At 63.0% G+C, this 57,671-nt stretch carries 45 protein-coding genes and 1 pseudogene (1 of these 46 running past the window's edge); 27 read left to right on the top strand and 19 right to left on the bottom strand.

Features of this window, described 5'->3' with window-relative positions:
* Together tssA and tssJ are read left to right on the top strand one after the other, a co-directional pair.
* Positions 1–883 carry the 3' portion of a type VI secretion system protein TssA gene (gene tssA / locus JNB89_RS17575; RefSeq protein WP_220363127.1) on the top strand. The gene continues 719 nt to the left of window position 1, outside the view, so 883 of the gene's 1,602 nt are visible here — the last part of the coding sequence; its start codon lies beyond the left edge, outside the window; the stop codon is at positions 881–883.
* A gap of 149 nt (positions 884–1,032) precedes the next feature.
* Positions 1,033–1,644 (top strand): type VI secretion system lipoprotein TssJ, encoded by a 612-nt coding sequence (tssJ, locus tag JNB89_RS17570; protein WP_135894265.1) that lies wholly within the window; start codon positions 1,033–1,035, stop codon positions 1,642–1,644.
* A gap of 68 nt (positions 1,645–1,712) precedes the next feature.
* On the opposite strand, the gene JNB89_RS17565 is transcribed toward tssJ, so the two are convergent.
* The gene (locus JNB89_RS17565; protein WP_013338153.1) at positions 1,713–2,924 is read right to left on the bottom strand and encodes an MFS transporter; all 1,212 of its coding nucleotides are present in this window, start codon (positions 2,922–2,924) and stop codon (positions 1,713–1,715) included.
* A gap of 394 nt (positions 2,925–3,318) precedes the next feature.
* Between JNB89_RS17565 and xdhA the strand changes: the two genes are divergently transcribed.
* From xdhA to xdhC, 3 genes are read left to right on the top strand one after another with little or no spacing between them, the layout of a single operon-like run.
* Positions 3,319–4,872: a xanthine dehydrogenase small subunit gene (gene xdhA, locus JNB89_RS17560; protein ID WP_220363126.1), complete on the top strand. Its 1,554-nt coding sequence runs from the start codon at positions 3,319–3,321 to the stop codon at positions 4,870–4,872.
* A gap of 36 nt (positions 4,873–4,908) precedes the next feature.
* Positions 4,909–7,275, top strand: coding sequence for a xanthine dehydrogenase molybdopterin binding subunit (xdhB, locus tag JNB89_RS17555; RefSeq protein WP_220363125.1), 2,367 nt, complete (start codon positions 4,909–4,911; stop codon positions 7,273–7,275).
* A 14-nt stretch (positions 7,276–7,289) separates the two neighbouring features.
* Positions 7,290–7,874 carry a xanthine dehydrogenase accessory protein XdhC gene (gene xdhC, locus JNB89_RS17550; RefSeq protein WP_220363124.1) on the top strand — a complete coding sequence of 195 codons (585 nt, stop codon included), beginning with the start codon at positions 7,290–7,292 and terminating at the stop codon, positions 7,872–7,874.
* Between the two features lie 98 nt (positions 7,875–7,972).
* Here the strand turns inward: xdhC and JNB89_RS17545 are convergent, their stop codons facing one another.
* The 3 genes from JNB89_RS17545 to JNB89_RS17535 form a co-directional block, all read right to left on the bottom strand.
* The gene (locus tag JNB89_RS17545) at positions 7,973–8,926 is read right to left on the bottom strand and encodes a LysR substrate-binding domain-containing protein (protein ID WP_220363123.1); all 954 of its coding nucleotides are present in this window, start codon (positions 8,924–8,926) and stop codon (positions 7,973–7,975) included.
* 217 nt (positions 8,927–9,143) lie between these two features.
* A complete protein-coding gene (locus JNB89_RS17540) occupies positions 9,144–9,788 on the bottom strand; it encodes a 2-hydroxychromene-2-carboxylate isomerase (RefSeq protein WP_013338158.1) in 645 nt (214 codons plus the stop codon).
* Between the two features lie 100 nt (positions 9,789–9,888).
* Positions 9,889–11,502, bottom strand: coding sequence for a TAXI family TRAP transporter solute-binding subunit (locus JNB89_RS17535; RefSeq protein WP_220363122.1), 1,614 nt, complete (start codon positions 11,500–11,502; stop codon positions 9,889–9,891).
* Positions 11,503–12,019: 517 nt separating this feature from the next.
* Between JNB89_RS17535 and JNB89_RS17530 the strand changes: the two genes are divergently transcribed.
* Entirely contained in the window at positions 12,020–12,373 is a 354-nt protein-coding gene (locus JNB89_RS17530; protein WP_013338160.1) for a BON domain-containing protein, read from the top strand.
* 198 nt (positions 12,374–12,571) lie between these two features.
* On the opposite strand, the gene arsH is transcribed toward JNB89_RS17530, so the two are convergent.
* The 4 genes from arsH to JNB89_RS17510 are packed head-to-tail and all read right to left on the bottom strand — an operon-like array spanning position 12,572 to position 15,621.
* Positions 12,572–13,333 carry an arsenical resistance protein ArsH gene (arsH, locus tag JNB89_RS17525; RefSeq protein WP_220363121.1) on the bottom strand — a complete coding sequence of 254 codons (762 nt, stop codon included), beginning with the start codon at positions 13,331–13,333 and terminating at the stop codon, positions 12,572–12,574.
* 12 nt (positions 13,334–13,345) lie between these two features.
* Positions 13,346–14,173: an arsenic resistance N-acetyltransferase ArsN2 gene (arsN2, locus tag JNB89_RS17520; protein WP_220363120.1), complete on the bottom strand. Its 828-nt coding sequence runs from the start codon at positions 14,171–14,173 to the stop codon at positions 13,346–13,348.
* Positions 14,174–14,182: 9 nt separating this feature from the next.
* Positions 14,183–15,292: an ACR3 family arsenite efflux transporter gene (gene arsB, locus JNB89_RS17515; RefSeq protein ID WP_220363119.1), complete on the bottom strand. Its 1,110-nt coding sequence runs from the start codon at positions 15,290–15,292 to the stop codon at positions 14,183–14,185.
* Positions 15,289–15,621, bottom strand: coding sequence for an ArsR/SmtB family transcription factor (locus tag JNB89_RS17510; protein WP_220363118.1), 333 nt, complete (start codon positions 15,619–15,621; stop codon positions 15,289–15,291). Before JNB89_RS17510 ends, arsB begins: the two co-directional genes overlap by 4 nt.
* Positions 15,622–16,009: 388 nt before the next feature.
* Here JNB89_RS17510 and JNB89_RS17505 point away from each other — a divergent pair, with 388 nt between their 5' ends.
* Positions 16,010–16,258 (top strand): hypothetical protein, encoded by a 249-nt coding sequence (locus JNB89_RS17505; protein ID WP_013338165.1) that lies wholly within the window; start codon positions 16,010–16,012, stop codon positions 16,256–16,258.
* 24 nt (positions 16,259–16,282) lie between these two features.
* Here the strand turns inward: JNB89_RS17505 and JNB89_RS17500 are convergent, their stop codons facing one another.
* Positions 16,283–17,071, bottom strand: a complete 789-nt coding sequence (locus JNB89_RS17500; protein WP_013338166.1) for a sulfite exporter TauE/SafE family protein — start codon at positions 17,069–17,071, stop codon at positions 16,283–16,285.
* Between the two features lie 199 nt (positions 17,072–17,270).
* Positions 17,271–17,930, bottom strand: coding sequence for a LysE family translocator (locus JNB89_RS17495; protein WP_220363117.1), 660 nt, complete (start codon positions 17,928–17,930; stop codon positions 17,271–17,273).
* Positions 17,931–18,198: 268 nt separating this feature from the next.
* Here JNB89_RS17495 and JNB89_RS17490 point away from each other — a divergent pair, with 268 nt between their 5' ends.
* From JNB89_RS17490 to JNB89_RS17470, 5 genes are all read left to right on the top strand, one after another.
* A complete protein-coding gene (locus JNB89_RS17490) occupies positions 18,199–19,092 on the top strand; it encodes a LysR substrate-binding domain-containing protein (protein WP_013338168.1) in 894 nt (297 codons plus the stop codon).
* Between the two features lie 227 nt (positions 19,093–19,319).
* On the top strand, positions 19,320–20,315 hold the full coding sequence (locus JNB89_RS17485) for a hydroxymethylglutaryl-CoA lyase (protein WP_220363116.1): 996 nt from the start codon (positions 19,320–19,322) through the stop codon (positions 20,313–20,315).
* Positions 20,312–21,571 carry a CaiB/BaiF CoA transferase family protein gene (locus JNB89_RS17480; RefSeq protein ID WP_220363115.1) on the top strand — a complete coding sequence of 420 codons (1,260 nt, stop codon included), beginning with the start codon at positions 20,312–20,314 and terminating at the stop codon, positions 21,569–21,571. The genes JNB89_RS17485 and JNB89_RS17480 overlap by 4 nt, the downstream gene beginning before the upstream one ends.
* Positions 21,572–21,653: 82 nt before the next feature.
* The gene (locus tag JNB89_RS17475) at positions 21,654–23,135 is read left to right on the top strand and encodes an MFS transporter (RefSeq protein WP_220363114.1); all 1,482 of its coding nucleotides are present in this window, start codon (positions 21,654–21,656) and stop codon (positions 23,133–23,135) included.
* 488 nt (positions 23,136–23,623) lie between these two features.
* Positions 23,624–24,709 carry a glycosyltransferase family 4 protein gene (locus JNB89_RS17470; protein ID WP_220363113.1) on the top strand — a complete coding sequence of 362 codons (1,086 nt, stop codon included), beginning with the start codon at positions 23,624–23,626 and terminating at the stop codon, positions 24,707–24,709.
* Between the two features lie 52 nt (positions 24,710–24,761).
* Here the strand turns inward: JNB89_RS17470 and JNB89_RS17465 are convergent, their stop codons facing one another.
* The 3 genes from JNB89_RS17465 to JNB89_RS17455 form a co-directional block, all read right to left on the bottom strand.
* Entirely contained in the window at positions 24,762–27,143 is a 2,382-nt protein-coding gene (locus JNB89_RS17465) for an RICIN domain-containing protein (protein WP_220363112.1), read from the bottom strand.
* Positions 27,144–27,271: 128 nt separating this feature from the next.
* Positions 27,272–27,724, bottom strand: coding sequence for a GDP-mannose mannosyl hydrolase (locus tag JNB89_RS17460; protein ID WP_220363111.1), 453 nt, complete (start codon positions 27,722–27,724; stop codon positions 27,272–27,274).
* Positions 27,725–27,872: 148 nt separating this feature from the next.
* On the bottom strand, positions 27,873–29,942 hold the full coding sequence (locus JNB89_RS17455) for a hypothetical protein (protein WP_220363110.1): 2,070 nt from the start codon (positions 29,940–29,942) through the stop codon (positions 27,873–27,875).
* A gap of 794 nt (positions 29,943–30,736) precedes the next feature.
* Here JNB89_RS17455 and JNB89_RS17450 point away from each other — a divergent pair.
* The 9 genes from JNB89_RS17450 (at position 30,737) to JNB89_RS17410 (ending at position 42,982) form a co-directional block, all read left to right on the top strand.
* Positions 30,737–31,720, top strand: a complete 984-nt coding sequence (locus tag JNB89_RS17450; protein WP_220363109.1) for a helix-turn-helix domain-containing protein — start codon at positions 30,737–30,739, stop codon at positions 31,718–31,720.
* 93 nt (positions 31,721–31,813) lie between these two features.
* Positions 31,814–33,349, top strand: a complete 1,536-nt coding sequence (locus JNB89_RS17445; RefSeq protein ID WP_013338178.1) for a mannose-1-phosphate guanylyltransferase/mannose-6-phosphate isomerase — start codon at positions 31,814–31,816, stop codon at positions 33,347–33,349.
* A 52-nt stretch (positions 33,350–33,401) separates the two neighbouring features.
* A complete protein-coding gene (locus tag JNB89_RS17440; RefSeq protein WP_220363108.1) occupies positions 33,402–34,787 on the top strand; it encodes an undecaprenyl-phosphate glucose phosphotransferase in 1,386 nt (461 codons plus the stop codon).
* A 69-nt stretch (positions 34,788–34,856) separates the two neighbouring features.
* Positions 34,857–35,996, top strand: a complete 1,140-nt coding sequence (locus JNB89_RS17435) for a polysaccharide biosynthesis/export family protein (RefSeq protein ID WP_013338180.1) — start codon at positions 34,857–34,859, stop codon at positions 35,994–35,996.
* Between the two features lie 52 nt (positions 35,997–36,048).
* Entirely contained in the window at positions 36,049–38,283 is a 2,235-nt protein-coding gene (locus tag JNB89_RS17430) for a polysaccharide biosynthesis tyrosine autokinase (RefSeq protein ID WP_013338181.1), read from the top strand.
* A 56-nt stretch (positions 38,284–38,339) separates the two neighbouring features.
* Complete coding sequence (gene gmd / locus JNB89_RS17425) at positions 38,340–39,458, top strand: GDP-mannose 4,6-dehydratase (RefSeq protein ID WP_220363107.1); 1,119 nt, start codon at positions 38,340–38,342, stop codon at positions 39,456–39,458.
* Between the two features lie 5 nt (positions 39,459–39,463).
* Positions 39,464–40,420 (top strand): GDP-L-fucose synthase family protein, encoded by a 957-nt coding sequence (locus JNB89_RS17420; RefSeq protein WP_220363106.1) that lies wholly within the window; start codon positions 39,464–39,466, stop codon positions 40,418–40,420.
* A gap of 25 nt (positions 40,421–40,445) precedes the next feature.
* Entirely contained in the window at positions 40,446–41,588 is a 1,143-nt protein-coding gene (locus JNB89_RS17415) for a glycosyltransferase family 4 protein (RefSeq protein ID WP_220363105.1), read from the top strand.
* A 62-nt stretch (positions 41,589–41,650) separates the two neighbouring features.
* Complete coding sequence (locus JNB89_RS17410; protein WP_220363104.1) at positions 41,651–42,982, top strand: glycosyltransferase WbuB; 1,332 nt, start codon at positions 41,651–41,653, stop codon at positions 42,980–42,982.
* A gap of 29 nt (positions 42,983–43,011) precedes the next feature.
* Here the strand turns inward: JNB89_RS17410 and JNB89_RS17405 are convergent, their stop codons facing one another.
* Positions 43,012–43,497 carry a hypothetical protein gene (locus tag JNB89_RS17405; RefSeq protein WP_220363103.1) on the bottom strand — a complete coding sequence of 162 codons (486 nt, stop codon included), beginning with the start codon at positions 43,495–43,497 and terminating at the stop codon, positions 43,012–43,014.
* Between the two features lie 183 nt (positions 43,498–43,680).
* On the opposite strand from JNB89_RS17405, the gene JNB89_RS17400 reads away from it, so the two are divergent.
* Positions 43,681–44,295 (top strand): DapH/DapD/GlmU-related protein, encoded by a 615-nt coding sequence (locus JNB89_RS17400; protein WP_220363102.1) that lies wholly within the window; start codon positions 43,681–43,683, stop codon positions 44,293–44,295.
* 171 nt (positions 44,296–44,466) lie between these two features.
* On the top strand, positions 44,467–46,200 hold the full coding sequence (locus JNB89_RS17395) for an FAD-dependent oxidoreductase (RefSeq protein ID WP_220363101.1): 1,734 nt from the start codon (positions 44,467–44,469) through the stop codon (positions 46,198–46,200).
* 85 nt (positions 46,201–46,285) lie between these two features.
* Here the strand turns inward: JNB89_RS17395 and JNB89_RS17390 are convergent, their stop codons facing one another.
* Both JNB89_RS17390 and JNB89_RS17385 read right to left on the bottom strand, forming a co-directional pair.
* Positions 46,286–47,503: a glycosyltransferase gene (locus tag JNB89_RS17390; protein WP_220363100.1), complete on the bottom strand. Its 1,218-nt coding sequence runs from the start codon at positions 47,501–47,503 to the stop codon at positions 46,286–46,288.
* Positions 47,500–48,942, bottom strand: coding sequence for a hypothetical protein (locus JNB89_RS17385; RefSeq protein WP_220363099.1), 1,443 nt, complete (start codon positions 48,940–48,942; stop codon positions 47,500–47,502). The genes JNB89_RS17390 and JNB89_RS17385 overlap by 4 nt, the downstream gene beginning before the upstream one ends.
* 284 nt (positions 48,943–49,226) lie before the next feature.
* On the opposite strand from JNB89_RS17385, the gene JNB89_RS17380 reads away from it, so the two are divergent.
* Positions 49,227–50,375, top strand: coding sequence for an acyltransferase family protein (locus tag JNB89_RS17380; RefSeq protein ID WP_220363098.1), 1,149 nt, complete (start codon positions 49,227–49,229; stop codon positions 50,373–50,375).
* Positions 50,376–50,454: 79 nt separating this feature from the next.
* On the opposite strand, the gene JNB89_RS17375 is transcribed toward JNB89_RS17380, so the two are convergent.
* A complete protein-coding gene (locus tag JNB89_RS17375; protein WP_220363097.1) occupies positions 50,455–51,657 on the bottom strand; it encodes a glycosyltransferase in 1,203 nt (400 codons plus the stop codon).
* A gap of 364 nt (positions 51,658–52,021) precedes the next feature.
* Here JNB89_RS17375 and JNB89_RS17370 point away from each other — a divergent pair, with 364 nt between their 5' ends.
* Together JNB89_RS17370 and JNB89_RS17365 are read left to right on the top strand one after the other, a co-directional pair.
* The gene (locus JNB89_RS17370; protein ID WP_135894295.1) at positions 52,022–53,275 is read left to right on the top strand and encodes an oligosaccharide flippase family protein; all 1,254 of its coding nucleotides are present in this window, start codon (positions 52,022–52,024) and stop codon (positions 53,273–53,275) included.
* Positions 53,275–54,357, top strand: a complete 1,083-nt coding sequence (locus JNB89_RS17365; protein ID WP_220363096.1) for a glycosyltransferase family 4 protein — start codon at positions 53,275–53,277, stop codon at positions 54,355–54,357. Before JNB89_RS17370 ends, JNB89_RS17365 begins: the two co-directional genes overlap by 1 nt.
* 18 nt (positions 54,358–54,375) lie before the next feature.
* On the opposite strand, the gene JNB89_RS31100 is transcribed toward JNB89_RS17365, so the two are convergent.
* Together JNB89_RS31100 and JNB89_RS31095 are read right to left on the bottom strand one after the other, a co-directional pair.
* Positions 54,376–54,870: a hypothetical protein gene (locus tag JNB89_RS31100; RefSeq protein ID WP_223216797.1), complete on the bottom strand. Its 495-nt coding sequence runs from the start codon at positions 54,868–54,870 to the stop codon at positions 54,376–54,378.
* A gap of 682 nt (positions 54,871–55,552) precedes the next feature.
* Positions 55,553–56,197, bottom strand: coding sequence for a hypothetical protein (locus JNB89_RS31095; protein ID WP_223216796.1), 645 nt, complete (start codon positions 56,195–56,197; stop codon positions 55,553–55,555).
* A 984-nt stretch (positions 56,198–57,181) separates the two neighbouring features.
* Here JNB89_RS31095 and JNB89_RS31090 point away from each other — a divergent pair.
* Positions 57,182–57,671 (top strand): annotated as a pseudogene (locus JNB89_RS31090) (hypothetical protein); the annotation flags it as partial.

Here is a 57,671-nt window from a genome sequence, read left to right as displayed (position 1 = left end):
GTTTCTGCGCGACCAGCCGCACGGGTATCTGGCGGCTTACCGGCTGATGCGCTGCGTGCGCTGGGACACGCTCACGGAAGTGCCGCCGCACGAGGCGAGCGGCAAGACTCGGCTCGTTGCGCCGCGCGCCGAATTGCGCTCGCATCTCAAACGGCTGCTTTTGCAAAAACAATGGCCCGAACTACTGGATCGAGTGGAAGCGGCGTTTGCCGAAGGCGCCAACCACTTCTGGCTGGATCTTCAGTATTACGCGTTCAGCGCGCAGGAGCAGGCGGGCGGCGAATATGCGCAGGTTCGCGACCTGGTCGCCACCGACTGCGCGCTGATGCTCGAGCGCCTGCCTGGACTCGATCAACTGTTGTTTTCCGATGGTTCGCCGTTTGCCGACGACGCGACGCTCGAATGGATCGCGCGCTACGCGACGGTGCGTGATGTCGAGCGTGGCGAGGCAGTCGCGCCTGTGAGCTCTTCGTCGGCACACACGGATTGGACGGAAACCGAGGCGCACGCGTCAGATCTTGCCGCCCAGCAGGGACTCGAGGCGGCGTTTGCCTGGCTGCAAGGCTTGCCCGCCCAGAGCGGAGACCACGGCGAACGCGAACGCTTCCTGCGCCAACTGGTAATGGCTCGGGTGGCCGAGCGCGCCGACCGTGCGGACACGGCGCTGCATCTGCTGTCGACGCTCGAGCGCAGCGCACAGCGTTTCGAGCTTGGCGCGTGGGAGCCGTCTCTCGCGTTTGAAGCCAAGCATCATCTGCTGCGTTTGCTGAAAGTGAGAGTGAACCGCAAGGACGCAGACAAGCCGGCGTTGAGCGCGCGCATCGAACTGCTGACGGGCGAGCTGACCGCGATCGATCCGGCGCGAGCCGTCACGCTGGCTTAAGCCGATGGCGGGTGCCGCGTTATCGACATAGCCCCGCAACTCGGCCAATGGACCGGCGGCAGCCCACCACACGCCGCCCGTCAAATCACTCCCGCGCCCCCGTCCACTACCAGGCAACCTGATTCATGCAACACAAAAAGGACCAAACGATGATGCAGCAGCTTCGAACCGGAGCAATCGTCCTGACCATGCTCGCCCTCGGCGGGTGCGGAGTCGGGCAGACGGTCAAGGACAGCACGGTGGACGCAGCGAAATGGGCATTCACGACGCAGGTGAAAACGATGAACATCGACCTCACGAGCCGCTCGTCGTTGAACGCAAGTGGCGACGGACAATCGTTGTCGACGGTGATACGGATTTATCAGTTGAAGACGCCGCAGACCTTCCAGCAGCTCGACTACCAGCAGTTGCAAACGAACGACCGGGAGGCGCTCAAAGCCGACCTGCTGGCAACCAAAGACGTCGTGCTGCGCCCGGACGCCAGCGCGAGCATCAGCGAGCCGATGAACGGCGACGCGCAATATGTCGGCGTCGTTGCCTTTTTCCGCAATGCGGGCAGCGACGCGACATGGAAGCTCGTCATTCCGAAGAAGCAGTGGAAGAAGACGGACCCGGTGAAGATCGAGGCACGCGAAAACACACTCAATCTGGTGGGCGCGACCGAGGACACCATCCGGCGCAACGCACCGCAACAGAGCCTGCCGAATCCGCCCCAGCCGAAGCCGCCTGCGTCGACCGGTCACGCAAGCCCGGCTGGCTAGTTCTTGCTGGCCAGAAGAAATGCGTCAGAAAGCGCCGCCCGCCAACACCGCCGGGCCTGCGCCCGTGCTCAAAGCGCCGCAGGCATCTTCCCCACCTTCGCATCGCGAAGATAAAGAAAACAGGACAGCCCGACAGCCGCCGCAGCAGCGATAGCCGCGAACAGAAACACGGACCCATAGCCGAACTCGCCGGCAATGTAGCCTGCCAACGGTCCGGTAATGCCCAACGACAAGTCGAGAAACACCGAATACGCGGACAACGCGGCGCCCCGGCTGGCCGGCGGCACGAGGCCCACGGCCTCCACACCCAGCGCTGGAAACACCAGCGCAAAGCCGAATCCCGTCAACGCCGCGCCTGCCAATGCCACGTGCGGTTCAGGCGCCAGCCACAGCATCAGCAAGCCAACGCATTCGAAGGAAAACGAAGCAATCGCCACGCGGAACCCGCCGTAAGTCTTGATGGTGTTGGCAAACAGCAGCCGCGCGCCGATGAACAGCGTGCCGAACACCGTCAGCGAGAGCGCCGCGTTCGGCCACTGCTTCGCCGCATAGAACAGCGTGATGAAGGTCGCGATCGAACCAAAACCGGCAGAGCCGAGCGCGAGGCCTATGCCGTGCGGCAGCACACGCGTGAAGACGCTTCGGTACGACATCCGCTCTCCGTGCACGACGGGCACCGGCGCAATCGTGCGCGCAAGGTAGAAGCCGAGGGCTGCCAGCAGCATCACCAGAATGCCGAGCGCGGCAAAGCCCACGGTCCGCTCGATTGCCACGCCAAGCGGCGCGCCCACCGCCAGCGCGCCGTACGTGGCGATGCCGTTCCAGGAAATCACGCGTGCGTTATTGCTGGTGCCCACACGGCCGATTCCCCACAGAATCGCGCCCGTGCCGCACAGGCTTTCGCCGAATCCCAGCACCAGCCGGCTGCAGACCAGCAGCGCAAGGCTCGCCGCCGGCCAGCGTCCGCACAGGACCGCCAGCAGCAACAGCACGCCGCTCGCGCCGCAGCCGAGCAGGCCGATGGATACCGTGCGCTTCGGCCCGAGCGTATCCGCGGAACGGCCGGCGAGCGGCCGCGAGGCCAGCGTCGCCAGGTACTGGACGCTGATCGCCGCACCCGCGAGCACCGCGCTAAACCCCAGGTCGTCGTGGACGTAACCCGGCAGCACGGCAAGCGGAATGCCGATCGTCAGGTAGCAAAGAAACGTGAAAAAGACGACCGGAATGATCTGCATGGTCGTCGCAAATTCGCTGCGAGGTGGCGCTGAGTCGGTGGACATGGGGAAAACGAGACTTGAAAACTGCGGGAAGGCGTGATTTTCCCATGGAACCGAGTCTCTTGCAGCGCTCGCTTAATAATTCTGGGATGAAAGGCCGCGCGCGAAGGCTTCAAAAACGTAGTCGGGGCGCCAAAATCTGCCCGAACGGCCAGCCAAATCCGCTCCAAACAGTTTTAACGTTGGCCTGAACGCGCCAACTTTGGTCATAACACCTGGAATCAGCCACTTCAACATAAGCGAAAGACGCACAGAACCTGTCTCAATATCGCTTTGTGAATATGTCCCGCATGCGACTCGGGCTATGGGTTCTATTTATTGACGATGATAGTTTTTGAACCATCCGCGCGGTTCTGGCCGCCGCATCCGAGATTCGAGAACATCGAGAGCCCCACACATGACTGAGCCGATTCGCTTTTATCACCGCAACGAGATTCGCGAGATCAAGGGCGCGCCCGTCACCCGCACGGTTCTGCAGTATCTGCGCGAGGACGCGCGTTGCACCGGCACCAAGGAAGGCTGCGCAGAGGGCGATTGCGGCGCCTGCACTGTGGTAATCGGCGAGCGCAACGAAGCGGGCGGCGTGGACTTCAAGGCGGTCAACGCGTGCATCCAGTTCATGCCGACGCTCGACGGCAGGGCGCTCTTTACTGTCGAAGACCTGCGCCAGCCCGACGGCTCGCTGCACCCGGTACAGCAGGCGCTGGTCGAATGCCACGGCTCCCAATGCGGTTTCTGCACGCCCGGCTTCGTCATGTCGATGTGGTCCCTGTACGAAAAGCACGGCCACGAGCAGAACTGCGCGAACCGGACGGTGCCGTCGCGCGAAGCGATCAGCAACGCGCTCACCGGCAACCTGTGCCGCTGCACCGGCTATCGTCCGATCGTGGATGCGGCCGTGCGCATGTTCGAAGCGCCCGCGCCAAAAGCGCCGCTGAACGTGGAAGCACTCGGGGCCGCGCTTGCCACGCTGCAACGCGATCATACGTTTCACTATGAACACGGCGGTCAGCGCTTCGACGCGCCGCGCACCGTCGAAGCACTCGCGCAGATCAAGCAGGCCGAACCGGCCGCGCGCATTCTCGCGGGCAGCACGGACATCGGCTTGTGGGTGACCAAGCAGATGCGCGAGCTAGGCAACGTGGTCTACGTAGGGCAGATCGCTGAATTGCAGAAACTCGAAACGCGCGGCGACTGGATCGAAATCGGCGCGGGCGTGACTGTGGAGACGGCTTACGCGGAGATCGCGAAGCAGTACCCCGAAGTCACCGAGATGTGGCAGCGCTTCGCCTCGCTGCCGATTCGCAACGCGGGCACGCTCGGCGGCAACATCGCTAACGGCTCGCCTATCGGCGACTCCATGCCGGGCCTCATCGCACTCGGTGCGCGTGTGATCGTGCGCGGCGGCGCGAGCGAGCGCGAGATGCCGCTTGAAGACCTGTACCTCGCCTATCAGAAGAAGGACATGGCGGAACACGAGTTCGTGGTCGGCGTGAAGGTGCCGGCTCGCACCGGCGCCCGCGAGCAGTTGCGATTTCGCACCTACAAGCTCTCGAAGCGCTTCGACTCCGACATCTCCGCCGTGTGCGCGGCCTTTTCGTTCATCGCCGACGGCACGCTGATTCGCGAGCCGCGCATCGCGTTCGGCGGCATGGCCGCCACGGCGAAGCGCGCGACCCAGGCGGAAGCCGTGCTGCGCGACGCGCAATGGCACGAAGCCACCGTACAGGCCGCAATGCTCGCGCTCGCTAACGACTACACGCCGCTCTCCGACATGCGCGCGACCAGCAACTATCGTCTGGAAGCCGCGAAGAACACCTTGTATCGCTTCTGGCTCGAAACGCGCCCGCACAATCCGCTGCCGAGGAGCGCGCTGGACGTGCGCGCGGTCGCGGCAGCCTGCGCGCCAGCCGACGCACAGTGCGAGGCCAACGCCGCGGCCGGCGCCTGACGCGCGCGATCCAGCAGAAACACGGAGAACACAACAATGAATCAGCATGCCGAACCTTTCCTGAAAGACGCTCAGGCGCTCGACGACTTCACCCAGGTGCACGTGTCGCGTCCGCATGAATCGGCACATCTGCACGTGAGCGGCCGCGCCACTTATACGGACGACATTCCTACTGTGGCCGGCACCCTGCACGCGGCGCTCGGCCTGTCGTCGAAAGCGCATGCGAGAATCGTGTCGATGTCGTTCGAGCAAGTGCGCGCGACGCCCGGCGTGGTCGCGGTCTTCACCGCACGCGACATTCCGGGCGCCAATGACGTGGCGCCGATCGTCCACGGCGACGACCCGATTCTCGCGGACGGTCTCGTGCAATACGTGGGGCAGCCGGTGTTCATCGTGGTCGCGAACTCGCATGAAGCCGCGCGCCTTGCGGCACGGCGCGCCGAGATCGTCTACGAGGAACTGCCCGCGATTCTGACCGCGCAGCAGGCGCGCGCCGCCAACCAGTCGGTGCTGCCGCCGATGAAACTCGCGCGCGGCGAGGCCGGCACGAAGATCGCGCGCGCGGCGCACCGCGAGGCCGGCGAAATGTTGCTCGGCGGTCAGGAGCAGTTCTATCTGGAAGGGCAGATCTCCTACGCGGTGCCCAAGGACGACGAGGGCATGCACGTCTACTGCTCGACGCAGCATCCCACGGAAATGCAGCATCTCGTCGCGCACGCCTTGGGCATTGCTTCGCATAACGTATTAATAGAATGCCGGCGCATGGGCGGTGGCTTCGGCGGCAAGGAATCGCAGTCGGGCCTCTTCGCATGCTGCGCGGCGCTCGCCGCGTGGAAGCTGCAGTGCCCCGTCAAAGTGCGCCCCGATCGCGACGACGACATGATGATCACCGGCAAGCGCCACGATTTCCACTACACCTATGAAGTCGGCTACGACGACAAGGGCGTGATCGAAGGCGTCGCGGTCGACATGACTTCGCGCTGCGGCTTTTCGGCGGACCTGTCGGGCCCGGTGATGACGCGCGCGCTGTGTCACTTCGACAACGCGTACTGGCTTTCGGACGTCAGCATCGGCGGCTTTTGCGGCAAAACCAACACGCAGTCGAATACCGCGTTTCGTGGCTTCGGCGGTCCGCAGGGCGCGTTTGCCATCGAGTACATCATGGACAACGTGGCGCGTTCCCTCGGCGAAGACGCGCTCGACGTGCGGCGCCGCAACCTGTACGGCAAGACCGAGCGCAATCAGACGCCGTATGGTCAGACGGTCGAAGACAACGTGATTTACGAACTGATCGACGAACTGGAAGCGACGAGTCAGTATCGCGCACGGCGCGCCGCCATCAACGAGTTCAACGCGAACAACGAGGTGCTGAAAAAAGGGCTGGCGCTCACGCCGGTCAAGTTCGGCATTGCGTTTAACGTCACTCATTTCAACCAGGCCGGCGCTCTCGTTCACATCTATACCGATGGTTCGGTGCTCGTGAACCACGGCGGCACCGAAATGGGCCAGGGCTTGAATACGAAGGTCGCGCAGGTCGTCGCGCATGAACTGGGCGTCGGCTTTGAGCGCATTCGTGTGAGCGCGACCGACACGAGCAAGGTCGCGAATACCTCGGCGACGGCGGCGTCGACCGGCTCCGACCTGAACGGCAAGGCCGCGCAGGACGCCGCGCGTCAGTTGCGCGAGCGTCTCGCCGCGTTCGCCGCCGAGCGCTTCGGCGCGGGCGTGGTCGCCGCAGCGCAAGTGCGTTTTGCACATGACCGCGTGATCGTGGGCGACGCCGTGGTGCCGTTCGAAGAAGTGGTAGCGAAGGCGTACCTCGCGCGCATCCAGCTGTGGTCCGACGGTTTTTACGCGACGCCCAAGCTCTATTGGGATCAGGCGAAGCTGCAAGGCCGGCCGTTCTATTACTACTCGTATGGCGCGGCGGTGTCCGAAGTGGTAATCGACACGCTGACCGGCGAGATGCGCGTGCTGCGCGCGGACGCGTTGCACGACGTGGGCGCGTCGCTGAACCCGGCGCTCGACGTCGGCCAGGTGGAAGGCGCGTTCATTCAGGGCATGGGCTGGCTGACCACCGAAGAGCTGTGGTGGAACGCAGGCGGCAAGCTGATGACGCACGCGCCGTCTACGTACAAGATCCCAACTGTCAACGACACGCCGCCCGAATTCAACGTGCGCCTCTTCGAGAACCGCAACACGGAGGACAGCATTCACCGCTCGAAGGCGACGGGCGAGCCGCCGTTGCTGCTGCCGTTCTCGGTGTTCTTTGCCATTCGCGATGCGATTTCCGCAGTTGGCGCTCACAAGCTGAATCCGCCACTGAACGCGCCGGCCACCAGCGAGGAAATTCTCAAGGCCGTCGGCGCGGTGCGCGCCGCGGCGAGCGCTGCGCAGCAATAACGAGGACGAACGCGATGGAAGACCGCTACCCAACGAGCACCGGCCGCCGCAGCGCGGTGCACGCGCCACGCCCGGCGCCGCTGCATATCGTCCTGTTTGGCGCGGGTCATGTGGGGCACGCGCTGATAGCGTTGCTCGGCACGCTGCCGTGCGTGGTTCAATGGGTCGACGAGCGCGACGAACTTTTCCCCGACGAAACGCCCGCGAACGTGCAAGTGGAAGCCACCGACACGCCCGAGGCGATCGTCGACTCGGCGCCGCCTGGCGCCTGGTTTCTGGTGATGACGCATAACCATGCGCTCGATTTTTCGCTCGCGCTGCGCATCATGCGACGACGCGACTTCACCTACTTCGGCATGATCGGTTCGAAGACGAAGCGCGTGAAGTTCGAGCGGCGTTTGCTCGAGCGCGGCATCGAGCCTGAGCGGCTCGAGCAGATGACGTGTCCGATCGGCATCGCGGGCATCGTCGATAAGGCGCCGGCTGCGATTGCCGTGGCGGTGTGCGCGGAGTTGCTGCAGGTTCGCGAGCAGCGTGAAATCTCGTCACGGGTTGCGGCTTTGCAACAGGAGCGGCAACGGCCTGCCATCAGCGTGTAACAGAAAGGGGAGGGCGCGTGAGCAGCCTCCCGCCCGTCCGCCCGATACTTCACGCGCTTCGCGTGCTTCGCGTGCTTCGCGTGCTTCAAGCGCTTCGCTCAGCGTACCCGCTTCGCGCGCGGCGCCTTCTGCGCGATCAGGCCGTCCGACACCTGGAACATCAACGCGCGCAGCCAGCCCAGATCGCTCGGGCGATCCGGCTGCGGATGCCACATCTGATAGCACTTGATACGCGGAAACGGAATGGGTGCCTCGACGACTGCGAGCGGCAGAATGCTCGCGTAATGCATTGCGAAGCGGCGCGTCGTCGTGAAGATCAGATCCGATTGCAACAGCGTCTGCGGCACGAGCCCGAAGTAGGGCAGCGTGGCGACGATGCGTCGTTGCGCTTTGGCACGCGCAAAGCCGATGTCGATTGCGCCGCCGCGTCCACCGCTATAAGGAGTCGGCGCGAGGTGCGGCGCCGCGAGATAGGCCTCGCGCGTGAGCGGCGCATGCGCAAGCGGATGATTTGCACGCATCATGCACACCACGGTGTCCGAGAAAAGATCGCTGCGCTCGAAACGTGCATCGGGCTTCGGCCAGTTGCCGATCACGAGATCGAGCTCGCCCGCGTCAAGCGCAGCGCTATGGTCCAGCATGGGGCTCAGCGAATCGATTTCGAGCCGGGCGTGCGGCGCCGCCTCGCGAAACTGCGCGATCACGGTCGGCATGAAGAAGTCATTCAGATAATCGGGCGCCGCCACGCGAAACGTGCGGCGCGAACGGCCCGGATCGAAGTCGCCGTGGGGCGTCGCCACGAAGTCCACCTCGCGCAGCACGCGTTGCGCGGAGGCCAGCAGCGACTCGCCATATTCGGTCGGCACCATGCCCGACTTGCCGCGCACGAGGATCGGATCGTTCAGCGTCTCGCGCAGCTTGCGCAGCGCGGTGCTGATAGCGGGCTGGGTCTGATTGAGCCGCAGCGCGGTCTGCGTGACGCTGCGCTCGACCAGCAGCGTGCGCAGCACGCGCACGAGCCAGATATCGAGGGAGGCGGCGGTGTCGTCCATGGTCAGGAAGGAAGCGAAGCGCCGGGCTGCTGTCGCAAAGCGCGAACGCCTGTGCGGAGGTGCGCGCGGGCGCTGCAACAACGCGCGAACCATGCATGGCGCAAAGGTTATAACCTTAGGCCCGTTTGCACCACGGCCGCCATAGCGCGCGCGGTATGACCGGCATCAGCCATGTCCGGGCGTGTAGTGTGCCGCCGACCGCCGCCGCGCTCGCTGTTCAAATGTCCGCGACGCCCCGGGGCAGCGCACTAATCCGCCTGACCTCGCTCGATTCCAGCCAGTTCGGCGTACGCGCGCAATAAAGCACCATCGGCAACGCATCCTCGCCCCAGAACAACTGGTCGTTCAGACGGAAGGTCGGCACGCCATAGACGCCGAGCCCGATTGCGTCGGCCGTATTGCGCTGCAGTTGTGCCTTTACTTCCTCGCTTTTAATGAGCTCGGGCCCGTCTGGCATGCCCACGCGCTCGCAGAGTTCGGCGAACGCCTCGTCGCTCGACGGATCGCGGCCCTCGCGCCAGATGAAGCGGAAGATCTCGCGCACGCAGACCACGTCGGCCTGAGCGGCGGTGGCGAGCAGCAGCGGCTTCATCGAGTCGAATGGATGGGCGGGCGGCATCTTGTACGGAATGCCCAACTGCTCAGCGCGAAAGAGGGCGTGCCGGTACATGAACGTGCGCTTGGCCGGCACGCTGTAGGCCGGCCGCTGTCCCCAATGGCGATACAGGTCGTTCAGCACTACCGGCGTGAAGACGAAGTCGAAGCCCGGCCATTTGTCGTGTTGCTCGAGTAGCAGATACGTGAACGGCGAGACGAAATCGTAAAACCACAGCGGCTGCGCGGCGTCGATGCCAACGGTCATATATGTCTCCCGGATTGCCTGCCCGACGGGATTGGCGGATGAATCTGTTCGAACGTCGGAATTGTAATGATCTTACGCGGTGCGGCTCCGCCTTGCACCGTCAATCTGACGGGCGGCGCCGTTGCACCGGTGCTTCGTCGCGCGGTTCGTCGCGAGTTTCGCCAACTTCGCCAATCTCGGCGGCTTCGTTCGGCCCGGCGGGCGGTGTTCCGTTGCGCTCGCCGACGTGGTCGGCGCGCACCGCTGGCCGGGCTTCGTCTGTATCTCCAGCGGCGCTGACAGCGGCACCGGCACCGGCACCAGCTGCGGCGGCGTCTTCGTCCGCATCGTCGCCGGACATATCGCGCCAGCCATCGCGCCTCGTATCGCGGCTTTGCGTGAGCCTCGCCCGTACAAAGCCGATATGCTCGCGCAGCACATAGAACTGGTCCGCATAGGCGAGCGGCATCTTCAGACCATTGACCGAATCCTCGATGGCATCCAGCCGTTGCCGCAACGAGGCGCGCTCGGCCGCCGAGTGGTCGCTGAGCGCGCTGCGCTCGATGGCGATCAGCGCGCCATACCAGCGATAGATGCGCGACTTCACACGCCACGCGTAGAGCGACGGCACGAGGCGCAACGCGGGAATCAGCAGCACTACGAGCGGCACGACCACCACCAGCAAGCGGTCGGCAAGGCTCGCGAGCCAGAACGGCAACAGCCGGTACAGGAAGCTCTTGCCCGACTTGTAGTAGCGCGCGGCGTCGTCGCTGATCGGAAAATCGTGAGCGAGCGGTGCGGGAAATTCGCCGGCGCGCTGCATGATGTTGGCCTTGCCGTGCACCTCGCGCGCGGCTTCGATCAGCAAGTCCGACAGCGCGGGATGCAGCGAATTGCGCGCCACCAGTTCGGCGGTCGGCGCGACCATATGAATCGGCATGGACGGCAGATTGTTGCCGAGGTCGAACGCGCCCATCGGCAGTTCGAGTTGTGTCAGATACGGAAAGCGCCGCGTGTACGCGTCGGCCTGCGTGAAATCGTAGAACTGCACGTTCGGCGTGCGGTAAAGCTTGCCCATGACCGCGGGCTGCGCCGAATCGCCGGCAAGAAACGCCGCGTCCACCTTGCCGGAGACGAGCGCCTGCGCCGCGTCGTCGCCCGAGAGCGGCAGCAGACGGGTTGCACCGCCGGGCTCGATGCCGTTCGCCTTGAGCAGCGCGAGCGCGAGTTGGCGCGTGCCGCTGCCCTCGGCCCCCACCGCGAGCCGCTGGCCCTTGAATTCGGACAGCCGCGTGACCGTGGGGCCATGATAGAAGATCGCGAGCGGCACGTACGACACGCTGCCAAGCGACATCAACCCATTGCTGGCCGCGCCGGGCGCGATGCCGTCCTGCACGAACGCAACGTCCACGTTCGAATTCGGGTCCGACAGCCGCTGCAGATTCTGCAAGGAGCCTTCCGAAGGCAGCACGTTCAGCGTGATGCGGTTGCGCGCCAGAATCTCCTTGTACTTTTGCGCGGCATTCCAGAAGGTGCTGCCCTGCGGACCGGCGCTGATGGTCAGCGTGCTCGGCGGCGCGGGCTGGATCAGGCGCACGGCGACCCAGATCGCGGCCACGGCGATCAGCAAGATCGGTCCGAACGAGACCGCGAGATCGCGCCACGAGATCGCGACGAAACGGGCGACGAGGCGGGTAGGGCGCGTTGCAGGTTTGCGGCCGGCGGCTGGCTTCATCGGATGACGGACGGCTACGGTCGAAGGTGAACTTGAAGGGCGGCTCTGTGCGTGGCGCCGATGGTACCTGAGATTGCCGCGGCGACGGAATGCAGGGCCGGCAGGGGCGCCGAGAAAGCCGTAACAAAAAGTGACGACGCACGCGAGAGATCAACGCCCGTTTGGGTGCGCGATGAGTAAACCCTTTGCGCTTCTGGCCCGGCTAGATTAAATTGTGCATCGCCGCCGCGAACACAGCTTTCGCGCGGCGCGACCCGGCACGACAGACAAGAACCGGGCGCGTCGGCGGATTTCGCGGCCTGCCGGTTTCCGTACCGCATTGCATGCACGTTCTCGTCATCGCATGCGGCACATGGCAGCCGGCCTCTCTTAGCCTCTCGCACCTCGTGTCGCAGCCACAGCCGGCCATTGCCGCGCCGCGCGCCTTGTCGCGCCCGGCGTTTGGACATGGCCGCAGGTAGTCGTAACGAAGCCGCTTATTCAAGCGGTCCAATATGAAGCTAAGGAGAGAAGAAACATGAAATCGGTCGGTTTTCTGAAGACGCTGGGCTCGGTGGTGGCAATGGTGGTGGCATGCAATGTCTACGCTCAGGCAAGCGATGCAACGGCAACGGGCACGACAGCCGCCCCCGCCGCGACCGCGAAGGCGAGCAAGAAGGCCAATAGCCAGCTCGGCCGCAAGGTGCGCGCCGCCATTTCGAAGGTGCAAGGCCTCGACGTGTCGAACATCGCCGTGCGTGCACGCGGCGGCGCCGTGACGCTGACGGGCTCGGTGCCCGACCAGGGCCAGATTGACGCGGCCGGCGAAGCAGCCAAGGGCGTCGCGGGCGTGACCTCGGTGTCCAACAAGCTGACGGTGATGCAGCAGTAAGCACGGCATGCGGGCTTTCGGCAAGCCCGCTGCGACGGCGCATTGATCTGAGCATGCACGCGGTCTGGATGTCAGCGCTCGAGGCGGCTCTAACCGCAATGCGCCGTTTCAGCCGGTCGGCCACGGGCCGGCCATCGGTCAGTACGGGCGGCGAAACGTCGGCTGACCGGGGCTGACCCGTGCCAATCGCCCACCGGGCTACTCCACCTCACTCTCGTCCGTGTCGGCAAGCTGTGCGCCACGCTCATGGCTCATCGCCGCGTCGGCGAGCGATTTCACGTTTGCCGGCATGCGTTCCTTGCGCTCGCTGTACCTGTCGGTCAGGTAGTCCGAACGATCGCGGATCAGCAGCGTGAACTTGTAAAGCTCTTCCATGACGTCGACGACCCGATCGTAGTACGACGACGGCTTCATCCGCCCGTTCTCGTCGAATTCCTGAAATGCCTTGGCGACCGAACTCTGGTTGGGAATCGTCACCATGCGCATCCAGCGGCCCAGTATGCGCAGCGCGTTGACTGCGTTGAACGACTGCGAGCCGCCGGAGACTTGCATGACCGCAAGCGTGCGGCCTTGCGTGGGACGGATGCTGCCGGAATCAAGCGGCAGCCAGTCGATCTGATTCTTGAAAACCCCCGTGAGCGCGCCATGACGTTCCGGGCTGCACCACACCTGTCCCTCGGACCATAACGACAGCGCGCGCAGTTCCGCTACCTTGGGATGCTCGGGCGAAACACTGTCGGCAAGCGGCAGGCCGTGCGGGTCGAATACCCTCGTTTCTGCACCGAGTTGCCGCAGTATCCGTTCGGCTTCGAGGGTAAGCAATCTGCTGTACGAGGTCGGCCTGAGCGAGCCGTACAGAAGAATGCGTGGAGGGTGTTGCGAGTGCGCGCGTGGCTCGAGCTTCGCGAGATCCGGTGTGTCCAGATGAAGTGCGCTGACGTTGGGTAGATCCATCTGCATTCGCAAGAGCGGTTAGAGGGTGATCGCGCGCGACAGCAGCACGGCGCTCGACGGACACAAACTGGCTGCCTGGCGTGTGGCGAGTATCGACGCCGGGGCCGCGTCGCGGCTGACAGGCTTGAAACCGGACTTTTCAAAAAACGCGCGTTCGTTCAGTGTGAGCAGCCACGCGGTCCGTGCGCCCGCGTCGAACGCCTCACGCAACAGCACCGCGAGCATGTTTCGTCCGATGCCTTTGCCGCGATGCTCCGGCAACACGACAAGCGAGCGCACGAGCGCATCGCAACCGCATTGCTCGAAGCCACCATAGCCGACATGCGAGCCTGCCAGTGTCGAGAAGGTGAAGAACGAGCGGCCCGCTTCGTTCAGGTCATCGGTGGGAAGCCGCGCATCGCGCAGAGCTTGCGCCAATCCAGCGTGGTCGCCTGCAATGCGACGAGCAACGATGAAAGGCACACCTTTGTCCTTCAGTATCTCGCGCTGCGGCGGGTTCGCGAGCAGGCCGGCCACTGCGTCTGAGGGCCGGCACAGGCGTGTGCCGCGCGGCGTGACAACGATAGGCCGGTTGATCAGAACCGGGTGCGCGAGCATTGCATCGATCAGTTGCGCGTCGCTCAGCGCGCAGTTGCCGAGGCCGAGTTCCTCGTAGGGCGTTCCCTTCTTCCGGAGGACATCCCGTACGGCCATTCCGCTGTCCGCTATCAGGCGCTCGAGCGTCGCCCGATCGGGCGGATTACGCAGATACTCGATGACCTGCGGATTCTCGCCGGCCTCGCGCAGCAGCGCGAGCACGTTGCGCGACGTGCCGCAGTCGGGATTGTGATAGATCGTCACACTCATCGTTTGTGCTCAACGGGTTCGGGTTTCATACCAATGCTGGGAACGGTTCACGACGCCGACCACCAGCAGCATGACAGGCACCTCGATCAGTACGCCGACCACCGTTGCCAGCGCTGCGCCGGACTCGAAGCCAAACAGGCTGATGGCGGTTGCCACGGCGAGCTCGAAGAAGTTGCTCGCGCCGATCAGGCTGGACGGACCGGCAACGCAGTGCGCGACGCCGAGTTTGCGGTTCAGCAGATAGGCCAGACCGGAGTTCACGAAGACCTGGATCAGGATCGGCACCGCGAGCATTGCGATTACTAGCGGCTCGCCGATAATGGCCTGGCCTTGGAATGCGAATAACAGCACGAGGGTTGTTAGCAGCGCGCCGATCGAATACGGACCTAGTCGGGCGACGGTGCGTTCGAACTGAGCCGCGCCGGATCGCAGCAGCCGGCGACGCATGATCTGCGCGATGACCACCGGGATCACGATATAAACGCCCACCGAAGTGAGCAGCGTGTCCCACGGCACCGTGATCGCGGACAGGCCAAGCAGTAGCGCAACAATCGGCGCGAACGCCACGACCATGATCGCGTCGTTCAATGCCACCTGCGAGAGCGTGAAGTACGGGTCACCCTTGCAAAGCTGCGACCAGACAAAAACCATCGCGGTGCATGGCGCCGCGGCCAGCAGGATCAGTCCTGCGACGTAGCTGTCCAGTTGCGCCGCCGGCAACCATGCTGCGAAAACATGCCGGACGAAAATCCAGCCAAGCAGCGCCATCGAAAAAGGCTTGATTAGCCAGTTGACGAACAGCGTCACGCCAATGCCGCGCCAGTGCGCCTTTACCTGAGCCATTGCACCGAAGTCGATCTTGATCAGCATCGGTATGACCATGACCCAGATCAGCACTCCGACGGGAACGTTGACATGCGCCAGCTCCGTGCGACCGATGGTCTGGAACACGGCCGGCAGCCAATGCCCGAGCACGATGCCTGTCACGATGCAAAGCGCGACCCACACCGTCAGATAGCGCTCGAAGAAGCCGATACGGGTTGTTCGGGAGTCGCTTGCTGTCCGATCCGGGCTGCTCGCGGGCGGTGCCGCAATGCGGGCGTCGTCGCCGCGCGTCATGTCGCCGCTCCCCGGCATTGCGGCGCGGCGACTGCATCACACGCCCCGCCCGCGCAGCAATTCTCGGTAAGAAACCCGATTAGTCCGTTCATTGCGTCGAAGTTGGCCGAGTAGTAGATAAAGCGCCCTTGCTGCTGACCCGTGACAAGTCCGGCATGAGAAAGGTCCTTCAGATGAAACGACAGGCTCGACGGAGACAGTCCGAGTTGCTGCGCAATCTCGCCTGCGGGCAGCCCCTCTGGGCCGGCGACCACCAGTGCGCGGAAGATGGCGAGCCGCGATTCATGAGCGAGCGCGCCGAGCGCGCGTACCACCAGGTTTGAGTCCATGACCGCATCATAAAACGGTTGGCTTCGTTATTTCAAGAAATATCGAATTAAAGGCTGGTGGCGCGATGCCGGCAAGCCGATTTGCGTTGCGGGTCGCGGCGCAACGGGCCGGAGCGTCAGAATGCCAGCCCGTCACTGACCGCCCCGGACCAAACGGCACGTGGACCGGCTTCTTGCGCCGCGGCTGACCGCATCAGCTTTCAGGTCGACAACGGTTCAGGCGGCCGAAGCTTTTTTTGTTTTCCGCCAGACGATTTTTGAAGCGGCGATGATGGTGGGAGCACACGCCGCCGCTGCGCGCCGGGCGCCGTTGTCCGATTGTGCGCGACGACACATTTCCGTCGCCGCCCAAGGCGTACTGTGTGCGTGAAGACACGGAGTGACCGCCATGCAAACCACGGCCCTGCGCTATACCGACCTGCCCATCGACGACCGCGCCGCCTTCGAACTGGTCTGCGCGCGGCACGGCTTCGCGCCCGCGCATTTCGACATCAGCATTCATGCCGATCCCGTCGACGCCGCCCACGAGCGACTCGTCACCGTGCGGCGCGGCGGCTGGGCGCAGTCCTACTATGACAGCCACGGCCAGTGGGTCCGGCAGTTCGAGGCCGATCTCACCTGCCGCTTTTTCAAGTGACGGCGACGGGCGGGCTTCGCGCCGTCAGGCCACGACGAGACGCAGGCCGACCAGCGTGAGCGTGGCGGCAAGCAGATTGCGCAGCAGCGCATCCGGCGCGCGCGCGGACAGCATGCTGCCCACCGCGATGCCCGGCAGCGAGCCGAGCAGCAGCGACAGCAGCATCGACCAGTCCACGGAGCCGAGCAGCCAATGGCCCGCGCCCGCCAGCAGCGTGAGCGGCACCGCATGCGCAATGTCCGAGCCGACGATGCGCGTGGTCGGCAGCATCGGATAAAGCAGTAGCAAGACCGTCACGCCGATGGCGCCCGCGCCCACCGAAGTGAGCGACACCAGCACGCCGAGCATGGCGCCTGTCAGCATGGTGAGGAGGAGCGTGCGTCCCTGGGTCGGAGCGCGCCGCCGGTGTGCGCCGAGCGCCGCGAGCTGCGGGCGGAACACCAGCGCCACCGCCGTGACCAGCAGCGCGGCGCCCAGCACGAGCTGGATCAGCCGGCTCGCGCCCGGCGTGTCCATGCCGTAGCGGTGCAATAGCAGCAGCGTGACAGTGGCCGCCGGTACGCTGCCGGCGGCAAGCCGCAGCGTGACCTGCCAGTCGACGGAGCCTTTCAGGCCGTGCACCAGCGTGCCGGTCGCCTTGGTGGCGGCCGCGTACAGCAGGTCGGTGCCGACCGCGGTGGCCGGATGCACGTTGAACAAGAGTACCAGGATCGGGGTCATCAGCGAGCCGCCGCCTACGCCCGTCAGCCCGACCAGGAAGCCGACAAAGAGGCCGGAGACGGAATACAGCAGATCGATATGCGGAAGAGCCATTGAAGAGACCGCTGGCGGTCGGTGGATTGACGGTTAAGGCACGGGCGGCGCGCGTGCCTTAAGCGCCGACGCGGATCGGCAAACTGGAAGGAAGGCTGCGCCCGGCGCGGCGAAAGGCGCTATTGTCGCAAAACTGAAGCCAAAGCGTACGGAATGCGGGAAGGCGCGAGTGCCGCGCACGCTGCGCGCGGCGCCCGGCTCACAGCGCGCGGCGAATCTCCACCACGCCGAACGCCGCCAGCATGATGCCGACGAGCCGGTCGATCGCGAGCCGCAGCTTGCTGCCGATAGCATGGCGCGCGAGCGACACCACCGTCACGAGGAAGCACCACCATGCGATCGAGCCGCAGAACACGCCGCCGACCGTGGTCAGCGCAATGGCCGACGAGAACGCGCCGCGCGGCGCGAGCGTGGTGAAGAGCGCGGCGAACATGATTACCGTTTGCGGGTTGGTCAGCGTAAGCAGCAGTGAGCTCGCGTACGCGCGCAGCGCGCCTGCGCGGCCCACTTGCGCGAGCTTGCCGTTGCTGCTGCCATTGCCGTTCAGTTCGCCGTTCGCGGTGTCGGCGGGCGCCTTCTGCCATAAAGTGCGCAAGCCGAGGTAGAGCAGGAACAGGCCGGCGAGCAGATGCAGCGGCCGGTCGTAAGCCAGCATGAACTGCGAGATGCTGACGAGCCCAAGCGCCGCAATCAGCCCGTAGAAGGCATCTCCGCTCGCAATGCCGAGGCCGATGGCGAGCCCGGCGCGCGGCCCGCCAGTCAGCGTGCGGCGGATGCACAGCATGCCCATGGGCCCGACCGGCGCGGCAATCGCGAGGCCGACGCCGGCGGCGGTGAAAAAGAGGCTGGTCATGGACATGACAGGTTCCGTTGGCTTGTTGTGATGGACAGTGTGTCGCGGCGCGCCTGTGCGCCACCGCCGTGGGGCGGCTCGACGCGAGGCGCCGCTCGTCCCGCGAGCATCGCTCAGCATAGCCATAGCCGCTGCCTTGAGCAAGCCTGCAGCCGACGCCTGGCGATTGACCGTGGATACCCTGGGATCTCTGCGTTCGCCGCGCATACTCGGGCATAATTTTCTGCACCCATTTTCCTACTCCATTTCCCACTCGATTCCTGGAGCCGTCCGCATGTGGCAGATCGATCAGGTGACGTTGCGCTTGTTCATCGCCGTGTGCGAGGAAGGCACCATTGCGCGCGCTGCTGAGCGCGAGTTCATCGCGCCTTCGGCGGTCAGCAAACGGCTTGCCGATCTGGAGGCGCTCGTCGAAGTCGCGCTGCTCTCGCGCAGTCAGCGCGGCGTGCGCGCCACCGCCGCGGGCGAGGCGCTGTTGCGCCACGCCCGGCTCATCATGCGCGGCCATGAGCGCATGCAGGCCGAACTCAGCCAGTATGCAGCCGGCGCGCGCGGGCATGTGCGAGTGCTCGCGAACGTGTCGTCGATGGTGGAATTCCTGCCCGAGGCGCTGTCCGAGTTTTTGAAGGCCAATCCGCAGATTCGCGTGGATGTGGAAGAGCGCGTGAGCGCGGAGATCGTGCGCGGGCTCGAGGAAGGCGTTGCAGATCTCGGCATCTGCCGCGACGTCGTGCCGATGGGTAGTCTCGACGCGCTGCCGTATCGCGCGGACCATCTCGCGCTGATCGTGCCGCGCGGTCATCCGCTTGCTGGCGAGGCGAGCGTCGGCTTCGAACAGACGCTCGCCTACGATCATCTCGGGCTCTCTTCGAATGCGTCGGTCAATGCGCTGATGCAGCGTATCGCCGCCGAGAAAGGACGTGAGCTGAACTACCGCACCTATGTGTCGACGTTCGACGCTGCGTATCGCTTCATCCAGGCCGGCCTTGCGGTGGCGATTCTGCCGGGCGAGGCGCTGCCCCGCCATGCCGCCGACGAATACGGCATCGTCGCGGTGCCGCTGCGCGAGGCATGGGCCGAGCGGCGCTTCGTGATCTGCGTGCGCGACCGTGGCGCGCTGACGCTTGCCGCGTCGCATCTGCTCGCGCACCTGCTCGCCTCTGTCTGAGCGCTCGCGGATCTTGCCCCGTTCGGACTTCGCGCGCCGCGCCGCGCTCCTTGTGAAAAGCCCTTAAGGGTTTCCCCTTTGCGCGCTCGCAGGCCCGTCGCGCTTGCTTCGCGAGCCATCGTCAACGGCGATGGAGTGCTTCGTCAACGCAGACTTTGCGATGCGCGCTCGCGCAGGCACGCTGTGACCCGTGCTTCATTTTCCGCCTATTTCGCAGGACTTAAACCATGAGTGATACGAGGGAGCGCGTTGTCGTGACCGAAGTCGGCATGCGCGACGGCTTGCAGAGCATCGCGCGCGTCATGCCCACCGGATTCAAGCGCCGCTGGATAGACGCCGCGTATGCAGCCGGCGTGCGGCATATGGAAGTGGCGTCGTTCGTACCGGCCAGGCTGCTGCCGCAAATGGCCGACGCCGACGAGGTGATCGCCCACGCGCTCACTTATGACGACCTGATCGTGACTGCGCTCGTGCCGAATCTCAAGGGCGCGCAACGAGCGCTCGAAGCGGGCGTGCATCGCATCGTTGCGCCCATTTCGGTGAGCACCGCGCATAGCCTCGCGAACGTGCGCAAAACCCCGGCTGAAATGATTGATGCGTTCGCGGACATGCGCGCGGCCATCGACAGTGCGGCGCGCCACGCGTCGAATCCGCGCGCGGGACATGTCGAGCTGATCGCCGGTTTGTCGACGGTATTCGGCTGCACGCTGCAAGGCGCGGTGCCTTATGACGACGTCGCTGCCATTGCGCGCGCCGCCGTGAATGCAGGCGCCGATGAGATCGCGCTCGGCGACACGACCGGCGAAGCGACGCCGCGCCAGGTGGGCGAGATTATCGAACTCGTGCGCGACGTAGCCGGCGACAGGCTGCGCGCGCTGCATTTGCACGACACGCGCGGGCTCGGCCTCGCGAATACGCTGATTGCGCTGCAACACGGCATCCGAGAATTCGACGCGTCTCTTGCAGGGCTCGGCGGCTGTCCGCACGCGCCTGGCGCCACGGGCAACGTCAACACCGAAGACCTCGTGTTCATGCTAGACAGCATGGGCTACGACACGGGTATCGACCTCACGCGACTGCTGGCCTCGCGCGAGGTGCTCGCCGACGCATTGCCGGGTGAGCCGCTTTACGGTTATCTCGCGCGCGCCGGTGTGCCGAAGCAGTTCGCGCATGCGCAACACGCCGACGCTTCCATCTCTTTCCGTTCGCAGGTGCTGCAATGAACGCCTCTACCTCTGCCGTGACTGCCGCTGCCGGTTCCGATGCGTCGCAGAACGCGTTGCCGCTTGCCGGCATTCGTGTGATCGAGCTCTCGCATATGGTAATGGGCCCGACGTGCGGGATGATTCTCGGCGACCTTGGCGCGGAAGTGATCAAGGTCGAGCCGCCGCGCGGCGACGGCACGCGCCGTTTGCTCGGTACGGGTGCGGGCTTTTTCCGCACCTTCAATCGCAACAAGAAAAGCGTTGCGCTCGATCTCGACAGCGACGCGGGACTTGCCGCATTGCACGCGCTGGTCGACAGCGCCGATGTGTTCGTCGAGAACTTCAAGCCGGGACGCATGGCGAGCCTCGGCCTCGACTATGCGTCGCTGCGCGAGCGCAACCCGAAGCTCATCTACGTATCGCACAAGGGCTTTCTCAACGGTCCGTATGAACAGCGCCTCGCACTCGACGAAGTCGTGCAGATGATGGCAGGCCTCGCGTACATGACCGGTCCCGTGGGCCGTCCGCTGCGCGCCGGCAGTTCGGTGAACGACATCATGGGCGGCATGTTCGGCGCGATCGGTGTGCTCGCCGCGCTGCATGAACGGCACGCAAGCGGGCGTGGCAAGGAAGTGCAGAGCGCGCTCTTCGAGAACTGCGTGCTGCTCTCGGCCCAGCACATGCAGCAATATGCGGCAACGGGCGTGGCGCCCGCGCCGATGCCGGAGCGCATCAGCGCATGGGCGGTGTACGACGTATTCACGCTCGCCAACGATGAGCAGATGTTCATTGCCGCGACCGGCGACGGTCAATGGCGCGCGTTGTGCGGCATTCTGGGCCGCGCGGACCTGCTCGCCGATGCACGCCTTGCGACCAACAACGACCGCGTGCTCGCGCGCTCATGGCTGTTGCAGACGCTTGGCGAAACGCTGCGTCAGTTCGAAGGCGCGGCGCTCGCGCCGCAGTTCGAGCGGAACCATATTCCGTTCGCCTCAATCGTGAAGCCCGAAGAACTGTTCGACGATCCGCATCTGAATGCAAGCGGCGGCCTTGCGCGTCTCACGCTCGACGACGGCAGCGAAACGGCCATGCCCTTGTTGCCCATTTCGATAGACGGCGCGCGTTTGCAGCCGCGTCAGCCGATCGCGAAGATCGGTGAGCACACGGCAGACGTGCTGCGCGGACTCGGCTATGACGACGCGCAGATAGCGTCCATTGTGTCCGCCACATCGCCGACGGACGGTTCGGGAGAGACGCCGCGCGCAGCGGCTTAAGTCGATTCGCGAGCGCGTCTCGCGCAGACCACAGATCAATTTGGCTTATCCGGCGAGAGACCGGCATTCAAGGAGACAGACGATGAAATCGTCGAATCAGGCGGTGTACGCAACAGCGCTCGGCGACGCCGGCGCACTCGGTTTGCCTGCGGGCAGCGGCGCGTCGGCGGACAGCCGCGCCGAGGAAATCGCACTGGGCGGCGCGCGCATCTCGGCGCGGCTCGACCGCCTGCCTGCCACGCGTTCCATCTGGAAGCTGGTGATGCTGCTGAGCCTCGGCCTCTTCTTCGAACTGTACGACCTGATGTTTTCCGGCTATATCGCGCCCGGACTCGTGAAGAGCGGCATTCTCTCAGCGACCACGCGTGGCCTCTTTGGCACCAGCGGCGTAGCGAGCTTCATTGCGGCACTATTCGCGGGGCTTTTTGTCGGCACGGCCGTGTGCGGCTTTCTGGCGGACCGCTTCGGGCGGCGCGCAATCTTCACGTGGTCGCTGCTCTGGTACACGGCGGCGAACATCGTCATGGCGTTTCAGGACACGGCGCTCGGGCTCAACGTGTGGCGCTTCATTGCGGGCATCGGCATTGGCGTGGAAATCGTGACGATCGGCACGTACATCTCCGAACTCGTGCCGAAGCATCTGCGCGGCCGTGCGTCCGCCTGCTCGCAGGCGGTCGGTTTCTGCGCGGTGCCCATCGTCGCGTTTCTCTCGTATCTGCTGGTGCCGCATCAGTACTTCGGCCTCGAAGGCTGGCGGCTCGTAGTGTTGACCGGCGTGGTCGGCGCAGTCTTCGTGTGGTGGATTCGCCTCGGTTTGCCCGAGAGTCCGCGCTGGCTTGCGCAAAAAGGCCGCATCGACGAAGCAGATGCAATCATGACGCGGCTCGAAGCGCGAGTCGAGCGCGAATACGGGCGTGCGTTGCCGGAGCCGGCCTTGCCCGAGCCGGTGCGGGCGCGCGCTGTGTTCCGCGATCTGCTCGTGCCGCCGTATCGCAAGCGCACGCTGATGCTGATCATCTTCCACGTGTTTCAGACAATGGGTTACTACGGCTTCGCGAACTGGATTCCGACGTTGCTGATCAAGCAGGGCATTACCGTGACGACGAGCCTGATGTACGCGAGCATCATCGCAATAGCGGCGCCGCTGGGTCCGCTGCTGGGCTTGCTGATTGCGGACCGCTTCGAGCGCAAGACCGTGATCATCTGCATGGCGGCGGTGAACGTGGTGTGCGGGCTGCTCTTTAGCCAGGCACGCGAGACGGTGCTGCTTGTCAGCCTGGGTGTGTGCCTCGTGCTGGCCGGCAATATCATTTCGTATAGCTATCACGCATATCAGGCCGAGCTTTTTCCAACCAGCATACGGGCGCGCGCAGTCGGCTTCGTCTATTCGTGGAGCCGCCTCTCCGCGATTTTCTCCGCGTTCGTGATTGCGGCATGTTTGCGGGAGTTCGGCGTGCCCGGCGTGTTCGCGTTCATCTGCAGCGCAATGGTGATCGTGATGCTGGCCATCGGCACATTGGGACCGAAGACGCGCGACGTCGCGCTGGAGGACATTTCGAAGTAGAGCGCGTCGCGCGGGAACCCTGCCCGCACCAGCAGATCGCGTCAGCCGGCCCATGCCTCGACATGAAAGCGCATGGGTTAGCTGACGCTTTTTTATGCTGTCGCTTTGCCTTGCGACGATCATCCTTACATCCAATGTGCGCTAACGCTCGCTTATCTCCGCCACTGCTGCGGTACGCTCATGAGGCCGTTTGGATCGGTGACGGACAACCAGCGCAGATTCGCGTGACGAGTGGGCGATAGCGCTCACTTCACAGCCGAAGAGGTCTTGGCCTTGGCGCAAATTTGCAGGATGTTCGGTGTAACGTTTTCTGGCGACAACAGCCGGCGCACCAGCTTACCGGCGAGTCGCGGGTTTCGGAAACGACGCGCGCCGCTGCAGGCACGCGCCATATACCAACTATCGGATGAGGGCGCCACGTGAGCCGCAGTTCACGAGACGAGCTCATCTGGCCGCTGCAAGGCGGGCGGTCACTAGAGAGATAAATCGTGAGGATTCTTCAACTGGTTCACGCACCACGATTGTCCGGGGCAGAAGTACTCGTAAAAGGTCTTGCCATTCACCACCAGCGGGCCGGGCATGATGTCTGTATGACATCGCTGCTGCCGCAGCAGGACGATTTCGCCGATATTCGTGCGGAGCTCAATGCGGCCGGCGTGATGTGCCGCTTTCCCGGCGTGCGCCACGGCCGCGTCGGCAAACTAATGCACCTGTACCGGGTGGTGCGCGAGTTTCGACCCGATTTCATCATTGCGCACGCCACGCTGGCGGCGCTGTATGTGCGCCTGCTGCCGGTGCAAACGCCGATTGCCTGGGTGATGCACTCGGGCGTCAACGACTTCGAAAACGGCGCGCTCAAGCGGGCGGAGCGGCTGCTGTCGCGCCGGGCGAGCGCCGTTATCGGCGTATCGCAGCAGAATATCGACGACTACATGCGCGAAATCGGCAAGCATCCGTCAATGGTTGTGATTCCTAACGGTGTGGACGCGTCGCTCTTCGCCGCGAACGAGGCTTCGCCCTCGCGCGACAGCGCGGTGCCGCCGAAGCAAATTGTTCAGCTCGGCCGGTACATAGAGGGAAAGAGCCAGCTCGATACGGTTCGCGCATTCCAGCGCGTGCTGCAGGTGGAGCCGGATGCGCGTCTGCTGCTGTGCGGCGTAGTCGAAGAGCTCGATTACCACCGCGCAGTGGTCGAGCTCGTCAGGCAGCTTGGTCTCGAAAGCAAGGTCAGCGTATGCGGACCGCGCTCCGACGTTGCCGCAGTGTTGCGCTCGTCGCGTGTGTTTGCGATGCCCTCGCGCTTCGAAGCGCAGAGCATTGGCTTTCTCGAGGCACTGGCGTCCGGCATTCCGGTAGTGGCAAACCGTATTCCTTCGTTCGGTTTTGCGAGCAACTTTGCCGGCGTGAGTCTGGTCGACACGACCGACGCACAAGCTTACGGCCATGCGCTCGTCAATGCACTGAATACGCCGCGCGCGCATCGGCAGCTTGCGGGTTATACGCTGCATGACACCGCGGACCGCTACATGTCCATCGTGCGCAAGTTTGCGCAGCCGCTGCGAGTATCTGCCTGAAAGTGATCGACCGGCCGCGCGGGCGTTATTGTCGTTATCGCCGTTATCGCCGTTATTGCGTAAGCCGGTCGATTCGTACTGTCTCCGAGAAAAGCCCCGGCATTTCGCCCAGGTCCTGCGGCGTGCCTGCCGCGAGATTGCCTGTCAGCGGATAGCGTGACAACGCCGGAGCGCCTCCTGTGAAGTAGAAATCGCCGAGCGTGGCGTCCATCCTCCGGAAGACCACGAGCGCCGCGCCATGCTTGTCCTGCACATAGGCAGGAAACACATCCGACCATGACATGCCTTGTAGCGAAGCCACCTGCACGGGCACGGCCGTCGGGTTGACAATGTCGAGCGAGGCGATGTCGATCAGCGCCCCGGCGTCCGTGCCCACGAGACGCGGGGTGAGCAACATGAGCGAGTCGGGATGCTCGCCGTGCGCGGCAGCAATGGCCGCTTTGACGAAGCCGGGTGCGAAATCCGCCGGCAACATCCTGCGTTCGCCGATGGTCATGCGCCCGGCGTCGTTCGCAATCACGCTGACCGATACGCGTTGCTGCACCGCCTCGAGCGCGATGAGCGACGAGCGCGAACCTGCCTTGCCGAACGGCAGCAGCATGGCGTTTTGCGCGAGGCCAGTCGCTTCGGCGGCGCGTGTAGGCGCGGTGCCTGTCACACCGTTCGACGATGCAATCCACAAGTCGAGGCCGCGATCGGTGCGCTTCTGTGCAATCAGCACACTGGCTCTGTTGGTTCCGGTGAAGTCGGCGGCCACGTATTGCTGCGTCAGTTCGGGCTTGAATGCGGGGCTCGTTTGCAGCCACAGGCGCGGCGCCTCGAAGCGATCGCCCGCGCTGCGCAGCAGCCAGAACGCGGTGCCGTTCTCGCGCGCGGTCACGACCATCAGATCCGCCTTGCCGTCGCCATCGAAATCGCCGAGCAGAAACCGCGCGCTGTCAAAGCAGAGCGTGTCGCCGGCACAGCTCGGTGTGGTGGCGCGCGGGTTGAACGGCACCGAAGCCGAATACCACAGCGCAGGCGCCTGTTTCTTTTCGAGCGACGCTGCATAGACCCCGAAGCCGGGACCGTCATGCTGTCTTTGCACATAAACGGCGGACGTGGCGCCTGTGCCTGTCACGTCGCCATACATTGCGGTGGCGAGCCGCAGATCGTTGGCTTGGATGCGCTGCGTCGTTGCCCAGCGGTAGCGCGTGGTGAGCGAGGTGCAGCCGCGCATGGTCAGCTTGCCGCGATTCTCGCCCAGGCAGTGACGCATTGGCGTATAGACGAGCCCGAAGTCCCACGGCGTCCACCGTTGCGCGATATCCCACTGATCGCAGCTTTCCGCGCGTAGAAAACCGTCGCGTTCTGCAATGCATTGCGACGTGGCCACGCTCACCAGCGCAGCATTGCGCGCGTTGCCGGGATAGGCCGTGACCGGTTCCCACCGCCATTGCTGTGCTGGCGATCCATTGCATGCGGCGAGCGTAGGTGCCTCGCCGATCCCGTTGGCGCTTACACAGCGGTTCGTCGCAACATTGAATAGCTTGACCGGCCGCGCCTCAAAGTCCGGCGCGCGGCGATCGCTGCGGTCCGCGAACGCATAGCGTCGCGCGATCCAGTTGCCGTCCCATTGGAACTCGCCGAATACATGCGAGGACTCGCTGCCGTCGATAGCAAAGTAGCTCGCGACGATATCGCGCTTGCGTTGCACTTCGGCGGCAGGAAGGTTGCCTGGCCAGCCGCCGGTCGGGTATGTGACGTGATAGACGATCGGCACGTTCTTGTGAAGCGTCTGCGCAACATGACGCGTAATGCGCGCCGCAAAGATGTGGTCCGGATGCTCGATGAACGGTACGGTGTCCGGATTGAGCGTGTAGATCTGCGACGCCTCTGAGAGGATCGACTTCAAGGTGGCTGACAGTGCACCCCTGTCGTATTTCATGCGCGCGGAACCGTCGGTGTTCATGGGGTAGGTGGACAGCGTGGCGCGCTGTTCCCATAGCAGGCTGAGCGGCTCGCGGCCGCCGCGCACGCCGCCACCGGGCAGCCGCAGTTCGAGCAGGCGAACCTGCGGCTTCGCCTTCAATACCATTTGATGCACCAGCTTGCCGGCGACCTCGACGTTGGACTCGTCCCACACGTCAGGCACGCCGGCCATGCGTGCATAAGCGAGCCGCGAGGCCTGCTCGCGCGTCAGCACATAGGAGAAGTTCGCGCCGTTTGCGCCTCCGATCAGATGCACGGTGGTGATACACCATCCCGCATCGAGGCGCTCGCTAATCGCGGGATCGATGAAAAGCAGGTCGTCGTCGAGATGGGCAACCACAGTGACGAGCGTACCCGCGTTGCAGTTCGCCGCGCGCGCCGCCGCCGGAAACAGAGTCAGGGAAAGCAGCGCGATGAGCGCAACGCATGCACTCCGCGCAAGCCTCTTCGCCGATAATCGCATGTGGATTCGAGCCGTTATGTTTGGCCCGATCATACTTTAATGATCTGATGTTCTGACGTTACCGGGCTAACACTGCGGCCAATTACGCAAGCCTGCATCTCGCGCATAGGCGGGCGCATGCGGCGGTATCAGCGGAAATAGGCCTTGGTGTTGTCGTGCACGTCATCGCGTACCAGTAATTCGGCGGGCGTGAGCCATAGGTAGCCGTTGTGCTGATCGAGCCGGCCGAGTCGTTGCGTGTCCGCAAGCGACAACGCATAGGCCAGCACGATGTAATGCGTCGAGACGCCAGACTCGCCTGCAAAGTTGTCGCTGTAGTGATGCTCGAAGACGCCCTCGAATCGCGCGGACGAACGTGCGAGCCTCGGCACGCCGAGTTCGGCATCGGCAATGCGCGAGAACGCGGCGTCGAGTGTCTCGTCCTTGAGAATGCGGCCGCCCGGAACGAACCATGTGCCCTGCGCAGGCCGGTTGCGGCGGTGGCCTATCAGAATGCGTCCGTCAGGATCGCTAACTATCAGGTCGATCGAGACGAGTGGTGTGAGACGAACAACGTCAAGGAAGTCGAGCTGCGTCAGCATATCCATTCCTGAGCGTGGGCGTTGTGCCCCGTGGTGGTGTTAATGGCGCGAGCGGCTAATCGTCGCCGCGGTTGTTGTCGTCGCGGGTCAGAGCGGCTTGAGCGCGTCGAGACAGATGCTAACTTCAGCGATGGCGGTTGTCTGTGCGCTACCTAGCTATCGCGCCTGTGGCATGGCGAGCCGGACCGCTTGCGGCTTGCGGCGTCGGCTCGGCTTTGTCACGCACGACGTAACCTTCCGGTGTGGTGACCGCGTCTTTGAATACGTCGGCGTTATTTGACACCACGTATATGGGCGCAGGGGACAGCGTCAGGTTCGCGACGCCGTCGCGATACGGAACGATGGACGCGTTGCCCATCATGTCCAGCGCCGTCACTTCGCCGCTCGTGCCTCGCGCGTCGACCCGCAAGCGGTATTCGGCACTTTGCCCCGCGTTGAATCCGCTTTTAGAACTCCACTTGTCGTTGTCGTGAGTCCATAGCGCAGTGACCACCTTGCCGCCGCCAAGCCGGCGAAACGCGTAGGCGTAGATGCCGTTTGGCAAGCCCTTGAGCGGCCCGAGCGTATTCGTTCCGTCGACAATGCGTGTCATGGCCGCCACCGCGAGCGCCGCGGGCTTTGGACTGATGCGCGTCGGACCATAGGCGCCCTTCGGGTGCTCCAGCTCGAAGAACAGGCCATATCCGGGCGCCGCGTCCGGCATGTCCGCGAGGTAGAACACGTAGGTCATGTCGGCACCTTCGCCGAGCAGAATCAGATGCGTGCGCGCGACCACCGCGGCCTGGGCGTACAGCACGTCGGCGTTCGGATAGCTCTTGCCATACGATTGGCCGATGTCGTAGCTAATGCCCGTTTCGGTGACGAACAGCGGCGCGCCAGGCTTCAGGTACTGCCGCATTTCGTGGCGCAACGCGCGCATGGACGCCGCGAGCGCGCCTGGCACGGTGCCTTCGTTGCGAGGGTCCGTCGCGCGCTCCGGCGGATGCGACGGTGTCGTGCCGATGTCGTAATAGCCGTGCACGGTCATACCGTCCATATAGCGGCCGATGCCAAGCGGTCCCAGGCGGCGCATCCACTTCACATTGCCCTGCACGGACGAATATGTGAGGCCCATCACTACCGCATGCGCGTCCGTCCGGTGGATGCCTTCCCAGACCGCCTTATACATCGCGATGAAATTGGCGTCGCTATCGCGCCACGGCAATCCGCCGTCCGCGTCGGGCTCCCACGTGACCTGATAATAGTTGTCGCGCTGCGTCGGGAAGTAGGTGCTGCGAACGCGATTCGACTCCGTACCGACCTTTGCCATGTACTCCTTCATCTGGGCGAGCGAAGTGGGCGCGTAGCTGTGGGTTTGTGTAGACGTCGGGCTCGCCCATTTGGGAATGCCGTCCAGCTGGATCAGACGCATGATGTCGCCGCGCTGCAAGTAGGGCGCGAGCTGCTTCGTTGCGGGATCGAAGGTGCCGGACTTGTCGGGCTCTTCCATGTACCAGTTGCGGTTGTCGTTCGCCCACGTGAGACCGAGCGCGGTATAGACCGGGCGGTAGCCGTCGCCGTCGCAGCAATGCTGGCCGGGCGCGAGATAGGCGGTGCCCTGGCCGCCGAAGCGATGCAGGTCCTGGTACGGAAAGCGCACGGCCGGCAATGCGGCCGCGGTGTCGGGCAGCACGCCGAAGGTGGCAATGCCCGCGGGGCGTGTGCCGCGCGATTCCAACTGACCACGTGCCGCCTGGAGCGATGCCGACACTGCAAAGTAGCCCGTCACTGTAGAGGTGCAACTGAGCGTCGACGATATCGCGCCGGCTGCAACGTTGAAGCTGCCACTTGCGCGCACTACATTCCATGTGTCGCGTATCTGCCAGTTAAGCGTGTCGGATTGCGGCGCCCGCGTCGTGAAGACAAGCGAGAACGGCCTGGATGCGGCGAAAAGGCGCGTGCCGTCGCCGGGCGTATCGGCTTCGACCGGATCGCCACTGGAAGCCGCGCGTGTTTGCGACGAGGGCGCAACGCAGCTCAGGCTCGGGCGTTGACCTTGCGACTGCGCCTTGGTATCGGCACGCACCGCCGATGCGCCCGCAGCGGCGGATGCCGCTTCGCCCCGAGTCGCTGAAAAAGCGAGCGCTGCGGCCATCAAAGCGGCGCGAGGTATCGGTGCGTGCATCGCCCGTTGGATCATCAAGCTTCGCAGTCCCCGGTCCTTGCTCGAAATCGACATATGTTTCCCCGTACCGTTAGTGTCGCGTCGCGTCGCGTCGCGCGATCGTCGTCAAACTGCTAGTTCACCAGGCCAGAGCCGCCTTGCGATAGCGTCCGTTGCCATCTGTTGGGCCAGACACATAGTGCATTTCGGCAATCCGCTGGCGGTTTTGGACCGTCTCTCGCGTTGCGAACGGCGCCCTGGGTCCGTCAATTGCACTGCCGCCTTTACGGCTGTTATTCCGATGTTTCAGGACTGAAACATTAATCGCCGTATTTATATTCATTGCGTGCAATTAGAGGAAATTAAATAACCGAAACGGCCTCTGAAGTGCCTATATTAGACACTGCTTCGCGTTATTGAAGTGCGCGCTGCCTATCATCAGCCGGAATAGACGCGACAAGTTCCGCAGGAAATACAGGGGCTGGTGAAAAACTTCGTCGCAGGCGGGCTCTCCCGGAGAAATCTGCTTTTTTACCGCCAAATCGCCTTACGATCAGACTGTAAGCCCCCTTTTTTGAGTAGCGATGCAGTGTGCGGTGGCGAACGAAATCGGCTTTGGGTTTGCACTAACATTCGCACAACGCCAATTCAATGATATGTGGAATCGGCAATTAATTCAGTGCAATACGGTGAAGGCGGAATATCCGTAAATCACTGACAGGCCACTCCCGTGAATGCGCCAACATGTCAGCACTATCGGTCATGGCGGCTAAATACTGGACGGGTGGTGGCTATGATGCACTGCTCAGAGTCGGCCCCGGCGTGGCCGTTGATGGTGAAAGTAAATCCGTTTTCTGGTGAGGATAGCTATGACCTGCGCGAGTCTCGAGTCTGCCATGCTGCGTTGGGGGCACGTCCCGAACAAAGGCATGCGTCGCATCGCGATACTGATGTTCAACGACTGCTCGCTGCAAGGCGCCGGCGTGGTAGCCGAGGTATTCCAGGCGGCGAACGAACTCGCTTCTTCGGCCCCGGGTGGTTGCTCCTATGAGGTGTGCTTTCTGTCCGCGGACGGTGGCATGGTGACCTCGTCGTCGGCTCTGCGAGTATGGACCGATGGACTCGACGCAAGACATTACAACGGTTTCGACGCGCTATACGTGGCCGGCGGGAAAGGCGCAATTGCCGCCGCGAAGGACGAGCGCCTGATTGCATGGCTGCGCCGCGTGCGTCACAACACCGGCATGATTCGCCCCATCGCGGAAGGGCGCGCGCTGCTCGACGCGGCCTATGCGCCGGAAGCAATGGAGCGGCACGAATTGCGCGAGGCGTCGAAAGCGCCGCGCCAGACGGAACAGGCCGCCGACGCGGGCGACCGCCTCGAGTCGATGCGCAGCGCCCTCGCCATGATCAAGCGCGACCTGGGCGCGGCCACCGCCCGCACGGTTGCTGAACGTCTGCTTGCCGATTCCTGTTCGAACCTCGCGCCGCTTCTGAGCGATGACGGCGCGCTCACGCCGGGCGACAAGGTCCGCGCAGCAGCGCGCTGGCTGCAGGAAAACTGCCAGCAGTCCATTTCGATTGCGGACGCCGCGCAGTTTGCCGCAATGAGCGAGCGCAACTTCCTGCGCCGCTTCAAGATGGAAATGGGCATCACCCCTTCGAGTTTTCTGCTGCATGAGCGTCTCGCGGTGACGTGCAGTCTGCTCACCGAGTCCGAATTGCCGGTCGACAAAATTGCGCGCCGCACCGGCATGGGCAATGGCGACCGGCTCGCCAAGGTGTTCCGCAAGCGAATGAGGATCTCGCCTACCGAATTCAGAATACAAAGCCGCCGCATGGTGGGCCAATAGCGTCGACGGGGCCAGCCTGAGGCCGTCTGCGTTTCTGCAAACGGTCTTTGGTATCTGTCCGGATGGATTGAAAGAATCATAAGGATTGCAAATATGTTGAATCAGGGAGCTGGAAACAATACGTCGCCCCATGCCGGCGACGACGCCGACGGCGCGCGTTGCACGCGCATCGTCCCGGTCATTCTCGCGGGCGGCTCGGGTACGCGGCTGTGGCCGGTCTCGCGCGAGAACTACCCGAAGCAGCTGATCGACGTGGTCGGCTCCGATTCGCTGCTGCAAGCCACAGCACGACGCATGAACGGTTTTCCGGCGGGCTGGCAGGTCGATGCTGCGCCGATCATCGTATGCGGTGAAGAGCACCGCTTCGTGATCGCAGAGCAGCTTCACGAGAACGGTGTAGAAGCGCGCCTCGTGGTCGAGCCCGCTCGGCGCGATACGGCGCCCGCACTGACGCTCGCTGCATTGCATGCGTGTGCGCAAGGCGAGGACGGCATTCTCGTCGTGATGCCGGCGGATCATTCGATTGCCGACCTCGACGCTTTGCAGGCGGCGTTGCAAAACGCGGCACATTACGCGCAACGAGGCTCGATTGCGACGCTTGGTGTGCCGCCGACGCGGCCGGATACCGGCTTTGGCTATATCCGCATTGGCGCGGCGCTCGGCGACGGCGCTCATGCTATCGACGGCTTCGTGGAAAAGCCTGCCGAAGAAATTGCGGCGCAGTACGTGGCGGCCGGCACCTACTGGTGGAACAGCGGCATCTTCATCCTGCGCGCGAGCGTGTGGCTCGACACGCTCAAGCGTTTGCAGCCGGAGATGCACTCGGCCTGCGAGCGCGCGTTCCGTGACGGCCGCAGCGAAGGCAGCTATTTCCGTCCGCTCGTCGATGCATTTCTCAGTTCGCCGGCCGATTCGATCGACTATGCCGTGATGGAGCGCCTGACCGAAGCTGCGGACGAGTCGCGCGAGGCCAACGGTGCCGCGCCCGCGGGCGTGGTCGTCAGGCTCGAAGCCGGCTGGTCCGACCTCGGTTCATGGGACGCCGTCTGGGCTGCGATGGAAAAAGACGCCAACGGCAACGCGGGGCGCGGCCGCGTGACGTTCGAGGGGGCAGTGTCGAGCTACGCACATTCGGAAGGGCGCCTCGTTGCATGCGTCGGCACGACCAATGTCGTCGTGGTGGAAACCGCCGACGCCGTGCTCGTGGTGGACCGCTCGCACGTGCAGGACGTCAAGGGACTCGTGTCGCGCATCAAGGCGCAACACGCGCCGGAAGCCGATGCGCATCGCAAGGTGCACCGTCCTTGGGGCTTTTACGATTCGATCGACCACGGCGAGCGTTTCCAGGTGAAGCGCATTGTCGTGACGCCGGGCGCGCAGCTTTCGCTGCAACTGCATCACCATCGCGCCGAGCATTGGGTGGTCGTGCGCGGCACCGCGCTCGTCACGCGAGGCGACGAGCAGTTCTTGCTGAGCGAAAACGAATCGACGTACATACCGCTCGGCACGCGTCACAGGCTGGAAAATCCGGGGAAAGTACCGCTCGAGATCATTGAGATCCAGTCGGGCACCTATCTCGGCGAAGACGACATCGTGCGATTCAACGACAACTACGGCCGCTGTTCATAGACAGCGGAGCCGGCAGGTGTCGGACGGCAATGGCCAGTACGAGGTAAGCAAAATGCGCAGGTTTCAGGATTTGCTCGCGCGAATGTTCGATGTCGCGCTGGTGCTCGCGGGTGCGGCGGTGGCGTCGCAAATCCGCTTCGACGACCTGGCTCAAGCGGGGTTCTATTGGGCGCTGGTGATGTTTGCGGCTGCGTTTGCGCTCGCGATTTTTCCGGCGTTCGGCGTGTATGAATCGTGGCGCGGCCGCTCGAAGCTGGCGCTCGCGGGCCAGGTGTCGCTTGCGTGGCTGATCGTGCAGGGCAGTGCGCTCGTGCTCATGTATTCACTGCATCGCAGCGACGCCGTCTCGCGCTTGTGGTTTTCGTACTGGACGGCGGTGACGGGCGGACTGCTGATCTCGTACCGGCTCATTACGCATGCGGTGCTGGCGCGGGCGCGCGGCGCGGGTATGAATCTGCATCAGGTCGCGATAGTGGGCAGCGGCTCGCAATGCGATGCGCTGATTCGCCGGATCGAATCGGCACCCACCACCGGTTTTCGCGCGGCGGCCGTCTATAACACGAGCCCGCAAGACTCGCCGGTGACAAGCGCAGGGGTGCCTGTTTTCGACAGCGTGGATGCGCTTGCCGACTACATCCGCACGAACGATGTTCACGAACTGTGGCTGATGCTGTCGCTAGCGGAAGAGCCGCTCATCTGTTCGCTCGTCGGCGAGTTCCGTGACGACCTGGTGAATATCCGCTTCATGCCGGACGTGCGCAGTCTCGCACTGTTCGAAGGCAGCGGCGTGATAGAGCTGCTCGGTGTGCCGGCGATCAACCTGGTTGCGTCGCCGCTGTCGGCGAGTTCGATGCTGAAGAAAGAGATCTTCGACCGTCTCTTTGCAGCGGCCGCGCTCATCTGTCTTGCACCGCTCCTGCTGGCTATTGCCATTGCGGTCAAGGTTTCGTCGCGTGGGCCGGTGTTGTTCAAACAGAAGCGCAAGGGCGCCGATGGACGCGTCTTCACGATCTACAAGTTCCGTTCGATGCGTCTGCATACCGAGGAAAAAGGCTCGCTCAAACAGGCGACGCGCAACGATCCGCGCGTGACGAGAGTCGGCGCGTTCCTGCGCCGCACGAGCCTCGACGAACTGCCGCAGTTTTTTAACGTTTTGCGTGGCGACATGTCGGTCGTGGGACCGCGTCCTCATGCGCTCGAGCACGACGACCTCTATCAGAAAGTGGTCGCGGGCTATATCAATCGCTATCGGATCAAGCCGGGCATTACGGGTTGGGCGCAGATCAACGGCTTTCGTGGCGAGACCGACCGCATCGAAAAGATGGAGCGTCGCGTCGAACATGACCTGTATTACCTGGGCCATTGGTCGTTCGCACTCGACATGCGGATTATCGGCGCGACGATTGTCGCCGGACTGGTGCATCGAAACGCTTACTAGTTGTTAACAAAGCACGCAAGGCGGTGCCTCTTTCCGGGGACATTCGCTCTTGCGCAAGGAGGAAAAGTTATGAGCTCGCTTGGTACACGCACGGGAAGTCTCACGGTTTTCGCCATCGCTGCACTGCTTGCGGGCTGTGCCGCCGCTCCCGGCCAGCGGATGGAAACGCCGGCCACATTGCAGGAGACGGGCGGCGATTTCAGCACTGAACCGTCACAGCAGCAGACAGTGCCGATTACCGATATCAACCTGTCGCTCCTGCGCAAGATGCACACGGAGCAGGCTGCTGCCCCGTTGCCGCCGGCCACGCTCGCGCTGTTCGGCAAGCCGGGGCCCTACAGGGTTGGTCCCGGTGACGTGTTGCAGATCGTCGTGTGGGATCACCCGGAACTCGCGGCGGCGCTCGGCCAGCCCGCGCAGAATGCCAAGTCTTCGGATGCGGCCTCGGGCTTTCTGATCGACGAGAAGGGCGACGTGCAATTCCCGTATGCGGGCACGGTGCACGTGGCCGGCAAAGACGTCGGCACGATCCAGAAGGAACTGTACAACCGCTTGAGCAAGGTGTACCAGAAGCCGGAAGTGACCGTGCGTGTGGCGTCTTTCCGCAATGCGCAAGTGTTCGTGGATGGCGAAGTGCGCACGCCGGGCGCTCAGTCGCTCAACGACATCACGATGACGCTCACCAGCGCGATCAGCCAGAGCGGCGGCTTCAGCCCGAATGCCGATCGCAGCCGAGTCGAGCTGATCCGCAACGGCGTCACGTATCAGCTGAACATGGACGACCTGCTCAAGCGCGGACACAACCCGTCGAATATCTATCTGCAAGCGGGCGACGCGATACGCGTGGCCTCGCGCGAAGACAGCGGCGTGTACGTAATGGGCGAAGTGAACAAGCCGGCCACCGTCACGCCGATGCGCAACGGTTCGCTGACGCTTTCGCAGGCCATTTCGGACAGCGGCAGCTTCGACCAGGCCACGGCCAGCACGCGGCAACTGTTCGTGATCCGCAATTCGACGAGCGAATCGCCGCAGATTTATCACCTCGACGCATCGTCGCCGGTGTCGATGATCCTCGCCAATCAGTTCGAACTGCAACCGAAGGACGTGGTGTACGTGGGCCAGGGCGGGCTGGTTCGTTTCAACCGTATCCTGAACCTGCTGCTGCCCGCGATCAACGCGGCTGTCACAGGTGTCGTGGTAGCGAAGTAACAACCGTATAAAGCAAATCAGAAAAACCGCGGGTTATGCTGGGTGACCAAAAATGGCAATCAACTTCGAGAACCGTTATACCGACGTGTCCGGACCGGACGAGTTGCATCTGTCGGACTATCTCCGGACTATCGTACGGGGCTGGCGTACCATTGCAACAGTGACGCTGATCGCGCTCGCGCTGGGGTGTGCGTACGCTTTCCTTGCTCCGCCCACGTACCGGGCGGACGTACTGTTCCACGTCGAGGACAAGACGGCCAATGCCAATGCGAACGGTAAGGATTCCTTGCCGCCGCTCACCGGCATGTTCGACACCAAACCGTCGACAGCCGCGGAGATCGAGCTGCTCAAATCGCGTCTCGTGACGGAGGAGACCGTCAAGAAGCTGCATCTCGACATCACCGCAACGCCGCGCTACATGCCGCTTATCGGCGGGCTGATCGCGGGGCTGGTGAACGGGCAGTGGGGCTTCAAATTGCCTCAGTTCATCAACCTGTCGGGTTATGCGTGGGGCAACGAAAGCATTTCGGTATCGCGCTTCGACACGTCGAAGGACATGTACGACACGACGTTTACGCTGATCGCGGGCAACGACCGTTCGTATGTGCTGCGCGACAGGAACGGCGTGGCGATCCTGTCCGGGCATGTCGGCGAAACGGTGGAAACCGACACGGCCGACGGTCCTATCGCCTTGCGGGTGGACGCGCTGACCGGCGCGCCGGGCGCGCAGTTCGAATTGCAGCGTGCGTCGACGTTGAGTACGGTGGACCGTTTGCAAAAGGCGCTCGTCGTGCAGGAGACCACGCTTCAGTCCGGCGTGATCCGCGCAAGTCTCGAAGGCAGCGATAGTGCGCTGACCGCGGCGATCGTCAACAGCATGGCACGTGAATTCGTGCGCCAGGACGTTGCCAACCGCTCGACGGAAGCCGAGCACATGCTCGCATTCCTCGACCAGCAGTTGCCTGGCTTGCGCAAGGAACTCGACGACGCTGAGCAGCGCTATAACAAGTTCCGCAACACGCACGGAACCGTGGACCTCGGCGAAGAAAGCCGCTTGCTGCTTCAGCAGATCGTCGACAACAAGACGAAGCTGCTCGATTTGCAGACTCAGCGCGCCGAGATGTCCCAACGTTTCACCGCGAATCACCCGGCCGTAGCCTCGCTCGACGCGCAGATCGCGGCCCTGCAAGGCGCGCAGACCAACATGAACCGCAGCGTTTCCGTGATGCCCGACACCGAGCAGACCGCGCTGCGCCTGTTGCGCGACGTGCACGTGAACACCGAGCTTTACACGAACCTGCTTAACAGCGCGCAGCAGTTGCGCGTCGCCAAGGCAGGCCAGGTGGGCAACGTGCGCGTGGTGGACTTCGCCGAGGCTCCTGATGAGCCGGTGCGTCCGAAGCGCGTAATTGCGATCCTCATCGCGCTCGGCGGCGGTCTGGTGCTCGGCATTCTGCTGACCTTCTTCAAGCGCGCCATGTACGGCGGTGTGGAGCGTCCGGACGAACTCGAAGCGGTGCTCGGCGTGCCGGTATTCGCGGTGGTGCCGCGCAGCCAGACGCAGCTGCGCCTGCAGGAAAACGTCATGCTGCGCCGTCGCGGTCTGCATGTTCTCGCACAGCAGGCGCCGGAAGACATTGCCGTAGAAGGTGTGCGCAACCTGCGCACCTCGCTGCAGCTCTCGCTCGACCACGCAGCGAACAACGTGGTGATGATCACGGGCTCGCGGCCTGACGCGGGCAAGTCGTTCCTCTCGGTGAACCTCGCGGCGCTCGTCGCATCGGCGAACAAGCGTGTGCTGATTATCGACGGCGACATGCGGCGCGGCGACGTGCACTCGCATTTCGGCATTGCGCATCAACCCGGCCTCTCCGATGTATTGAGCGGCGGCGATCTGGGCGCGATGATCCAGCGCGACGTGCTGCCCGGCCTCGACGTGCTCGCCAAAGGCACGCTGCCTTCGCACCCTTCCGAACTGCTGATGAGCTCGCGGTTCGAGTCGATGCTGGAAGAACTGAAGACCCGTTATGACCTGGTCATCATCGATACGCCGCCGGTGCTCGCCGTGACGGATTCGACGCTGATCGGCAAGCATGCGGGAACGACGCTGCTGGTGGTTCGCCACGGCCGTCATCCGTTGAATGAAATTGCCGAGACCGCCAAACGTCTTCGTAACGGCGGTGTCGGACTTAGAGGCGTACTGCTCACCGACGTACCACAGGAAGGGGCTTTCCTCGGTTCGGGGTACCAGGGTGGCTATTACGGGTACGACAGCATCGCGGGCTGAAATCGCGACGAAGTTTCTCGCTACAAGTTTTAAAAAAGTTAACTGGAGAAGCCTTCATGAAACGCAAGGTCGCGCTGATCACGGGGATCACGGGGCAGGACGGGTCGTATCTCGCCGAGCTTCTGCTCGCCAAAAACTACGACGTGCACGGCATCAAACGCAGGTCGTCGCTCTTCAACACAGACCGGATCGATCATCTGTATCGAGATCCACATGATCCGGAACAGCATCTCTTTCTGCATCATGCGGATCTGACCGACTCGACCAGTATTCTGCGCGTGATTCAGCGCGTGGAGCCGGACGAGATCTACAACCTGGCGGCACAGAGCCATGTTGCGGTTTCCTTCGAGGAGCCGGAATACACGGCCAACGCCGACGGTCTTGGCGCCCTGCGGATTCTCGAGGCGATTCGAATCTTAGGTATGCAGAATAAAACGCGCTTTTACCAGGCGTCGACGTCTGAACTTTACGGGCTCGTGCAGCAGGTGCCGCAATCGGAGACCACGCCGTTCTATCCGCGCAGCCCCTATGCCGTCGCCAAGATGTTCGCATACTGGACTACGGTCAATTATCGCGAAGCCTATGGCCTTTATGCATGCAACGGCATTCTGTTCAACCACGAGTCGCCGGTGCGTGGCGAGACTTTCGTGACCCGCAAGATTACCCGTGCCATTGCGCGTATCGCGGTGGGTATGCAGAAAACGTTGTACCTCGGCAATCTCTCGGCGCTGCGTGACTGGGGCCATGCGCGTGATTACGTCGAGATGCAATGGCGCATGCTGCAACAGGAGCAGCCCGAGGATTTCGTGATCGCCACCGGAGTGCAATACAGCGTGCGGCAGTTCGTACAGCACGCTGCGGCCGAACTGGGCGTGACCGTGCGGTTCGAGGGCAGCGGTGTCGACGAAATCGGCATTGTCGAGAAAGTGGAAGGGCGCGAGACGAGAATGTCGCCCGGCGACGTGATCGTGCGCATCGATCCCCGCTACTTCCGGCCGGCCGAGGTCGAGACGCTGCTCGGCGATCCTTCGAAAGCGCATGCGAAGCTCGGCTGGCAGCCGACCACGCCGTTCGCGTCGCTGGTCAAGGAGATGGTGCGTTCGGACTTCCAGATTGCACGTCGTGACGCACTCGTCACGCTCGCCGGCTTCACGGCGCTCGAACATCACGAGTGATTGCGATGAACAAACAATCACGCATATTTGTCGCGGGCCACCGTGGCATGGTCGGCTCAGCTCTCGTCAGACAGCTCGTGGCGGCCGGCTATACGAACGTGGTCACGCGCCCGCGCTCGGAGCTGGACCTGATGGATCAGGCCGCCGTGAACCGCTTCTTCCAGGCGGAGAAGATCGACGTCGTGCTGCTTGCCGCGGCGCGCGTGGGCGGTATTCTTGCCAACGCGTCGCGGCCGGGCGAATTCATCTATCAGAACCTGGTGATAGAAACCAATGTGATTCACGCTGCGTATCGGGCGCAAGTCGAGCGGCTGGTGTTCTTCGGCTCCTCGTGCATTTATCCGAAGCAGTGTCCGCAGCCCATTCGCGAAGAGTATCTGCTGACCTCGTCGCTCGAGCCGACCAACGACGCGTATGCGATCGCGAAGATTGCCGGACTGAAGCTGTGCGAAGCGTACAACTGCGAGTACAACACGCAATACGTTTCGCTTATGCCGACCAACCTGTACGGACCGAACGACAACTACGATCTGAACAGCAGCCACGTGTTGCCGGCGCTTTTGCGCAAGGCCCACGAAGCGAAGCTGAGCGGCGCCGACAGTTTGACGGTATGGGGCTCGGGCACGCCGCGCCGGGAGTTCCTGCACGTCGACGATCTTGCAGCCGCCACCCTTTTCGTGCTCGAGAACAATGTGATGGAAGGGCTCTTCAACGTGGGGGTCGGTGCAGACCTGTCGATTCGCGAGCTGGCGGAGTGTGTCTGCAAAGTGGTGGGCTTTCGGGGCGAGCTCGTATTCGACACGTCAAAACCCGACGGCACGCCGCGCAAACTGCTGGATGTGTCGCGCCTTGCGCAGATGGGCTGGCAAGCCAGGATCGGACTCGAGCAGGGAATCGCGTCGACGTATCAGCAATTCGTCGAATCCTATGCGGGGTCGGCGACCGCGGCTGCCATGCAATGACGTCTTTTCGAGGAGCAGCATAAAAATGAGTGCGTCAGTCACCATCTTCCACAACGTCGTATGGTCGCGTCACAAGGGTGTCGTCTTTTCTGCGCTGCATAATATTTCGGCATCCGGAGCAATCCGCTATTCGATGGTGCAGATCGCGGATACCGAGCATGACCGCCTCGGCTTTTCCGAGGTCGATTATTCATATCACCGGTACCCGATGCAGAAGCTGTTTGATGGTTGCTACGAAGACGTACCCACGATCAAGATGATCGTGCGGCTCACGTGGGAAGTGCTGAAAGCGAAATCGGACCTGATTGTGTTGCCCGGCTATCACCGGCCGGAATACTGGGCGATGCTCGCTGCGTGCATCGTGACAGGCAAGCGGCGCGCGGTGTTCTGCGATTCGACCGGACGCGACCGCCCGAAGAAGCTCATCACGTCCATTCCGAAGCGGGTGTTTTTCTCGTTGTGCGACGGTTACTTCGGCTTCGGCGAGCGCAGCCGCGAATATCTGCTCTCGCTCGGCGCGAAGCGAGACAAGATTTTCGTGCCGTGTCAGGCCGCTGCGTTGCCCGGCTCGTTTTCGCCGGAGCGTGCGCTGGCTGAGCGCGTCGCCGCGCGTACCGGCAATCCGCCCGTGTTTCTGTACGTTGGGCGCCTTTCGGAAGAGAAAGGGGTCGGCACGTTGATCGAGGCGTTTGCCGGTCTGCGCAAGCGCATTCCCGCCGCGCGCTTGCGCATTGTCGGCACCGGGCCGATGGGCGACAGCTTGCGCGCAAAAGTGGCCGACCTGCAACTGGGCGATGCGGTGACTTTCGCAGGCAGCCTGCAGGACGAGCCGCTCACGCGCGAATACTACCGCGCGACGTGCCTCGTATTGCCGAGCTTCAGCGAACCGTGGGGACTCGTGGTGAACGAGGCACTCGCGCATGGTTGCCCGGCCGTGGTGAGCGAAAGCTGCGGCTGCGTGCCGGAACTCGTGATAGACGGCGTGAGTGGCTATTCGTTCACGGCCGGCGACGTGCCGGGATTGCAGCGCACCCTGCTCAAGGCAATGGAAGCGTTTGCCGACGCGAGCGGTACCGCACGCCGTTGCATGGATGTCATTCGCCGCTTCGATCCGCCTTCTGCAGCCGCCAACATTGCCCGGGGCTGTGCGCTGATGCTGAGCGATTGACGGGCCTCGCGGCGCCGCCGCGAGGTCGGGCATGGAAGCCTTAACACGTTCAGACACGCACAATGAAGATCCTGATCTACGGCCTTAATTACGCGCCCGAACTCACGGGAACCGGCAAATACACGGCCGAAATGGCTGCGCTGCTGGCGAGCCGCGGGCACGAGGTGCGGGTGGTATGCGCGCCGCCTTACTACCCGGAGTGGCGCGTTTCCACGGGGTATGCCGCATGGCGCTATCGGCGGGAGGAGCGCGACGGTGTCTCAGTGTGGCGCGCGCCGTTGTGGGTGCCGTCGCGGCCGGGCGGTCTCAAGCGGATGATTCATCTGGCAAGCTTCGCGGCAACTTCGCTGCCCGTGCTGGCATGGCAGACATTCTGGCGACCTGACGCGGTCCTGTTGATTGCGCCGACTTTGATGTGCGCCCCGGCGACGCTCGCAATCGCCCGCCTCGCGCGTGCCAGTGCCTGGCTCCACATTCAGGATTACGAGGTGGACGCTGCGTTCGAACTCGGCCTGCTCAAGGGCTCGCGTGCAGCGCGTTTCGCGCGGTGGATGGAAAGCCAGTTATTGCGGCGCTTTGATGCCGTCTCCTCGATTACGCGGCAAATGAGTGCGCGTGCGTCGGCGAAAGGCGTGGCGCCTTCGAAAGTGGTGTGCCTTCCCAATTGGGTCGACGTGTCGACCATTTACCCGCTGACGCGCGCAAGCGAGTACCGCAAAGAACTCAAGCTCGCCGAGGGGCAGAAGGTCGTTCTGTACTCGGGCAACATGGGCGCCAAGCAGGGTATCGAAACGCTCGCGGAAGCCGCGGCGTCGCTCGCAACGCGTGCTGACCTGACGTTTGTCTTCTGTGGCAATGGCGCTGCCAGAGACAGTCTCGCGAAGCGCTGCGCGGCTTTGCCCAACTGCATCTTTCTTCCGCTGCAGCCGGCCGAGCGGCTCAACGAACTGCTCAATCTGGCGGACATTCACGTGCTGCCGCAGCGCGGCGATGCCGCAGATCTGGTCATGCCGTCGAAGTTGACCGGCATGTTCGCCAGCGGCCGCGCGACGATTGCGATGGCACGGCGCGGAACGGCACTGCACGAGGCAGTGCACGCGCGCGGCGTGGTCGTGCCCCCGGACAACGTGAAGGCGCTGGTCGGCGCGATCAATGCGCTCGCAAACGATTCCGAGCGGCGCGCGGCACTCGGCCGCGCAGCCCGCGACTATGCCGAAACCGCGCTTTCGCCGGATACGACAATCAGTGCCTTTGAGGAACGCGTCGGCATGCTGTGCCGCGCGGCAGGAAGAAGACGCTGGAAGCCGAGCACCACGTACTTTGACGCAAGGCCTTCCGCGGTAGCGGTAACGCACGCGAAGCCGGCAACCACGGAGGATGCCGCGCCCGAGTGAACCGGTGCGCGGCGATCATGAACTTGTGCTTACCACGGCGACCGGTAGACGGAGGCCTTACCGGTCGCGTACGGATCGGAGTAGGTCGCTCTGGCGGCCCCTTCCGGCAGCAGCTTCTCTGCAGCGCGCGGACGTGCTGCGGCGTCGGCGACGCGCAACTGGCCATCGGGCGCCTTGCGCTTGAGCGCTGCACCTTGCTGGCCGCCTTGCGCAATACCGTTCGCGGTCATGCGTTGTTCGTCCAGCAAGGCTGTGCGGCGCGCGTCGTCGAGGTTGCCGTTCTGCGCAACGCCGACGTCGTATGCGTCCGGTGCTCCGAGCAGGCTCTGCTCGCGCTTGCGCTGCGTCGCACGGCGATCGACGGGAGCGGGCACGGGCGCGCCGTAGCCAGTCGGAGCCGTCGCGGTCATTGCCGGTGCGCGCGCGGGCGCGGCGTTCTGAGCAAGCGTGGGTGCTGCATACGCAGCAGTGAAGAGAAGCGTGCAGTAGGCGGTGTGGCGAAGCGTGGTTGTCATGGTGGTCCCCCGGGTTGATGCAGTCCAATGAAGAGATCGTGCGCCAAAATGCATGCACGCAGCCGCCAAAACGCTTGCCTGCGCGGCCACTTCGCGAAGTTCTGCGAGGCGAGACAGGACAGATAATGAAATTGATTAGTAACCCTGTGCATTGTAAAGACACACAGGAAGGGGATAAAGACGATGGGCAAGATTGCAGACGATCCGCGGCTCGCATGTGAGCCGCGAGCCGCAGAGGGCGGCTCCGAGCCTCGCGTAATCGACCTCAGTCTCGCGGGTAAAGGCAATTACAGCGCGCAGCGCAGTACGTTGATCGAGCTTGTATGGTTTGTGCTCGAGGCCTGCGTGATCAACAACAAACTTCTGCCGTTTTCGTTCGTGCGCGTTGCGTTGCTGCGTCTCTTCGGTGCGCGCATCGGTAGCGGATGCCGTTTTGTTCATCCGTTGCGTGTGAAGGCGCCGTGGAACCTCGAAGTGGGCGACAAGTGCTGGTTTGGCGTCGACGTATGGATCTATAACCAGGCGCCCATTCGTATCGGCTCGAACGTATGCATTTCTCAGGGCACATTCCTCACGGCCGGCTCGCATGACATGAGCACGACGATGGACCTGCGTGTCGCGCCCATCGTCATCGAGGACGGCGTGTGGATCACCTCCAAATGCGTCGTGCAAATGGGCGTGACGATCGGCCGTTCCGCGGTGGTCACACCTATGTCTGTTGTGCATCGCTCACTCGAAGCCGGCGGAGTGTACGGCGGCAATCCGTGTCGTTTCCTACGGAAGCGTTTCCTTCCGTGACCTGAAGCACAGAACTCGATCCACAGCCTTTATACGCTGAGGAGACCGACGTCGTGGCAAGCGCAGCGTTCATGCGCGAGGCCACGGCAGAGGGGCGCAATTGGCGCCGGCCAGCGGCTGGCGCACTGAAGACGCCCCACAAAATCATGATGAAGAAAACGGGAGCTGCGGATGTACATTGATACTCGCAATGTCGAACAGAATACGGTCATTGAAACGACGGTTTGCATCATCGGGGGCGGTGTGGCGGGTATCACGCTCGCGCGTGAAATGTCGAAAGCCGGCGTGGATACGTGCCTGCTTGAAAGCGGCGGGTTTGTGCCCGACGAGGATACACGCGACCTATACCGCGGGGAAAACGCTGGTCTGCCGTATCGATTCGCGGATGGCTCGCGCAGCCGCTATTTCGGCGGCAGCAGCAATTGCTGGGGCGGCTGGTGCCGCCCTCTCGACCCGTGGGACTTTGAAAAGCGCGACTGGATTGCACACAGCGGCTGGCCATTCGGGCTCGACGAACTCGCACCGTATTACGCACGCACACACGAATTGCTGAAGCTTGGTCCGCAGAACTTCGACCCGGCGTACTGGGAACGCGAAATCGGCCGTTCCGACGTGCGGCGCATACCGCTTGGCAGCGGCGACATGCGCGATACGATTGCGCAGTTCAGTCCGCCTCTGCGTTTTGGCAAGGTGTATCGCGAAGAGCTGGGCCGCTCGACGCGTGTGCGGGTCTTCCTGCACGCAAACGTCCTGAATATCGACGCCGACGCGCAAGGCACGACGATTACCCGTGTGCAGGTAGGTACATTGTGCGGCCGGCGAATGTCGGTAAAGGCGCGCATTTTCGTACTCGCTACCGGCGGAATCGAAAACGCGCGGCTGCTGCTCGCGTCGAACAACGTACACGCGGCAGGACTGGGCAATGCGAACGATCTCGTGGGGCGCTACTTCATGGACCACCCGCGCATGATGTGCGGAAAGGTTCGTTTCCGGCCGGGTGTGGCGCGCAACAAGCTCTACGACATCAAATATCACTACCAGAATGCGGCAGTATCCGCGCACGGTACGAAGATCTCATCGCAATTCGCGCCGAAGCAGGAAATGATGGAGCGCGAAAAACTGCTCAATTCTCGCGTGTGGCTTTATTCGCGCTGGTACGGCGAGGGCAGCGCGGGCTCCGAGGCGCTGATCCGCTGCAAGGAAGCGCTCATGCACAAAGACCAGCCGGGGCGCAGCCTGAAGGCCGATATCGCGACAATGGCAACACATCCACTGCATACGGTCGGTTACGGCCTCACGCGACTGCTGCAATGGCCCGCGCTCATTACCGACGTAACGTTGCAGGCGATTGTCGAAGCGGTGCCTGACCCGGACAGCCGCGTCACGCTCAGTGCCGACAAACGCGATCGTTTCGGCATGCCGCGCGTGAAGGTGGAATGGCGCCTGGGCGAGCAGGTAAAGCGTACGTTCGACAGAACCTTCGCCGGGCTCGCGAAAGAACTGCAACTGGCGCGCGTTGCCGACGTGGAGCTGGATGCCCCGCTCGAAGGCAGAGCGTGGCCCGAGAAGCTGGAGGGCACCTGGCATCACATGGGCACGACACGTATGCACGATTCACCGCGCGAAGGTGTCGTCGATCGCAATTGCAAAGTGCACGGCATCAGCAATCTGTATGTGGGAGGCAGTTCGGTGTTTCCCACTGTCGGCGCGAATTTCCCGACCATCACGATCGCGGCGCTCGCGCTGCGGCTTGCAGGGCATCTCGCGCGGCAACTGGACGTTCCGCATATCACCGGCAGTACTCGCGTCGAAGCGGTCCATAGTCCGGTTGTGCCGGCGCAGTCTCCGGTCGACACACTGCCAATTGCCGCGTCGACTTTGACACCTTTGATGAAAGAGCAGTGAAGTAAAGAATGAAGACGGCGCGAATGCGCCGTCGCTGGAAATGGACACGGCGCTCCTGCGAGCGCCGTGATTTTTTTGTTGCCGATCAGCGGCCGGGTTGGGCGGCTTCGTGCAACGCCGCGAGCGTATTGCTCTTTAGCTCAGCGGGTTGGTCACCCTTCGTTTCGAGCAGGGCGGTCAATGCGCTCACCATTGTCTCCACGCGAAAGCGCGCATTGAATGTGCGCGCAGCCTGCACGCGCATGGTCTCGCGCGCGGCGGCGCCGAGTTCGAGCCAGCGTACGAGACTTTGCTCCGTACCTTCGACAGTATCGGGCGCGACGAGCCCAGCGCCGTCCTCTTCGATTTCACGCCATACGTTGACCTTGTCGGAGATGAGCGCGGGCAGCCCGCAGCCCAGCGCCTCCGCTACCGCGACGCCAAAGTTCTCCTGATGCGACGGCAGCGCGAAAACGTCGCTCGCGTGAAAGGCACCCCACTTCAGGTCGCCTTGCAGCATGCCGGGCAGACTCAGTCGATGCGAGATTCCAGCCGCCTGTGCCTGAGAGCGCAGGCTTGCAACCCAGCCGGTTTCGTCGGGGCCCGCAATCACCAGATGCAGCGCGGGGTCGCGTTGAGCCACGCGCGCGAACGCGTCGATCAGCAGGTCGCAGCCCTTTTTCGCATGCACGCGGCCGAGAAACAGCACGACACGTTTGCCGCGTGCTGCGGGCACAGCCTGCAAGAAGGCTTCGCGCACCGATGCTGCATCCACTTCAGGAACGGTGGTGCCGAATGGCACGATACGCTCGTGTGCCTGATAGAGCCAGAACGACTGACGCGCTCGCGTGCGCTCTTCTTCGGTCGTGAAGATGACGGCGCGCGCGCCGCGAAGTACGCGATACTCGGCCCACGGCCAGTAAAGCCATTTCTTTAGGTGCTTGAGCGGGTACGCCTGCTTGAACCACGGGTCGAGCATGCCGTGTGCGTACACGTAATACGGCACGTCGCTGTCGTGCAGCGCTTTCCACGTCGCGAAGCCGTGATATTGCCATAAGCCATGCACGATAACTGCGTCAAAGCGCTTCGCGTGCCGGGCGAGCCACGGCGCGAGATGCGCGCTATAACTGTAGCGGTTCGAGGTCGGTCCGAATGCATGAACCGGAAACGGGAAAGTCGCGAGATAGGCGTCGTCAGGGGAATCGCAGGTCGCGACTTCAATGTCGTGTCCCGCATTCTGCATGGCTACCCCGCTGCGGCGAACGCCCTCAACGGGACCACCCGAGCGCGGGTCGACGCTTGCAAGCACGTGGAGTATTTTCATCGCGCAATGTCCGCCCGGTTGGAGCCCGGCAGTCGCGCGGTGTGCGACGTGCCGAGCGTGCTGGCAAGGTCCGCACGGCCCATACCGGGCTGGATGCGGCCAGGTAAGTCCGGCATCGCGCCGTGGCGCATAGGACGGGCCGCGCGCATCTGGTCTGCGCGTGCCGGCAGCGCTCGCTGCAAACGCGTGAAGGTAGCGATCATCAGACCCAGCCCGACACCGAATACGAGACCCGAGAAGCGTGGCCCGAGAGGATTGCCGCCAATGGAGGTGGCCGGCAACGCGGCAAACAGCATGATCGCGCGGCCGAGCACCGGCAGCATGGGCGCCGTGGGCACGACCTTGCGCCAGTACCGGTAGGAGAAGAAGCACAGCGCAAGCGCGCCGAGCGTCGCGAGCGGCATGGCAATGCCGAACACGAGCCCGCCCGCGAAGAACTGATAGACCCAGAAATTGTGACCCGCGGCCCATTCGTTGATCGCGTAGAAATCCTGCTTGCTGAACTGTCCCGCAAGGTCCGGCAAATAGTCGGGCGAATAGCGATAGTAGTGTCCATAGCCCGCACCGAATAGCAGCGTTTCCGGTGTGGCGGTCACCTGGTCGTACTGATCGCGCATTTCGGCAAGACGAGTGATGGTGGTCGGATCTTTGCCCGAAACCGTTGCTTCGGAGAAGAAGATGCGTTGCGACCAGTGCTCCGCGACATTCGGCACCGCCAGTATCGCGATGCCTGCCACGCCTGCGAGCACGGCGGCCACGACCACGCCGCGAGCGACAGCGCGCCAGATCTGCCGTATCGACGGCGCGCTGAGCGCCATTGCAATCAGAAACAGCAGCACCGTGCCCACCAGCAGGCTACGTGTGACGCTGAGTAGTTCGACAATGACCGTGACGGCGAACACGCCGACCGTATACGGCGTGTAGCGCTTTGCGACGACGAACTCATGCAGCAGCACGCCCTGCAAGCCAAGCAGTGTGACTGAGATGATGCGAAAGCGTACGTCTTCGAGTCCGCCGCCCGTCGCAATGCCGTACACGAAAGTAAAGATGAGGCTGATCACATTGCCCGCGAACAGGGCCTTCTCGAACTGAGCAATTCGCTGCTCACTCCACGGCCGGCAAGCAACCAGATAGCCAAGCAGAAACAGCACGAACGGCAGCAGCACGCGCAGATAATTGCCGCTGTCATTGTCCTGGATGAGCTGCGGAACGACACTGCCGAAGACGCACAGAAACATGCTGGCGGTGACGATTGAGCGAAGCCCGGAGCGCTCATGAAAGCGCGGTGCAATCAGCAGAAGGGCGAGTCCCGCTGCCACTGCTGGAACTACAAAGATGAACTGGGCGAAGTGCCCGGTGGTCGCGTTGGTGGCCTTATAGTCCAGCGCAAGTGGTAGCAGGAAAATCCATATCCATGGCGTTGCATACTGATGGCGCATTCTTGTTTCCTCCCCGTCGCCGTCATTTGCCGTCGTCTATAGCGGACGGTCTCGCGTCGGGTCATTGTGCGCGCAACTTTATGCTTGCGCACCGGACCATTTGCGCTTCGTCGCCGCCTGCCTGGATTCTGGCGACAGTGGAAAGGGCTATGCCTGCAAGACGCACGCAAGCTCGCCGATGTTGTCGGTGAATGCCTTGATCTTGGCGCTCGTATGGGCTTGCTGCCGCCGAAGATGCAAACAGGTTAAGGCATCCGAATAAACGGAAATAAGGGGAGAACAACATGAAGCTATTCGGCGGGACGGGACCCGCAAAGGCCGGGCGAGCGATCGAGCTGGATTTCGTTCGCGGCATCGCGATCATTGCGGTGATGGGCTTTCACTTTCATGCTGTTCACACCACTAACGTGGTCATTCAGATCATCGAGTACCCGCTCAAGAACTTCGGACGAGAAGGCGTCAATCTCTTCTTTACTCTGAGCGGCTTCCTGGTAGGCGGACTGCTGCTTCGGCAATACGCGGAAACCGGCCATGTCGACGCCCGGCGCTTTATCGTGCGGCGCATGTTCCGTATCTGGCCGGCATATTACGTGCTGATTCTGTTTCACGTGTTGGCCGGGCGGCATCCGTGGAATACGTTTCTGTTCCAGAACCTCACGCATTTGCAGAACTATCTGGGCACGTCGATCACGCAGACATGGAGTCTTGCGGTAGAAGAGCACTTTTATCTGGCACTGCCGGCGCTCCTGCTGGTTTTCTCACGCTGGCGGCTCGGCGCATGGTCGATTGTCGGCGTGCTGTCCGGCATATGTGCGGTAACACTCATAGCGCGCTGTTTTGCGGTCGCGGGCGGCAACCTGGAAGGCGCCTTTGCTTACACGCAGTACCGCATCGACAGCTTGCTGATCGGCGTCATTCTCTCAGCTATCTACTGGATGAAACCCGGCGTCTATCACCAGATTGCGCGTCGCAAGTGGCTCCTGATCGGCAGTGTCCTGCTGCTTTGCGCATGGCTTGTGTTTGCCACGAAGAACATTGCGCTCGACGAAAGTGTCGGCTACACGATTCAGGCGCTCGGTTTTGCGGCGCTTATCGTGCTGGTACTAGAGTACTCTGGATCGCTGCGCAAGACGTGGATGTATCGCGGCATCGCCTGGGTTGGCCTTTATTCGTACGGTATCTATCTGTGGCACTCGCTTGCGCTTGCTCCCGGCGATATGCTCATTCGCAAGGCAACGTCGCTCGGCCTCGCGCCGACCGTTATATGGCTCGTCGCACTCACCGCGCAGTTCGCCATTGCCATTGCCATCGGCTATGTGACCACGCGGGCGATCGAATACCCGTTCCTGCTGATGCGAAATGCGCTGTTCCCCGAGAAGCGCAGCAGTTCCGTGCGGGAAGAAGTTCCGGTCGCGGGCGGGCAGTTGTCCTGAGCAGGAACGCACGACGGTTCGACGTGCCCGGCTCATGGCCGGCGCACGTCACGTGCGCTTCATGCGGGAGGTCTTCGAATCACGCCATCTGCTGCAGCAGCGTGTGCTTGAATTCGCCTAGCGTGTTCTGCGAAAGCAGATTGTCGCGCGATCCCGCCGCGGGGTGCGCGTGAGGCCATGAGGTCATTGCCTCGGTAATAGCCTTGCCTATGGACGCGGAGCTCAGGTCGCTCAGGATCGGTCCCAATTCACAGCGCCTGCTGAACCAGCCAATCAGGCCGTCTTCCGTCGCGATGACCGGCTTGCCGAAGCGGTACGCCTGCACCAGCACGCCGCTCATGCCGTAATGACCTTTGTAGCCGAGCCATACCGCGTCGCAGGCCGAAAACAGGTCGCGCTCCATGTCGTTGGAAATAAAGGAGTCGAGTACCACGGGCGCGTGCTTGAGACTGCGCACGTGATTGCGCATGAAATGCCGGATGCTTGCATCCTGTTCGCCGGCGACGATCAGCGTGGGCCCGTGCTCGAGGCGAGTCATCGCATGAACCAGCTCGTAGATGCCCTTGCGCTCCGTGATTGCGCCGTACACCAGCAGATAGCGCTGCTCGGGATCCAAACCGAGTCGCTCACGGGCGAGTGCCGGGTCTTCGGCGCGCTCATCGGGAAAAGGGTCCGCCACATAAGCGACCTTCGCACTGCCTTTCGATGCATTGAGCGTTGCCCATTCAGGCAAGGTCGGATCGATGCTCAACAAGGTGCGCAGACCCGGCGTGCGAATGGCACGCCTGAACAACCCGGCCTTGATTGCGTTGACGACTGGCCGGTCGGGCGCCTTGATGCCGACCTTGTGATGATGAAACGTGGAGCGCATCGTAATGCCAATCCACGGTGTCTTGCCAAAGGGTGACCCGAGAAATGGCAGCCCATTGAAGAAGTAATCGGCATAAGGCACGACCACCAGCCGGATGGACTGCGCGCGACTCAATAGCCTGTACGCACGCTCGAAGTAGTGGTGAAAGCGCCAATACTGACTGCGTTCACGCAAACGATGAGTTCGGCTTTCTTCGGCATCGACGAAAGCGATCTGCTGATCGGGGCGGTCAGCGGCGGTAATGCGGCGCGGGAGCCGGTGATCTTCATTGGCGGATTCGGTGACCAGAATGCACGGATAGCCCGCATCCGCGCAGGCCTGCATGATCCACTCCGCGTAGCGCCAGCGGTGGCCCGTCAGGTTGGGCTCAACGATCAGGACAAACTCAGGTTCTATCAGGTGGGTAGGCATAAGCGGAGATGGACATGCGGGGTTGACGAATTGCACCAGTCATTCAGCGATCCCGACACAACTGCCCGAGCCGCGGGCTCTGTTGCGCAATCAGATGAATAACGTTAGCACTGCCCGCCACCGCAAAACTGGCGGATTCGCGCGTTGTGTGGGAAAACGAACCACCGCGCAAGGGCCGCGTCTGAAGCGGCCTGGCTGATGGCGGTTGACAGCGAATCTCTCGCGGTAAGGTCATGCCTACGGTTCCAGACGAACCATCGCCAGGTTGCTGACGCAACCAATTCAATCAGCCGGGGCGGCATCAACAGCGAGTGATAAAGCTGGATGAACTGCTGAACGGCAATGTAAATCGACGGAGAATCACTTGCGGGCGATCAGGCTTCCCGCGTTCTCGATAGCGAGCAGCTTCGGGGCGAGCGCGGCGACGTGGGTGTTGTTGCAACAGTTCGCTGTGCGTGGACTGGTGGCGATCAAGTTTCTGGCGATTGGCCGCATGCTCGGACCAGAGGCGATTGGCAGCGTGAGCGTGGCGTTGCTCGCGGTCGCGATTGCAGAGGCGCTGTCCGACACGGGGCTCGCACAGGCTGTGATTCAGGGCGAACATGCGCCTACTCACTCGCAACTTGGGGCGGTATGGACCACGCTCACCGCGCGCGGCGTGTTGATCTCATTGCTGCTGGTCGCGCTGGCGCCGTTGCTGTCGAGTCAGTTTCATCTCGACGGCTCGCTCGTGCTGATTCAGCTCGCTGCGGTACTGCCGCTATTGCGCGGCCTTGCATCGCCCGCCTATTACGTGGTGCAGCGCGAGCGGCGCTTTCAGCATATTGCCGGCGTGGAAGTGGCGGCGGCTTTTGTCGATTGCGCTGCAGGTCTCGTGCTCGCGTATCTCGGCGCGGGTGCGGCTTCGGTGCTGATCGGGCTCGTCGCCGGCGAAACCTTGAAGAGCACGCTGACGTGGGCCACCATGAAGCCGCGGCCGCCGGTGCGCGCGGTATGGTCGGGCATCGGCCAGTATGTCAATTTCAGTCGATGGATCTGGGCGAGTAGCGTGATCAACCTGTTGCTCAATCAGTTCGACAAGGTGGTGGTCGGCAAACTGCTTGGTCCCACGCAACTTGGCGGCTATCAGATGTCGTCGCGCCTCGCGCAGATGCTGCTCGCCGACGCGGCGATCGCAATGTCGCAATACCTGTTTCCCACGTTTGCTGCGCACCATCGGCGCAGTGCCCAGACTGCTTCGAGGCTGATCAGGATCTATCTGCTCGTGGCCGCAATCGGACTTGCGGTCTTTGTCGAAGTGCTGCGGCTGATTGCGCAACCGCTGTTTTCGCTGATTCTGGGTGCGGCATGGCTACCCGCGGTGCCGCTCTTCAGGATCCTCGTCATCAATATGGCGATTGGGGCGCTGATTGCGGTGCTGGTGTCGTATCTGCGGGCAATCGGCGATGCGAGGGCTACCGTGCACGCGTCTGCGATTCAGGTGGTGGTGCTGCTTGTGAGCGCGCCGCTCGCCGTTCGCTGGTGGGGCGTGACGGGTATTGCGTGGTCGATGACGCTGGGCCTCGGCTGTGCAGCGGCCTGGATGCTTTATAGAACGTTGACGGCAAGGACGGCATAATGCGTGTCTTCCATCTGGTGCTCGCACCGCGTTTGTCCGGTGCGGAAGTGCTCGCAAAAGATCTTGCACTTGATCAGTGCGCTGAAGGCATGGCTGTGTGCGTGGCATCTTTGTTGCCCGCGCATGCGGATTTCGCCGAACTCGCCGACCAATTGCAACGGCGCGGCGTGCAGTGCTGGTTTCCGACGAAGCGGCATCACGCGTTGGGCAAGCTGTGGAATCTCTTTGTCGCCGTGCGGCGCTTTCGCCCCGACGTCATCTTCGCGCACGCCACCATTCCGTCGTTTTATGCGCGAGCGTTGCCGCTTGGCGCGCCGGTGGTCTATGTGATGCATTCGGCGACCAACGACTTCGAGCGGCCGCTTTTCAGGCGCGTCGAGCATATTCTGTCAGGGCGCGCGAGCGTGGTGATCGGCGTATCACAGCAAGGCGTGAGGGACTACATACAGGCAATCGGCGTGCATCCGTCCATGACCGTCGTGCCCAACGGCGTCGATCTTGCGCGCTTCGCCTTCACTGACGGAGGTCAACGCGTTGGCAGCGTGCCGCAAATCGTGCAGATTGGCCGCTATGCGTCGGTGAAGAATCAACTGCTCACGGTGCAGGCTTTCAGCGAGGTACTGAAGCGGGTTGGGGACGCGAAACTTACGTTGTACGGCGTCGTGGAAGACCCTGACTATCAGCGCGAGGTTGTTGCGCTCGCAACCAGGCTGAACATTGCAGAGCGCGTGCTGGTAGCCGGCCCGCGCAGCGAGGTGGCCTCGGTGCTTTCGGAATCGAGCGTGTTCGTCATGCCGTCGCGCTCGGAAGGGCACAGTGTGGCATTTCTCGAGGCGTTGGCCTCCGGCGTGCCGATTGTCGCAAGCCGGATACCGGCGTTCGCATTCGCTAATGGTTTTCCTGGCGTGCAACTGGTGGATACCGACGATACCAGTGGCTACGCCGAGGCTATCGTGACAGCGCTAGGACAGCAGCGTGTGCAAAGGTCGCTTACCGGGCTCACGCTGAGAGACACGGCCGAGCGATATCGCGCGATTGCGCGGCAGCTGTGCCCGGCTGTATCGGCGCGTCAGACGCTATAAAGGCTATGAAGCGCGCGCTCAGTGATGAGCATTGATGTCGCGTGTGTCCGGTGCAGGTTCTGGCTCTGGCGTGACCGTTTCCGCAATTGCGAGCGCTGACTCATGCATGGCGAGCGTGACGAGATGGCGCGCTTCTTTACTGCTCGAATCGAGCTCGAGCGCGCTGCTCGCATTGCTGGCCACGCAATCCCACCGCGCGATGTTGCCACAGCCTCGCGCGAGATTGAGCAATGCATCGCGCTGCTGTTCGCGGGCGTTGACGGCTGCGCGCAGGTTCTGCGCTTCGCGGCTTTGAGGTTGAACCGCGATGGCCGCCGCGACGCGGGCCTTTGTCGCGACCAGGTTGTTCTTCTGCAGACTCGCGCGTGCCGCACGTAGGTGCCGCGAGAGATCCGCTCGCGCCTTGTCTTCTGCGGTAAGCGGCAGCGGCGTGCCGGGGTCGCGCTTTGCTTGCGCCGACAGGGTGACGGCGTTAGAAGAAGCGGGCGTTGCCGGCGAGACCGAGGATGTCACGGAAACAGCGGGCGCCCCGCGGCGAGCAAGTAGTGGCGACGCGGCAGGTAGCGTTGCCGCGGATGCCGTCGACGAGGGGCGCGGCGCAGGTGCCGGCTCGGCACGCGGAGCTGCGGCGGAAGCGACGACTGCGGATTGTGCAGACGATGCTGCTGGGAAAAGGAAGGGGGCTGTCGTTGGCGGCACGATCTTCTGCTGCCTGATCGCACCAGAGACACCGACTGGCTCGTTTTCGTCTGCAGTGTCGCCGTTGTATATGAAGCCCACATAAACAGTCGATGCCACGACCAATGCGGACGCAGCCAGTGCAAGCGGCACGCGCAGCCGCTGCTGAGCACTCGGGCTCGCCAAAGACTCGTCGATGGTCGCATACGGATTGGCCAACGCATGCGATGGGCTCCACACTCTTCGCATACGCACGCGGTGTGTGCGCATCGGGCGAGCGTCATCGAGCCGCACCGTCAGAGTCGGCACGAGCGCCCCAAACGAAGGGACGCTGCGAGCGCGACATGAAGGGCAGGGCGTCGTGCGATCGGCGAGCGGTGCTCCACACGATTCGCATTCCCAATTATTAACTGTGTCTGTATTCATGTTGTTATTGCTCGCGATGTTGCGCGGGGCGTGGGGTCGGCTTGCGGCAGTCGGCATGCAGGCAACGCAAGCCACGCTCGCGATGTTCGCACTACTGTGCGACGACGTAGCCGCGCGCCTGCATGCACGCGCCGTAGGCGGCCCAGTAGCGCGTCATCGGTGGTTCCGGAGCTGGCAGCGGAGGCAGTGCGGCCGTCCCCGGTTGCGACGTGTCGGACGCGCTAGCGGTGGCGGCCGGCCCAGAAGCAGATTTTTCCGCGACTGCCGCCGACTCCGGCAATGCTGCGGAGGCGCCGTGCGCTGCATTCGCCGTCGCAGTTGGCGTCCCGCTTGCCGGTGCGGCGCTTGTGGGTGCCGCAGGCGTCGCAGAGGCGGCGTTGCCCGCAGTGGCGGTGCCTGGTTTCGCTGCCGGAGCCGAGCCGGGCGCGGCCGTCGCCATCCCATCCGGTAGTGCGGGGCCGGCCGGCGCAGCAGAGAATGTGCTGGGCGGCAACGGCGGACGGGAAGGCGCACCAGTCGACGACGTTTTGGTTCCGGCAGGTTTGGGCGGTGGCGTTTGAGGTTCGCGCGCGATGTTGACCTTGGTTTGCTTGTTCGCGGTCGCGTAGCACATCGCGCTGTCAATGTTACGTTGATACGCGCTTTGGCTTCGAATCGGATAGACCAGTGGCTGCCACGCTAACGCCGCGTTGCTCGCCACCATTAAGGTTATCAGGGTATAGGTTTTGTATCCCATCGCAGTCGCTCCCGCAGCGATGTTGAGCCGTTCGCCGGCAATTATGCTTCGCGGTCCATTCTGGTTGCTTCGATCCTGCCGCCCAAAAAGGGCGGCTGCGTGCCGCGAAGACTGCTCTCCTCAGACTACCACCGTCGCGCACGAAATCAGTGCGTTGTATAACGCGAGAAAACGCCATCGTGCAGGCCAATCAGGCCAGGTGTTCTCGGTTGGCATGTATTCGCAGGATTGCACAGCATGGCCTCACTCAATTGAAGGCTCGCGCACTCGCGCGGGGCACGATGGCGGGATATGGCGCGTGCGGCGCTGTGCGCTGTCCCCAATTGGCTTATCTGCCGACGAATAGAGACCTTATCTTTTCGCCGCCATAGCGAGACAGGTGTTGCGCCAAGCCGGGAATTTCCGAAAACAGTGGGCCATCCATCGGGCATGGGGTCGTGACCGCTACTTATCAGCTTTGGCTATGGCCTCGTTGCAGTTTTGAAACGTTTATAATTCCTCCGCCAGCACGCCAAGTAAGTAATACCTGTGGCGTCACGGCCTTAGCGAGCTTCAGCAAGTTTGCCATGTCGGCTCCTTCGAGGCGCCGCGCAGTACAGGTAAGAACGGCGCTGGTCGACAGGTGAGCGCTGTCTTACTACCCGCTCGATGTCTGCCGTTGATTTGCATTCCGCGTGGCAGACCGCGAGTCCAACCCAAGATCATTCATGATGACGCGAACAAAACTGGCTTTCTCACGCAGTTAGTCATCCTGATGATTGGAGGGGAAACGAAAGTCAAGCGGTTCTCGTCGTTCCGTTTCGAAATGAGCGCGTAAAGCATAGCCGCGCTGGTTTTCGCTCGCCCCGCGTTTGACATCTATTAACGGACCTCACTGTGTCCGGGGGCGCGCTTTTGCTTTTTTCCGACAACTCAAAGACGGCCGGGCTTGCGCCAATGCCGCTCCATCCTCGGGGATAACTCTTCTTCGCAAAGACAGGGACAATGGTTCGATATTCGAAGTTGATGGGGATTGCCGCGACAACCGCGCTGGCATCCTTCGCTGCGCAAAATGCTCACGCACAGGCCAGCACGATCACGGTTGGTGGACAGCAATACAAACTGTGCGCGCAGGAGAACGGCAAGTGCTCGTTTCTTGGCACGGCTTCTGTGGTTTTTGGCGTAGTGCCGCCCGATGCTCCGTCGACGATGTTGACCAGTCCCGCTACGTTTAGCAACGGGGTAGGCTGCTATCTGGGCGCGGTGTCGCAAACGGATCCGGCCTACGGGTATGACAAGGCGTGCTGGATGCGCGCGGTCGCTGCCTCTGCGCCGGCACCAGCACCAGCACCGGCACCGGCACCGGCACCGGCACCGGCACCGGCACCAGCACCAGCACCAGCACCAGCACCAGCACCAGCACCAGCACCAGCACCTGCACCAGCACCAGCACCAGCACCAGCGCCTGCACCAGCACCAGCGCCTGCACCAGCAC

This window comes from Paraburkholderia phenoliruptrix (assembly GCF_019511605.1).
GTDB lineage: Bacteria > Pseudomonadota > Gammaproteobacteria > Burkholderiales > Burkholderiaceae > Paraburkholderia > Paraburkholderia phenoliruptrix_A.
Note: the sequence above shows the minus strand (reverse complement) of the source record. Positions and strands in the feature narration are given on the sequence as shown.

Excerpts from the sequence above, each read along its gene's own strand:
- tssJ (WP_135894265.1), top strand. The coding sequence starts at position 1,033 with ATGATGCAGCAGCTTCGAACCGGAGCAATCGTCCTGACCATGCTCGCC.
- JNB89_RS17565 (WP_013338153.1), bottom strand. The coding sequence starts at position 2,924 with ATGTCCACCGACTCAGCGCCACCTCGCAGCGAATTTGCGACGACCATG.
- xdhA (WP_220363126.1), top strand. The coding sequence starts at position 3,319 with ATGACTGAGCCGATTCGCTTTTATCACCGCAACGAGATTCGCGAGATC.
- xdhB (WP_220363125.1), top strand. The coding sequence starts at position 4,909 with ATGAATCAGCATGCCGAACCTTTCCTGAAAGACGCTCAGGCGCTCGAC.
- xdhC (WP_220363124.1), top strand. The coding sequence starts at position 7,290 with ATGGAAGACCGCTACCCAACGAGCACCGGCCGCCGCAGCGCGGTGCAC.
- JNB89_RS17545 (WP_220363123.1), bottom strand. The coding sequence starts at position 8,926 with ATGGACGACACCGCCGCCTCCCTCGATATCTGGCTCGTGCGCGTGCTG.
- JNB89_RS17540 (WP_013338158.1), bottom strand. The coding sequence starts at position 9,788 with ATGACCGTTGGCATCGACGCCGCGCAGCCGCTGTGGTTTTACGATTTC.
- JNB89_RS17535 (WP_220363122.1), bottom strand. The coding sequence starts at position 11,502 with ATGAAGCCAGCCGCCGGCCGCAAACCTGCAACGCGCCCTACCCGCCTC.
- JNB89_RS17530 (WP_013338160.1), top strand. The coding sequence starts at position 12,020 with ATGAAATCGGTCGGTTTTCTGAAGACGCTGGGCTCGGTGGTGGCAATG.
- arsH (WP_220363121.1), bottom strand. The coding sequence starts at position 13,333 with ATGCAGATGGATCTACCCAACGTCAGCGCACTTCATCTGGACACACCG.
- arsN2 (WP_220363120.1), bottom strand. The coding sequence starts at position 14,173 with ATGAGTGTGACGATCTATCACAATCCCGACTGCGGCACGTCGCGCAAC.
- arsB (WP_220363119.1), bottom strand. The coding sequence starts at position 15,292 with ATGACGCGCGGCGACGACGCCCGCATTGCGGCACCGCCCGCGAGCAGC.
- JNB89_RS17510 (WP_220363118.1), bottom strand. The coding sequence starts at position 15,621 with ATGGACTCAAACCTGGTGGTACGCGCGCTCGGCGCGCTCGCTCATGAA.
- JNB89_RS17505 (WP_013338165.1), top strand. The coding sequence starts at position 16,010 with ATGCAAACCACGGCCCTGCGCTATACCGACCTGCCCATCGACGACCGC.
- JNB89_RS17500 (WP_013338166.1), bottom strand. The coding sequence starts at position 17,071 with ATGGCTCTTCCGCATATCGATCTGCTGTATTCCGTCTCCGGCCTCTTT.
- JNB89_RS17495 (WP_220363117.1), bottom strand. The coding sequence starts at position 17,930 with ATGTCCATGACCAGCCTCTTTTTCACCGCCGCCGGCGTCGGCCTCGCG.
- JNB89_RS17490 (WP_013338168.1), top strand. The coding sequence starts at position 18,199 with ATGTGGCAGATCGATCAGGTGACGTTGCGCTTGTTCATCGCCGTGTGC.
- JNB89_RS17485 (WP_220363116.1), top strand. The coding sequence starts at position 19,320 with ATGAGTGATACGAGGGAGCGCGTTGTCGTGACCGAAGTCGGCATGCGC.
- JNB89_RS17480 (WP_220363115.1), top strand. The coding sequence starts at position 20,312 with ATGAACGCCTCTACCTCTGCCGTGACTGCCGCTGCCGGTTCCGATGCG.
- JNB89_RS17475 (WP_220363114.1), top strand. The coding sequence starts at position 21,654 with ATGAAATCGTCGAATCAGGCGGTGTACGCAACAGCGCTCGGCGACGCC.
- JNB89_RS17465 (WP_220363112.1), bottom strand. The coding sequence starts at position 27,143 with ATGCGATTATCGGCGAAGAGGCTTGCGCGGAGTGCATGCGTTGCGCTC.
- JNB89_RS17460 (WP_220363111.1), bottom strand. The coding sequence starts at position 27,724 with ATGCTGACGCAGCTCGACTTCCTTGACGTTGTTCGTCTCACACCACTC.
- JNB89_RS17455 (WP_220363110.1), bottom strand. The coding sequence starts at position 29,942 with ATGTCGATTTCGAGCAAGGACCGGGGACTGCGAAGCTTGATGATCCAA.
- JNB89_RS17450 (WP_220363109.1), top strand. The coding sequence starts at position 30,737 with ATGACCTGCGCGAGTCTCGAGTCTGCCATGCTGCGTTGGGGGCACGTC.
- JNB89_RS17445 (WP_013338178.1), top strand. The coding sequence starts at position 31,814 with ATGTTGAATCAGGGAGCTGGAAACAATACGTCGCCCCATGCCGGCGAC.
- JNB89_RS17440 (WP_220363108.1), top strand. The coding sequence starts at position 33,402 with ATGCGCAGGTTTCAGGATTTGCTCGCGCGAATGTTCGATGTCGCGCTG.
- JNB89_RS17435 (WP_013338180.1), top strand. The coding sequence starts at position 34,857 with ATGAGCTCGCTTGGTACACGCACGGGAAGTCTCACGGTTTTCGCCATC.
- JNB89_RS17430 (WP_013338181.1), top strand. The coding sequence starts at position 36,049 with ATGGCAATCAACTTCGAGAACCGTTATACCGACGTGTCCGGACCGGAC.
- gmd (WP_220363107.1), top strand. The coding sequence starts at position 38,340 with ATGAAACGCAAGGTCGCGCTGATCACGGGGATCACGGGGCAGGACGGG.
- JNB89_RS17420 (WP_220363106.1), top strand. The coding sequence starts at position 39,464 with ATGAACAAACAATCACGCATATTTGTCGCGGGCCACCGTGGCATGGTC.
- JNB89_RS17415 (WP_220363105.1), top strand. The coding sequence starts at position 40,446 with ATGAGTGCGTCAGTCACCATCTTCCACAACGTCGTATGGTCGCGTCAC.
- JNB89_RS17410 (WP_220363104.1), top strand. The coding sequence starts at position 41,651 with ATGAAGATCCTGATCTACGGCCTTAATTACGCGCCCGAACTCACGGGA.
- JNB89_RS17405 (WP_220363103.1), bottom strand. The coding sequence starts at position 43,497 with ATGACAACCACGCTTCGCCACACCGCCTACTGCACGCTTCTCTTCACT.
- JNB89_RS17400 (WP_220363102.1), top strand. The coding sequence starts at position 43,681 with ATGGGCAAGATTGCAGACGATCCGCGGCTCGCATGTGAGCCGCGAGCC.
- JNB89_RS17395 (WP_220363101.1), top strand. The coding sequence starts at position 44,467 with ATGTACATTGATACTCGCAATGTCGAACAGAATACGGTCATTGAAACG.
- JNB89_RS17390 (WP_220363100.1), bottom strand. The coding sequence starts at position 47,503 with ATGAAAATACTCCACGTGCTTGCAAGCGTCGACCCGCGCTCGGGTGGT.
- JNB89_RS17385 (WP_220363099.1), bottom strand. The coding sequence starts at position 48,942 with ATGCGCCATCAGTATGCAACGCCATGGATATGGATTTTCCTGCTACCA.
- JNB89_RS17380 (WP_220363098.1), top strand. The coding sequence starts at position 49,227 with ATGAAGCTATTCGGCGGGACGGGACCCGCAAAGGCCGGGCGAGCGATC.
- JNB89_RS17375 (WP_220363097.1), bottom strand. The coding sequence starts at position 51,657 with ATGCCTACCCACCTGATAGAACCTGAGTTTGTCCTGATCGTTGAGCCC.
- JNB89_RS17365 (WP_220363096.1), top strand. The coding sequence starts at position 53,275 with ATGCGTGTCTTCCATCTGGTGCTCGCACCGCGTTTGTCCGGTGCGGAA.
- JNB89_RS31095 (WP_223216796.1), bottom strand. The coding sequence starts at position 56,197 with ATGGGATACAAAACCTATACCCTGATAACCTTAATGGTGGCGAGCAAC.